Here is a 56,512-nt window from a genome sequence, read left to right as displayed (position 1 = left end):
ATTCATTGCAAACAGCTGCGTGTCAAAACCACCGGGATGCCCCGCCTCGGCAAGCAAGGCCTTGGCCTTGGCTACGTCATAGGGATAGCCCTTGAATTCTTTGTCGTAGCCAGGCATCGACGGCGGCAATGGCTGATTGGCCGGCACCGCACGGTTGTTGATCAGCTGGACGATGCGGTCCTTGTTGATCGCCATGTTGACCGCCTGCCGCACCTTCAGATTGTCGAACGGCGCCATGGTGGTATTCATGGTGATATAGCCGGTGTGCAACTGGCCGCCCTCGACGACACGGGCCTTCTGCTCGGGATCGGCCATCACCTCCTGGAATTTCGCTGGCGGAATGCCGTCGCCGGGAACGTCGATCTCGCCTTTCTGCAGCCGCAGCAGCGCCACTATCGGCTCCTGGCCGATCTCAAAGGTGATCTTGTCGAGATGCGGCAGGTCCTTGTGCCAGTAGTCCGGGTTGCGCTCGAAGACCACGCGCTGGCCGAGCGTCCATTCGGCGAGCTTGAAGGCGCCGGTTCCGACCGGGTGCTTGCCGAAGTCCGCGCCGTATTTTTCGACCTCTTCCTTCGGCACGACGTGCGAGAAGTTGATCGCCATGACATGCAGGAAGGTGGCGTCGGGCCGGGTCAGCTCGAACTTGATCGTGTAGGGATCGACGACGGTTATGCCGGCCAGGCTTTCCGCCTTGCCGGCAGCGACATCGTCATAGCCTTTGATCGACCCGAAGAAGCCGGCACCAGGGCTCTGTGTCTTTGGATTGGTGACCCGGTCGAGAGAATATTTCACGTCGTCGGCGGTCATCTCGCGGCCATTGTGGAACTTCACTCCTTGGCGCAGCTTGAAGGTGAAGGTCTTGCCGTCGGGCGCAATCTCGTAGCTCTCGGCAAGGTCGGGCCGCAGGTTGGTGGTGCCCGGCTCGTAGTCCATCAGCCCGTCGAACAGGCTCTTGATCATCGACCAGTTCTGCCAGTCATAGCCGATGGCCGGATCGAGCGTAGCGACGTCGTCCTTGTAGGTGATGGTGATCGCGCCGCCCTGCTTGGCATTCGGATCGACGGCGTCTTCGGCGCGTACGCTCGTCATGCCAAGCACCAGCGCAAGCGCCGATGCCGCCACGGTCGATATCAGATATTTTCTCATGTCATGTTCCCTTTCTCTGGTGTTCTTGGTTTTCATCTGAGCTTGATGCGTGGATCGATGAACGGTGCGACAGTGTCGGCCAGGAGATTGCCGAGCACGATGGCAAAGGCCGAAACCAGGGTGACCCCCATGATGATCGGAATGTCGATGCGCTGAATGGCCTGCCAGGCTAGCTGGCCGATGCCTGGCCAGCCGAACACGCTTTCGACAACCACGATGCCGCCCATGAAGATGCCGATGTCGATGCCGATCATGGCAATGACCGGCAGGATGGCGTTGGGCAGCGCGTGCCGGAAGATAATGGCGCTGCGTGCAAGACCCTTGGCACGCGCGGTACGCACGTAATCCTGGCGCAGCACGTCGATCATCGACGAGCGCATCATGCGGGCGTACCAGCCGGCGCCGAGAATTCCCATGGTCAGCGATGGCAGCACCAGATGGCGCCAGGTGCCGTAACCGCCGATCGGGAACCAGCCGAGCCGCACCGCGAATACATAAAGCAGCAGCAGGCCCACGACGAATTGCGGCGCCGAAACACCGACGAAGGAGGCGACCATCAGCGACTGGTCGGTGGCGGTGCCACGCTTGACGGCGGCGATGAGGCCCATCGTCAGCCCGATCACGACTTCGCAAGCAATGGCGCCGACCATCAGCAGCAGGCTTGCCGGCAGACGCGAGACGATAAGCTCCGTGACCTCCGAGCGCTGAATGTAGGAGCGCCCCAGATCGCCGCTGAGCAGGCTGATCAGATAGTGCCAATACTGGACGACAAAGGGCTGGTCGAGGCCGAGCTGCCGGCGGATGTTCTCGACCGTCTCGGGCGTGGCGCTGCGGCCGGCGATCTGGCGGACGGGATCGGCGGGCAGCAGATAGAGCAGCGCAAAGGTGATCAGAGAGACGCCGAGCAAGATGAGCACGGCCTGGACAACGCGGCGGCCGAGATAGGCGATCATGCCCGCCCCCTTTGCGTCGGATCGAGGATGTCGCGCAGCGCATCGCCGACCAGGTTAAAGGCCAACGCCAGCGCCAGGATCGCCGCACCCGGAAAGAAAACCAGCCAGGGCGCTGCCTGGAAATAGGTCTGGTTTTCGAAGATGATGTTGCCCCAGGAAGCAGTCGGCGGTTGCACGCCGATACCGAGATAGCTGAGCGTCGCTTCCAGAAGCACAGTGGTCGAGATGCCGAGCGTGCCCCAGACGATGATCGTCGGCAAAAGGTGCGGCAGGATATGACGGAACAGGATGCGTGGGGCGCTTGCGCCGATAGTGCGCTCGGCATCGATGAACTCGCGCTCGGCGAGCGAACTTGTCTCGGTGTAGATGACGCGGGCGGTCTGCACCCAGTTCACCAATGCGATCACCATGGCGACGATCCACAGGCTCGGCTGGAGTACCGCCGCCAGGCAGATGGCGAGCAGCAGCGCCGGGAAAGCCATCATCAAATCGGTGAAGCGCATAAGCGCGCTGCCGATCCAGCCGCGGAAATAGCCGGCCATGATGCCGACCAGCGTGCCGATCAGAAGCGCCACGCCGTTGGCGACTATGCCGATGATCAGCGACGTGCGCGCGCCGAAGAGGAGACGGGTCAGCAGGTCGCGGCCAAGCAGGTCGGTGCCTAGCCAGAATTGGACTCCAGGCGGCAGTGGCGCGCCTTCAAGCGTGAGCCCGTCAAACATCTGCTCGTTCGGATCGTAGCCTGTCAGCCACGGTGCAAGAATGGCGCCGGCCAAGACAAGGGCAACAATCCCGAGGCCGAACAAAGCGAGAGGCCGTTTTAGCAGACGTCGCCAGACGCCGGCGCGAGGCTTGGCTGGCATACGCCCGGCGGCTGAAAGTTCAGGCGCGATCGGATTGGTCATCGTCGCCTTCTTCTTGTGTCATCGCCACGATCCGGCGCGCGGCGTCCTCGACGCTGATTTGCCAGCTCATCGCCAGCGAGCGGAGCTGCGCATAGGCACGGCCGTCCTCGGCGCCCTTCGACAAGACCTCCACCGCGCGTACGATGGTCTGGCGCTCCGCGACCCGCTGACCAAGCGAGGCGATCTCGCTGGCCAGAAGCTTGCGCGCCTCGAAACTCTGCCTTGCGATCAAAAGCGCGCTATAGACGCCGGCGTTGCCGACCGGTTTCAGCAATTGGGCATCGGCCTTGTGCGACAGTGCCCATTCGACACGCCCCGGCGCCTCGGAGCCGATCAGCGCTATCAGCGGCATCGGTGCCTCGCCCGGCTTCCACGGAAATTGCTCGTCAAAGCCGAGGTCTACGTCGAAGAAAACGAAGTCCGCCGCCAAGGCTTCGGCCGGCAGTTCCGGCCAGAAGCCAATCGCCTCAAGGCCGATGGCCGACAATTGCCTTGTGATCGCCTGCACGGTCGGATGTGGACGATGCAGGACAAAAGCCCTGGCGCCTCCAAGGTTCGGGATACGCGCCATCTTGCTCACGACACCACCCGCAGGCGTGCCCGCCCGAACGTCTCCGTCCGGTCATAGCGGGAAAGGTAGGGATCGGGTGCCACGCCCTTCGTCAGCGTGACCGTTTTGAACGATGTCCCATCGATACGTCCGATCTGCACCGGCAAGGTAGCGTGCTGGGTTTGCGGATCGATGGCGATGTCGCCCAGCGGTGTTCGAAATGATGTTCCGGCAAAGACCTTGGGCAGGTCCGTCCATTGTGCACCGGGGTTGCGGGTGAGGATCTCGGCGAGCGTGCGCACCGAGGCATAAGCCGCCGCCTCGAAGGATGAGGCAGGCATGACGGAAGACACTGAAGCCGCTCCGCGATCCGCCCCCGAGGTGTCGTGAAAATAGGGCCCAACGGAAAGATGACCATCCCCTGCCCCGTTGAGCGCCGGCAATTCGCATTCCGTGAGATTGCAGGACAGGATCGGGCAACGCTCCGGCCTGAAATGCGGGTCGCGCCGGCCAAGCTCGGCATAGGCGGCGATAAACGCATAGGAAGAAGGGCCGATGAGATTGTTCAGAATGAAATCAGGTCTCGTCGCCTGTACCTCCGCGATCAGCCTCGCAACATCGACCTCGCCAAGCGGCAGATAGCGTTCGCCCAGCACCTTGCCGCCGGCGTCCGCAATCAGGTCGCGCGCCACACGGTTGGTCTCCCAACCCCAGATGTAGTTGGAACCGAGCAGGAAGCCGTCGGCGCCGAAACGAGGCACGGCATAGGCAAGTAGCGGTACCAGATGCTGATTGGGGCAGGCGTGGGTGTAGACGACATGCTCATTGGCTTCGAAGCCCTCGTACGGGCAGGCATACCACAGCGTGCCGCCTGCCCTTTCCAGGATTGGAATGACCTCCTTGCGGCTCCACGAGGTGACGCAGCCAATGATGTGACGCGCGCCGCTGTTGGCGAGAATGTCCGCGCAGCCGCTTGCATACCGATCGATGTTGCCCTGCGGGTCGCGCTCGACCGGGATGAATTCGAAGGGGACAACGGGATCGGCGTTGACGTCGGCGATGGCGTTCATCGCGCCCGCACGGCAGGATTCGGACACCAGCCGGTAGTTGCCGGACCGCGAATAGAGAATGCCGATCTCGATATGCCGTTTCAAGCAAAGCCTCAAAATGACAATGCCCCGCAGCCACCGCCGCAAGGCGAGGCATACGAGGCATTCTTGCCGCCCGGCGGCCAGAGCCGGTATTTGTCTCACCGTATTACGCCCGCGCCCCCAGTCAAGAGCCGCCACACGAAACTTTGGCCAGCCGAAACGGTTCGACGCGGAGCACGCAACTCATGCCGCTGGTCGTGTAGAGTCCGCCGGGAACCAAAATTACTGATGTCCAGGTATGAGGCCGGACAACCTGGTTCGCTACCATTCAAAGCAACGACTTTAATATCGGTTTACCTGAATCTGCTAGCAGCAATGACGCCGGTTTTCGTCGGTCAAGCAAAGGGTCCACCTTGCCGCAGCAATTCAGCACTCCGTTCAGTCACCGGGGCGACCGCAACTGGTCGAGGTTGCACGGCTTCATGGGCGTCGAGTTGGAACTCGCGTCCGATGTTCTCGTGCCTCGTGTCGCCTTGGCCCGGAAGCTCGGCGGACGGGACTTCGGTGCCGGGAGCCGGGCTTGAGCATCATTCGCGCCTTGCAAGGCGCCGACCTCCCGGCAGTCGCGGACATGTTTCAGCGCGTGCTGCTGAAGGAAGGGACGAAAGCGCCGGCCTCTCTCGTCGAATACATGAGACGGTTTTATCTGGATGCGCCCGGTTGCGGCGGCGACCTCCGGTCGCTTGTCCATGTCAACGACGCCGGTCGCGTCTCCGGATTTGTCGGTGTCCACGTGCTGCCGATGACGTTCAACGGCCGACAACTACGCGCCGCCATCTGTAGCTCGCTCATGGTCGAGGACCATGAGCACGATCCGCTGGCCGGCGCCCGCTTGCTGAAAGCATACCTTGATGGTCCGCAGGACATCTCCTTCAGCGAGACGGCCAACGATATCTCCGTGAAATTGTGGACCCGGCTGCGCGGCGCGGTCCTGCCGCAATACAGCCTTGACTGGGTCCGCGTGATGCGCCCCGCGGCCTTCATGCTCAGCCTTTCCGCCAATCGCCTGACGCTTGCCCGAATGCTCAATCCGTTGGCGCGTGCCGTCGACCGATTTTATTGCAGGAGGATGACGCCCAGCGAACGACGCTGGTCAGGTGTGGCGGTGGAAGGGGCAGGCCACGGAGCATTTCGGATATCCGAAATCGACAGCCACACATTTGCCAAGCTCATCGAGCCGTTTACCGCTCAATTCGCCCTGCGCCCGGATTGGACGGAAGGCCAACTCGACCACATCCTGACCGATGCGGCACAGAAGCCGGATTTAGGCGAGCTTGTCTTCGGTTGCGTGACATCGCCAGTCGGCAACAATGTCGGCGCTTTCGCCTATTACGCACGGAAGTATCAAATTGGTCGCGTGCTGCAGATCCTCGCCCTCCCCGGCCAGGCGGGCTCGGTGATAGACTGCCTTATCGATCATGCCGCCGCGCGCGGCGTCAGCGGCCTGCGCGGACGTGTTCAACCTGCACTTCTGGAGGCGATGCTTGGACGACGCATCGCTTTCCTGACCGTTGCCTCAACGGTGGTGCATTCACGTGATCCAGAGCTGTTGGACGCCATGAAGAACTCGCAAGTCTTCCTGAACGGTCTTGCGGGCGAGCAGTGGAGCCGGCTGATCGGGAGCCGTTTCAGCTAGAGTCGGGACACGTTCAAATCGAACCGTCCATCCGTGGCCCGGTTTCGAGGCGGTTCAGGTGCCGATTTCCTCGACTTCATCAACGAGTTGCGGACGCTGGTGCAGATAACGCGTCGCCTTGCGTTTGGCGATGATATCGGCCCAGACGCGTTCCACTTGTGAGGCGGCCAACCCCGCCGCCTGCCCCACCAGCTCAGCCGCCACGCCGTTGTTGAGGCCGTAAAGGCAAATATCCATACGGTCATAAGGAAGCGAGAAGTAGAACTCCTCCTGGGTCTGCGCCAGCGAGTAGGTATCGGTGGTCGGCGGCCGGTTCCGGATTTCCTCCGGAACACCGAGATGGGCCGCCAGCGCATAGACCTGCGTTTTATAGAGGTGCGCGATCGGCTTGACGTCCGCTGCGCCGTCACCGTTCTTCACGAAGAAACCCTGATCGTATTCCAGCCGGTTCGGCGTTCCAAGGACGGCGAAGTTCAAGCGGTCGGCGTGATAGTATTCGATCTGCTTGCGGGTGCGCTGTTTCATGTTGGTGGCGGCGACGATACCAAGATAGACAGGCAACGGCATTCTCAGTTTCGTCTGCTTGCCTTCCGGATCCTGCACCACCAGGGATGAGATATTGTAGCCCTTGCCCTCGAGGGCGTTCGCGATCACGATCTTCGAGGCCCAGCCTTCGGCGTATTCCGGGACCAATTCGCGGATAAAGGCGTCGCGACGCTGGTAGCAGCCCATCGCGCTCAGGGTCGGCCCGATATCCTCTACGATAGCCTCGACGCCAAAAGTTTCGGCGACGAGGCGGCCGAGCCGCAGACTTTCGGGATCGGAATCGCTTTCCGGCATGAACAGGCAAAGCACATTCCGCGGTCCGACGGCTCGCGCGGCCAACGCGACCGACACGCTCGAATCGATCCCGCCCGAAAGACCGAGCACAAGGCCCCGCTTGCGAAACCCGCGCAACTGCTGACGCAAAGCCGTTACGACACGGTCCGTTTCGGCGGCCAGGTCGATCGCCAGAGCCTGCGCCAGAAAGGTCCGCGCGTCCTTGGCGGGGCGAACATTCATTGAGCGGCCTCCATGGTTTCTGCCGCAAGCCGACGACTGACCTTGCCGGTATCGGTCTTCGGCAGTTCCCGGCGGAACTCGATGACCCTGGGGACCATAAAGTCCTCAAGGTGGCGTGCACAATGACGAATGATATCCTTTTCGCTAAGCGCCGGGTCGGACCGTACGATGAGTGCACCGATCGCATGCCCGAGCACGGGATCCGGCACACCGACAACCACTGCTTCCGCGATGCCCGGATGCGCGTGAAGCACGGCTTCCACTTCCTTGGGCGCGACTTTCTCCCCCCGCGACTTTATGATGTCGTCCTTGCGGCCGACGAAATAAAGAAAGCCTTCCTCGTCGGCCCGGAACAGATCGCCGGTGTAGAGAACCATCTCCCAAGGATTCGGACCTGGGCGAAGGGCTTGTGCCGTCGCAGCTTCGTTTCGCCAATAACCCTGCATGACGTGCGGCCCGCGAATGACCAACTCACCTGCTACGCCCGGCGGCACTCGTTGCCCGTAGTCGTCGACGACAAAGGCCTCGGTGTTCGGAATGGCTATCCCGACCGACCCCGGCCGGTGGTCGAGTTCCTCGGGTGGCAGATAGGTGCAGCGCTTGCATTCCGTCAGGCCATACATCGAATAGAGCCTGACATCGGGGAAAAGAAACCGCAGGCGTTCTATGTGAGCCGGCGGCAAGGCAGCCGCCGTGTTGGAAATATAGCGAAGGCTGGGCAGGAAGCCCGGCGCCAGGTCACGCATCTGCAGGATCATCGCTGCCATCGTGGGCACGAGCGGAAGACCGGTGACGCCTTCCTGGCGGATACGTTCAAAGACCGCCTGGGGAAAAGCGAAGGACTTCTCGAGCACGAGCGTGGCGCCGAGCCTGACAGCCATCAGCAACTGATAGAGCCCGTAGTCGAAAGCCAGGGGCAGAACATTCAAGATGATGTCGTCCGGCGAATTGCGCAGATAGGTGGTGATTGAGTCGGCCGCCGCGTCGCAATTGCGGTGCGTCATCATCACGCCCTTGGGCCGGCCGGTCGAGCCCGAGGTGTAGATCAACATCGCAAGATCGACGTCAATGCCGCGGTGGTCAATCTCCCTGGCTTGGAACGTCAAGCAATCCGCCAGGGATGTGGCGCCTGCCGGGCATTGGTTATCCGCACCAAGGGTGGAAGCCACGAAGATGCCGGTCTTGCCGGAGGATCCGGACGCCTCGGCGACCAAGGGCATCAGTTTTGCTTGCGTAAGGATCGCAGCTGCGTCGCAATCGGCGATGATGTAGGCAAGCTTTTCGGCCTTGGTAGATGCGTTGATCGGACTGAAAGTCGCGCCTGCCTTAAGAACTGCGAAAATCGAAACCGCAGCCTCCCAGCAATTGTCCATGAAGATCAGGACGCGGTCGTCGCGCCTGACGCCATTCGTGAAAAGGGCGGCGGCCAGGCGGCTTGAGAGATCGTCCAGCTCTTCGTAACACAGCCTTTTGTGCTCGGTGATCAATGCCGTTTTGGCTGGATGGGCAGCGGCCTTGGCAGCCAGAAAATGTTCGATCCGCACGGACGCTCCTCGCCAATTGCGCCTACGCTGCCAGCGCTTCTGCTTTCGCCTTGATGAAGGCGGAGATACGGTCAATCGAATCCAGATTGGCCGGTACGATGTCGGTATCGACCATCGCGATGCCGAAATCATCCTCAATGAAAGCTACGAGTTCCAGCACGGCCGTCGAGTCGATGATGTCGTTCTCGATCAGTGATGCCGTGTCTGCAAGCTCGTAGGACGAGTCGCCGAACAGGAAGTTGTCGACGATAAAGGTTTTGACCTTGTCCTTGATTGTTACCATGATGTTTTCTTCCCTCGATTTCTCAGGCCGCTCGTGCTGTACCGACCTTTTGGCCGGTGAAAATCTTCTGCCATAGTTGGGTCGACAAAATGCCGACGAAGGCAGCATTGTCGCGGAACCCGGACGCTGGCTGCAAGCGGCATTTCTCGTGCAGGTTCGCCACCGCCTTGGCGTTGAATAGTCCTCCGGCGGCGATGCTCGCCTCGCTGAGCGAGTCGCGCACGTAGTCCAGTTCTCCGGCTCCAACGAAGGAGCGGGCTTCCGGCGCCCGGTAAGGCTGTTTGGTGCGCTCCCCGATGGCCGTCGGGAGCAAGTGCTTGGCAACTTTGCGCAGTATGTGTTTTTCCACCAGTCCCTTCAGCTTCATTTCCGGCGGAAGTCTTGCTGCAAACTCCACCAAACGATGATCGAGGAAGGGGAAACGCCCTTCAATACCGTGCGCCATGGCCATCCGGTCGCCCTGGCTCGAGAGGATGTAGCCCGGCAGGAGAAAGCGGGTTTCGAGATATTGCCCCTGATGCAGCGGATGCCACCGGGAAAACGCCTCAGGCAACCGGCTGGCCAGTTCCTCGGCTGCGTCATAGCCCTTCAATGTCGCGCGCAGGTCACCGGAAAAGAACATCTTCGCCGCTGATGTGGTCTTGAAACGCGGCCGATGCGAGAACAGCGGATCGTCCAGGGCAGCGCTGCCGGTGCCGAAGAACGCAGCCAGGTACTCCACGGACTGCTGTTGCAGCCCCGGCAGATAGGGATAAAGCTTGCGGAACAGCTGTGGCCTGCTGCGCGATGCCGGCTGTCGTCCGCAGAAACGGCGAACCCGCGCTTCCTTGAAGACATCATAGCCGGCAAAGACCTCGTCGGCGCCTTCGCCTGTCAGCACCACTTTCAAACCGGCCTGGCGAACGAGGCCGGACAGTTGATAGAGGGGGGCGGGGGCGGTGCGGATGATCGGCCGTTCGGCAAAGCGGATGACTTCGGGAAACACACCGGCGATATCGCCGGCACGGCAGGCGATGGTTCGATGATAGGTGCCAAGCGCCAACGCCATTTCGGTCTGAAAGGCGCTTTCGTCATGCTCGGCGCTGTCGAACGTCACGGAAAATGTCTGCAGCTTAAGAGGAGTCATGCCGGCCGCGATTGCCGAAACGAGGGATGAATCGAGCCCGCCCGAAAGGTAAGAACCGACCGGAACGTCGGCGCGCATGCGAAGCTTCACCGCGTCGGTCAAAAGGGCCTGCAGTTCTTCGGCCGCATCGTCCTCATTGCTAATTTTTGATGGCGCGTCGAGATACGGGTAGTCTAGGTGCCAATATGGTTTGACCGTGACTTGCCCCAGTGTCGCGATCATCACGCTTCCCGGCTCCAGCTCGTGGATGTTGCGGAAAGCCGTGCGTGGAGCGATCGGCGCCCACAGCGTAAAGATCTGGTCGAGTGCGATCTGATCGATTTCGGCCGAGACGCCGGGCACCTTCAGCAGGGCTTTTATCTCCGACGCAAAGTAGAGCACCCCGTCCCTGCTGGTGTAGAACAGCGGCCGAACACCCATGCGGTCTCTTGCAAGCACCATCCGCCGACGCCGATTATCCCATATCGCGAAGGCGAAATCACCGTTCAGGAGCGACAGGCAGTCCTCGCCCATCTCGTCATACAGCTGCAGGAGAACTTCTGTGTCGCTCGACGTGCGGAAGCGTCGGCCCTTGGCCAGCAGTCCTTCGCGCAATTCCACGTAATTGAAAATCTCGCCGTTGAACGCAATCGTCAAATTGCCGGTCTCGTCGGACATCGGTTGCTGGCCATCACCAATCCCGATCACCGACAGCCGCGCATGCCCAAGTCCAGCTTCGGGCGCTACGAATTTCCCTTGTTCATCCGGCCCGCGATGGGCGATCGCAGACGTCATGCGCGCAAGCAAAGCTTCCGCATCCCGGACTGAACCGAAATAGCCCCCGAATCCGCACATCTACACAGCTCATACTGAACAGCAAGCCACAGAACATAGCGTTCATAAGCGCCTCAAAGGTTAATCAGATACTTTTCAGCGAGCATGTGGTTAACAGGATGTTAGGACAGTATGATGCTTTTTGCAGTCCGACTTGTACCCACTCCAGGTCACGCTTGATGGTGAGCTACTGTCGCACGAGCCCATGGGCCAGGTTCTTCAAAGCTTCGCGCCGGATCAGTTGCGGATTTGGGCCGAATGCCAGTGATATCGGTTCGCATCGAGATAGGAGATGTCACAGCGAGCGGTGCAAATTACTGCTTCGAGTACGGCCGGTACCAATCGACAAACTTCTTCAGCCCGTCCTCTATCGAAACGCTAGGCCTAAAGCCGAAATCCCGCTCCAGCGCGGTCATGTCAGCATAAGTCTTCTCGACGTCGCTCGCCTGCATCGGCTCGTTGTGGCGGATTGCCTTGACCCCGAGCAGCCTTTCCAGAATGTCGATGAAGTCGCCCAGCCGCACCGGCCGGTTGTTGCCGACATTGTAAAGCCTGTTCGGCGGAACGTCCGTGGGGGGCTTGTCGAGCACAGCGACAACCGCCTTCACAACATCGTCTATGTAGGTGAAATCGCGCCACATTTCGCCATTGTTGAAGACCCGGATCGGATTGCCCTCGAGCATCGCCTTGCTGAACATCCAATAGGCCATGTCGGGGCGGCCCCAGGGACCATAGACCGTGAAAAACCGCAGGCCGGTCTGCGGTATGCCGAACAGATGGGCGTAGGTGTGGCTCATCAGTTCATCGGTTTTCTTGGTGGCGGCGTAAAGCGAGACGGGCTTGTCGACCTGATCGGCCTCGCTGAACGGCACGCTGCGGTTGCCACCATAGACCGAGCTCGACGAGGCATAGACCAGATGCTCGAATGCCGGTTCGGCGCGACAGAATTCGAGCACTTCGAGGTGGCCCATGACATTGGAACGGATATAGAGCCGTGGATTGTCGAGTGAGTGACGCACGCCGGCCTGCGCTGCGAGATGCACGATCCTGACGATGCCTTTCCCGGCCAAAGCGGCCGCAAGCGCGCCCTGTTCGGCAATATCGATCTGGTGGAACGAAAAATCCTTACGGGGCAGAAGGCGGGCAAGCCGCCCCTTTTTGAGCGCCAGGTCGTAATAGTCGTTCATGTTGTCGACGCCGACGACCGCTTCTCCCCGGTTGAGCAGATGGTGGCAAACATGACTGCCAATGAACCCCGCGGCTCCGGTGACAAGTATAGGCAACAAGCTTCTCCACGCGCACAGCCGGGCGGGTATCTGGAGAGGCAGATCCAGCCCATTTCGTCGTGCTATAGTCGAAAGCCGAGGTGGAGACCACCACTAAGCTGATGCTTCAGCTTGCCTCGCGCATGGCTTCGGCAGCCTGCAGGTCGACCGACACCAGTTGGCTGACGCCTTGCTCGGCCATGGTTACCCCGAACAGCCGGTCCATGCGCGCCATGGTGATCGGGTTGTGTGTGATGATGACGAAGCGCGTTTCGGTGGTTGCGGCCATTTCGTCCATCAGATTGCAGAAGCGTTCGACATTGTGGTCGTCGAGCGGGGCGTCGACTTCGTCGAGCACGCAGATCGGCGCCGGGTTGGTCAGGAACACGGCGAAGATCAGCGACATCGCCGTCAATGCCTGCTCACCGCCGGACAGCAGCGTCATCGTCTGCGGTTTCTTGCCGGGCGGGCGCGCCAGGATCTCGAGCCCGGCTTCGAGCGGATCGTCGGACTCGATCAGTTGCAGCTCGGCGGTGCCGCCGCCGAACAAATGCGAAAACAGCCGCTGAAAATGGCCGTTGACCACCGCGAAGGCGGCGAGCAGCCGCTCGCGGCCTTCGCGGTTCAGGCTGTGGATCGCCTGCCGCAGCTTGCGGATCGCCTCGATGATGTCGTCGCGCTCGGAGACGATGGTCTCCAGCCGGTCCGATAGTTCCTTCTGCTCTTCCTCGGCGCGCAAATTGACGGCGCCCAACCGTTCGCGCTCAACCTTCAGCCGGTCGAGCTGACGCTCGATCTCGGCCATTTCGGGCATCGGGCTGTCGGGTTCGAGGCCAGTGTGGCGGATCACCAGATGCGGCGGCGTGTTCAGCGTTTCCTGGATGCGCGCCTCGACTTCCAGCCGACGCTCGTCGGCGGCGGTCAGCCGCTCTTCGGCGCGAACACGCGTTTCGCGCGCTTCGGCGAGCGACTGAATGGCAGCGGTCGCAGCCTTGTCCAGCTCGGACTGCCGGTTCTCCGCTTCCTGCAAGCGGTCACCTGCAGCTTTTCGCAGGCTTTCGGCCTCGGCGAGTTGCGACAGCAGGGCGCGCCGTTTGCCGTCGATCTCGTCGGGTGCGTCGGCCAGTTGCTCGCGCTCGGCCTCAGCCTCTGCCTTGCGTTCGCCGAGTGCCGCGATCTGCGTCGAGGCGTTTTCGGCGCGCTCCACCCAATTGCGCCGTTCCGCGCCGATCGCGTCGAGCCGGCGCGCACGTGCCTCGGCTTCTCGCCTCAGGCCCTCGTGAACGGCACGCGCATCGGCAAGGGCGGCGCGGTCGCGGGCGACGTTGGCCGCCGACTGCTCGAGCTGCAGTTGCAGATCGCCGAGATCGGGAGCGTCTTGCAGCAGCATTTCCGCCTCGACGAATGCCGCCGCCGTCTCCTCATGGCTGTCGACGATACGCGCGCGCGCCTCGTCAAGTGCTGCACGCCGGCTCGACAGTTCGCCGCCGGCTTTTTCGGCCTCAGCCAGCGTATTGCGGGCAGCATCCAGCCCATGCTGGGCGTCGCGCCCGGCCTGTCGGGCATTGCGTTCGGCCTCGCTCGCCTGGGCAAGCGCCTGTTCGGCCTGCGCAAGCGCCTGTTCGGCTTCGCGCAGGATGCGCGTGGCATGAACCGCTTCGGCATCGAGTTCGGCCAGCCGGTTTTTCTGCGCCAGCCGCTGCGCGGCGGCGGTCGGCGCATCGGCGCTGGCGGTGAAGCCATCCCAACGCCAGAGCGCGCCTTCGCGGCTGACCAATCGTTGACCGGGAGCAAGCAGCGTCTGCAACTTTCTTCCGTCGGCGGCATCGACAATGCCGATCTGGGCCAGCCGGCGGGCCAGTTGCGCCGGCGCGCGCACCACGCTAGCGAGGCTCTTTATGCGTTCCGGCAAAGCGACATCGCCGGGCTGGATTTCGCTCTGGCCCCAATGCACAGGCGCGCTACGATCAAGCGGCACGTCGAGATCTTCGCCAAGCGCGGCACCCAGCGCCGTCTCGTAGCCACGCTCGACGCTGATCTGCTCCAGCACCGAGGGAAACAAATCGCCGCTCGCGGCGTTCAGGATCTTGGCGAGCGTGCGGGCCTCGGTTTCGATCCGCGCCAGTTCGGCCTTTGCGTCCTGAACCGGTGGGCGGGCGGCACTTTCGCTTGCGCGTGCCTCGGCGACCGCCTGTTCCGTGGCAATCGCGGCTCGTTCGGCCCCTTCGAGCAGCGCCTGCGCCTGTTCGACCAGCAGCCGCTTCTCGGCGGGGTCGGGCAGGCCGGCGACCCTGGAGACGATCTCCGACAGTTCGCGGTCGACATCAGCAAGCTGGCGGGCAAAGCGGTCGCGGCGCTCAGCGGTATCGCGCAGCGTCCGTTCAATCTGGTTGCGCGAGGCGGCCGCCTCCGCCCGTTCGGCGGTCAGCGAGGCCAGCTTGGCCTCGCTCGAAGCAAGCGTCGATGCCGCCTGCTCGAAAGCCGCGCGGGTGCTGGCCTCGCGCTCGGCGGCGCCGGCGTTTTCGACATTGAGCGCGGCTTCTTCGGCGGCGAGGCGTTCGAGGATATCCGCATTGTCGCGGACCATGCGCTCCTCGCGGGCAAGGTCGCCATCGAGCTGTTGCAGTCGGCGGTCGAGCTCAGCCTGGCGGGCGCGGATGCGGCCTGCCTCTTCCTCGATCTGTGCCTTGGCGATCGACAGACGCTGGAAGGCGGCGGCGGCGGCGGCTTCCGCATCGCGCAGGTCCGGCAGCCGGTGGGCGTTGATACCTTGTTCCCTGGCGGCAGCCATCTGGGCGGCAGCACGGTCGCCGACCAGCGCGGTGGCAATCGCCAGCGCCGAACGCGCTTCGCCTTCCTGCGTCTTGGCCAGCGTCCAACGCAGATGCAGCAGCGTCGCTTCGGCCTTGCGGATGTCGGCCGACAGGTTCTTGAAGCGCGAGGCCTGGCGGGCCTGGCGTTTCAGGCTTTCGATCTGGCTTTCCAGCTCGCCGACGACGTCGTCCAGCCGTTCGAGGTTCTGTTCGGCCGCCTTCAGCCGCAGCTCGGCTTCGTGGCGCCGTGTGTGCAGGCCGGAAATGCCGGCCGCCTCTTCCAGCAGTGCGCGGCGCGCCTGCGGCTTTGCCTGGATCAGCTCGCCGATGCGGCCCTGGCCAACCATCGAGGGCGAGCGGGCGCCGGTCGACTGGTCGGCGAACAGCAGCTGGACATCCTTGGCGCGGGCTTCCTTGCCATTGATGCGGTAGAGCGAGCCGGCCTCGCGCTCGATGCGGCGCGAGACCTGCAACTCATCTGCGTCGTTGAAGGCAGACGGCGCAGTCCGGTCGCTATTGTCGAGGAACAGCGTGACTTCGGCGGTGTTGCGGGCCGGACGCGTTCCCGAGCCGGAAAAGATGACATCGTCCATGCCGGACGCACGCATGTTCTTGTAAGAGCTTTCGCCCATAACCCAGCGTAGCGCCTCGACCAGGTTCGACTTGCCGCAGCCGTTCGGCCCGACGATGCCGGTCAGGCCGCGTTCGATGACGAACTCGCCGGGTTCGACGAAGGATTTGAAGCCGAGGAGGCGAAGGCGCGAGAACTTCATTCGCGCCGACCCATAGCCAAGTTTCGCAAAACTGTTCCGCGGTTTTGCAAGGAGAACCAGCGGCAAGACAAAGAAGTGCGCACGCCGAAGCGCAGCCGCTTCGGCGCTGCCAAAACGTCAGAGCAGAGGGTCGATGATGGCCGACATTTCCGCAATCGACATCGCCCCTTTGTAGGTCTTTCCGTTGATGAAAAAGGTCGGTGTGGAATCGACCTTGAATTCGTCGGCGCCGCGCTTCTGGACGGATCTCACATCGTCCAGAAGTTTCTGGTCCGTCAAGCAGGCCTCGAAGGACTCCTGTGTAAAACCGGCAAGCTTGGCGATTTGCAGCAGTGCGTCCTTGGTATTGTTCACACCAACCCAGTTCGCCTGCTGCCTGAACAGCACGTCGACCATCGGGAAATAGTTGTCCTTGGAGCAGCGCGCCAGCATGAAACCGGCCTCGGCGCTGGGGTCGAACGGAAATTCGCGTAGGATGTAGCGGGCCTTGCCGGTGTCGATATATTTCGTCTTCAGCTCCGGGAATGTAGTTTCGGCGAAATGCGCGCAATGCGGGCAGGTCATCGATGCATATTCGACGATGGTGACCTTTGCGTCGTCCTTGCCAAGCTGCATGTCGGGCAGCGCGCCCGGCTTCAACACGGCCGTCATATCCACCGTGCCCTGAGCTTCAGGCGCTTTGGCAGCGGCTGGAGCGGCCGGCTTCGCAGGTTCCGCCGGTTTCGTCGGATCGGAGGGAGCCGCAGGCTTCACATCCTGCGCCTCGGCTTTCTCGCCGGAATCGCTGCAGGCGGCAAGCAGCGCCACCGCTGGTATGGCGGCGAGCGACGACAAGAGATTTCTGCGGGACAAGGAACGGATCATACGAATCACCTGGCAATAGTTGGATTTTGCAATGCAAAGGCTACAAAAAGCGAGAGTTGGCGCGAATTAAGGCATTGCCACCCCTATTCCAATCGGCAAATCCGGGCATGCCATCACGATAGCGCGAGATTACGGCTTCCTTTGGCCTAGAATGGTGGCGCCAAGCCGCTCCAGCGAGGCGCGCAGCCCGTCGTCCTCGATCAAACCGACAGTGCCCGACAGCTTCGCCTTCTCGGCCACGGTCAGCGGCCGCAAACTGGGTTTCGGCTTTTCCTTGCCCGCCATTACCGGTTTCTGCACGATCCTGATCCGGCCGATCGCATTGAAGCCGAGAAACGCATTGACCCGGTTGATGATCTCGCTGGTCTCGTGCTGCAGATGCAGTGCCGCCACACCCTCGCAGGCAATCACCAGCACCGCCGGCTCGAACGGATCGTCCTCGTGCATGCGGCGCGGCCACTGGATCTTTTCCGGGCGCGAGCGGCCGGCAAGCCGCGGCCCGGCAATCTCTTCCCACGACTGAACCAGCCCGATCGACATGCCGGCCCGCTTGCGCAGCACCGGGTCGAGGATCTCGGTTGCGAGATCGCTCACCGGAACGGGATTGCCGAAGGGCCTTTTCCCTGCCATGTGCGTTCTCCAGTCACCAGCTTCAGCACCAGTGGATTAGGGCCGACCCTCGATCAATGGCACTGCACGACCAGACCCGCAAGGCCGTATCCGGAGACAATGGCGAGATCGCGTTCCGGCTGCTTGGCTGGTACGACGCGCATCACCGCGACCTGCCCTGGCGTGTTCCGCCGCGCGCGCTGGCAAGCGGCGCGCAGCCCGATCCCTATCTGGTCTGGCTTTCCGAGGTGATGCTGCAGCAAACCACGGTCGAGGCGGTAAAATCCTATTTCCGGGCGTTCGTGCAGAAGTGGCCAACTGTCGAGGCACTGGCGGCGGCACCGATCGAAGACGTCATGAAGGCCTGGGCCGGGCTCGGCTATTATTCTCGCGCCCGCAACCTCAAGGCTTGCGCCGATCTCGTCGCGCGGCTAGGCGGCCGCTTTCCGGACAGTGAGACCGGCTTGAAGGAACTGCCCGGTATCGGCGCCTATACGGCAGCGGCGATCGCGGCGATCGCCTTCGACCGACCAGCCGCCGTCGTCGACGGCAATGTCGAACGGGTCGTCTCACGGCTGTTTTCGATCGCCACGCCGCTGGGCGAAGCCAAGGGCGAGATACGCAGCCATGTCGAGCACATGGTTCCCGGGACAAGGCCCGGCGACTTCGCGCAGGCGATGATGGACCTGGGCGCGACGATCTGCACGCCGCGCCGGCCCCGCTGCATGCTTTGCCCCGTCAGGCAGGATTGCAGCGCCACAATCTCGGGCGATCCCGAGCGCTTTCCGGTCCGCCTGCCCAAGACCGAGAAACCCTTGCGCCGCGGCGCCGCCTTCGTCGCCGTCAGGGGCGACGGCGCCATCCTTTTACGCAAGCGCGTGGATAAAGGCCTGCTCGGCGGCATGACTGAGGTGCCAACGACCGGCTGGACGGCGCGCATCGACGGCGCCACAACGGAAGCGGCAGCCCCGTTCCCCGGCGACTGGCGGCAGGCCGGACGCATCGGCCATGTCTTTACCCATTTTGCGCTCGAACTCGACGTGTTCAAGGCGGAGACCGACAGCGTCGCCCCGGCCGGGCATTTTTGGTCGCTGGCCCATGAAATTTCCGGGGAGGCGCTGCCGACCGTCATGAAAAAGGTAATCGAAGCGGCGATACCGGGCGCGACGAAGAAGCAGCGGCCGCATTGAAAGAGAGAAGAATGTCCGAAATCCGCCACATCGTTTTCGACATTGGCAAAGTGCTGATCCACTATGATCCGAACCTGCCCTTCAGCCGCTTGATCCCCGATCCTGACGAACGGAAATGGTTCTTCGACAATGTCTGCACGCATGATTGGAACATCGAGCAGGATCGCGGCCGGACCTGGGAAGAGGCAGAGACGCTCCTGATCGCCCAGTACCCGGATCACGAACAGAATATCCGCAATTTCCGCCGCCATTGGCACGAAATGGCACCGCATGCCTATAATGACAGCGTAGCCATCATGGAGCGCCTGATCGACACGGGCCATGACGTGACGCTGCTGACCAACTGGGCTGACGATACGTTCCGCGAAGCGCGCGACCGCTTTCCGTTCCTGGAGCGCCCGCGCGGCATCACCGTGTCAGCCGAGATCGGGCTAATCAAGCCGGATCGCGCCATCTATGATCACCACGTCGCCGCGTTCGGCCTCGAACCGTCAGCCACGCTATTCATCGACGACAGCCAGAAGAATGTCGACGGCGCCAAGGCGGCCGGCTGGCAGTCGGTGCTGTTCACCGATGCAAAGACGCTCAGGGCGGACCTTGAGCGTCTTGGGATTAAAGTGTGATTTGAATCGCTTCCAGGGACTGGCTGAGCCTTCGCATTAACTGATCTGTCGCAACTCAGAAACCGTCAGGCCCCTGCCCGTTCCATGCCTAGCCGCGCAATGCGGCGAAGCTCGTCGATCGGGGTCAGGCCTCCGCTGCGCTCATAATGCCAGAAGGTCCATCCGTTGCAGGCGTCCAGCCCCTGTACCTCGGCGCCGATCTTGTGGATCGACCCCGCACTGTCGCCGATCGCCAGCGTGCCGTCGGCACGCACCTTGGCCGCCCAGCGCTTCTTGGCGTCGTAGAGCGTGGCGCCGGGTGCCACCAGGCCATTATCGAGCAGGGTGACGAAGGCGACGCGCGGCTCGGCGCGCTTGCCGGTCAGCACTGTCAAATTGGCGCCGTCCAGCGGCCGGACCGCATCGATGCGTTCCATGGCGGCATCGATATAGGCTTGCTCACGCTCGATGCCGACGAAGTGGCGGCCAAGCCGTTTGGCCACCGCACCGGTGGTTCCTGAACCGAAGAAGGGATCGAGCACGATGTCGCCGGGCCGGGTCGATGCCGTCATGACGCGGGCAAGCAACGCTTCCGGCTTCTGCGTCGGATGCAATTTATCGCCATTGTCGTTTTTCAGGCGCTCGCCGCCAGTGCAGATCGGAAACAGCCAGTCGGAGCGCATCTGAATGTCGTCGTTCGACGCCTTCAGCGCCTCGTAGTTGAAGGTATAACCCTTGCCCTTCTGGTCGCGCGATGCCCAGATCATCGTCTCATGGGCATTCTGGAAACGGCGGCCACGGAAATTCGGCATTGGATTGGTCTTGCGCCAGACGACGTCGTTGAGGATCCAGAAGCCCAGGTCCTGCATCTTGGCGCCGACCCTGAAAATATTGTGGTAGGAGCCGATGACCCAGATCGTACCGTTGGGCTTCAACACGCGGCGCGCCGCCAGCAGCCAGGCGCGGGTGAAGGCGTCGTAGGCCTCAAAACTGTCGAACTGGTCCCAATGGTCGTCGACGGCATCGACCTTGGATTGGTCGGGCCGGTGCAGATCGCCATCGAGCTGCAGATTGTAAGGCGGATCGGCAAAGATCACGTCGATCGACTTTTCCGGCAGCCGTTCGAGCGCGGCGACGCAGTCGCCCTTCAGGATGGTATCCAGCCACTCGGATTGCTGGGGAGCATCGGAAAGCTCGTCGAGAAGACGCACGGCAGACATTATGACACCCAAGGCACGCGTTACTGTTTACTATCCGTTATGGTTACCGATCAGCGTAAATATTCAGTGAAGCATACTGCCGAATTTGCGAAGCCCGGCCTGTTGGTGTATGCCGCGCCGCCTGAGCCGTTTGGACCAAAGGCCTCTTGGCATTCCCTTCATCCCGCTTTCCGGATCACCATGCCCCAGCCAGACCTTGTCATCTTCGATTGCGACGGCGTGCTCGTCGATTCCGAAATCATCGCCGCACGCATCGATGCCGAGCTTTTGACCTCGGCCGGCTATGAGATATCGGCGGAGGAGATTTCCGAGGTCTATGCCGGGCTAACTTTCAAGGACATCATGATGCGGGTCGAGGAAAAGTCCCGGATCCCGTTCCAGGCCTCCCTGATCGACAAGGAGGAACAGCTGGTCGATCGCCGGCTGCGCAGCGACGTGCGTGCCATCGACGGGGCGCACGAGGCTGTCGCCGCGGTAACGGTGCCGCGCTGCGTCTGTTCGAATTCGCGTTCGGAGCGGATCGAATTCATGCTGGAGAAGGTGCAGCTTTTGCCGTTCTTTGCCGGCCGTATCTTTTCGTCGCTGGAAACGCCGACCGGGAAAACCAAGCCGGCGCCGGACGTGTTCCGGTTCGCCGCGGAAAAGCTCAAGGCCGATCCTGCGAACACCTTCGTCATCGAGGATTCCGTGCATGGCGTCACCGGCGCCAAGACGGCGGGAATGCGCGTCATCGGCTTCACCGGCGCGGCGCACAGCTATCCCGGCCACGCCGATGCGCTGACCGAAGCCGGTGCCGAAACGGTCATCCGCCGCTGGGCGGAACTGAAAAGCGTGATCGCCGCGCTGTCGGAATGGTCGGCGGACGCCTGAGAGGCCGCCTCCAACCGCCGTGGCGCGAATGCACCGGCTCAGTTGGTCGCGGCGGCTTTCTTCTTCTTCGGCTTGTCCGACGCCCCTTTCGGAGCGCCCTCGTCATACCCGGCAAATGCCTGGTAGTCCCGCGCCGTCGGCTCCGGAACGACGACGTTGGAATCGGTGAAGACGAACTGCGTGGCACTCGAGGGATCGGTAACCTGAACCTGATAGGAGTGAAGCTGCGAATAGAGAACTTCGGTGCCGTGCATCACCGCGATACGGATCGGCATGGTGATGGTACCGGGGGCGAACATCGGACCAGGCACGACCTTGCCGGCAACGGCTATCTTCATCGACAAGGAGCCGTTGGCGCGGCTGCAGTCGCGGGTCACATCGGTGATCGAAGCCTGATAGATGATCTTGGCGGAATCGTCCGGCTGATCGACGCCTGCCGCGTCCGCTGCCGGCTGGGCGGCTTGGGCATCCTCGGCGGCAACATCGGTTTTTTTCTTCGGCTTCGGACCGCTCTTGGCGTAGAGATTGAAGAAGGCGGTGCCGTCACGCAACGTCACTTTCGGGCAATAGGCCTGCAGCTGGCTGGAAAGCACCTTGGGGTCGGGTGGCGGTGGTGGCGTCGTATCCTTCTTGCCGAAGGCGAGAATGCCATTGTCGCTCGATTGGCAGCCTGCGGCAGCAAGCATAAAGCCGGTGAGCGCCAGACCCGCGACAAAACGACCGTTGAATGAATGAAACGCCATGAACTGCACTTCCCTCTCGCAAAGCCGGTGACGTATATCAACCGCGCGGCAAAAATGCGACTGAGCCAGCGCAGAAATCCACCACCTTACGGCGGGCGAAGATTCCCGCAGCAATGGAAACGTGACGATGCAATATGTGAGTACCCGCGGGGAAGCGCCCGCGCTTGGATTCTCCGACGCGGTGCTGGCCGGGCTGGCCCGCGACGGCGGGCTCTATCTGCCGAGCGCCTGGCCGCATTTTTCCGCAGCAGAGGTCCGCGCCATGCGCGGCCTTGCCTATCCCGATCTTGCAATCCGCGTGCTGTCGCCGTTCCTCGGTGGCGAGATCGCGGCGCCGGTGTTCGAACGGCTGGTGCGCGAAGCCTATGCGACCTTCCGCCATGAGGCCGTCTGCCCGCTGGTGCAGAGCGGGCCGAACAGCTTCGTGCTCGAGTTGTTCCACGGCCCGACGCTCGCGTTCAAGGACGTGGCGATGCAGCTTCTTGCGCGGCTGATGGACCATGTGCTGGCCGAGCGCGACCAGCGCGCCACCATTGTCGGCGCCACTTCCGGCGACACCGGAGGGGCCGCCATCGATGCCTTTGCCGGGCGCAACCGCACCGACATCTTCGTGCTTTTCCCGCACGGCCGCGTCTCGCCGGTGCAGCAGCGGCAGATGACGACCTCGACCGCCGCAAACGTCCACGCATTGGCGATCGAAGGCAATTTCGACGACTGCCAAGGCCTGGTGAAGGACATGTTCAACGACCACGGTTTTCGCGACCGGGTGTCGCTATCCGGCGTCAATTCGATCAATTGGGCCCGCATCATGGCCCAGATCGTCTATTATTTCTCCTCCGCGCTGTCGCTTGGCGCGCCCGACAGGCCGGTTTCCTTCACGGTGCCGACCGGCAATTTCGGCGACATTTTCGCCGGCTACGCCGCCAAGAAGATGGGATTGCCGATCGAGCGGCTGATCATAGCCACGAACGACAACGATATTCTGGCGCGCATGCTGGCGACCGGCGAATACCGCATGAAAGGGGTCTTTTCGACCACGTCGCCCTCGATGGACATCCAGGTGTCTTCGAACTTCGAACGCTTGCTGTTCGAGGCGTCCGGCCGCGATGCCTCGACCGTGCGGCGCTACATGGACGGGCTCAAGCAGTCCGGCGCCTTCACCATCGAGGCCGGCGAAATCGCCAAGATCCGCTCCGAATTCGACGCCGGCCGCGCCACCATGGGCGAGGTCGCCGCCACAATCCGCACCACACTTGCGGCGAGTGGCTACCTGCTCGACCCGCATACCGCCGCAGCCGTGCATGTGGCCACTGGCAAAGCCGCCGGTGAGGTGCCAATGGTGGTGCTGGGCACTGCGCACCCGGCAAAGTTTCCGGCGGCCGTCGAAGCCGCCAGCGGCGTGTCGCCTGCCCTCCCCGCATGGCTGGGCGGGTTGATGAGCGCCGAGGAAAAATACACGGTACTTCCATCCGACCTGAAAATGGTGGAAGATTATGTCGGCCGCCACACGCGGGCGGCGCGTTAGGGAGTAATTGCCATATGGGTGTTGAGGTAAGCCGTCTGTCGAACGGCCTGACAGTCGCCACCGAAACCCTTCCAAGCCTCGAATCTGTTGCCCTTGGTGCCTGGGTCAAGTCGGGCGCACGCAACGAGCGTGACGAAGAGCACGGAATGGCGCATTTGCTCGAGCACATGGCTTTCAAGGGCACCAGGCGGCGAAGCGCCTTCGAGATCGCCTCGGAGATCGAGGACGTCGGCGGCGAGATCAATGCCGCGACCAGCGTCGAGACGACCTCCTATTATGCAAGGGTTCTGAGCGACGATGTGCCGCTGGCGGTCGATATCCTTTCCGACATCCTGCAGGACTCCGAATTCGATCCGCAGGAGCTGGAGCGCGAACAGCATGTGATTCTGCAGGAGATCGGCGCCGCGCACGATACGCCCGACGATGTCGTTTTCGATCACTTTACCGAGACCGCCTTCCGCCACCAGACTATCGGCCGCTCGATTCTCGGCACGCCGGAAACCGTCAAATCCTTCACTTCGAAGCAACTGCACGACTTCATCGAACGGCAGTACGGCGCCGAGAACATGGTGATGGTGGCAGCCGGCGACATCAAGCACGACGATTTCGTGCGCGAGGTCGAAAAGCGTCTCGGCGGCTTCCGCGGCAAGGCCGACGGCACCATCCCGCAATATGCGCAATATGTCGGCGGCGATTTTCGCGAAGACCGCGACCTGATGGACGCCCAGATCGTGCTGGGTTTCGAGGGCCGTGCCTATCACGTCCGCGATTTCTATGCCTCTCAGGTCCTGTCGATGATCCTCGGCGGCGGCATGTCGTCGCGGCTTTTCCAGGAAGTCCGCGAAAAACGCGGCCTGTGCTATTCGGTCTATGCCTTCCATTGGGGTTTTTCCGACACCGGCGTCTTCGGGGTCCATGCGGCAACCGGACAAAGCGATATCGCCGAGCTGGTGCCTGTGATCATCGACGAGCTACAAAAGGCCGGCGAAAACATCCTGCAGGAGGAGCTCGACCGGGCGCGTGCCCAATACCGCGCCGGGCTGATCATGTCGGCCGAGAGCCCGGCCAGCCGCGCCTCGCAGATCGCCAGGCAGTTGCTTCTGTTCGGCAGGCCGATCGCCAAGGAAGAGCTGATGGAGCGGCTGTCGGCGCTGACGGTCAAGCGGCTGACGGATCTGTCGTCGCGGCTTTTTTCGACGAAGCCGACGCTTACAGCCGTCGGGCCGGTGGGTACGCTCGCGCCCTATGAAGCGATCCTCGATTCGCTTTCGGGCTCGCAGACCACTGCCCGTAAGCTTGCCGTCTAAGCTTATTCGAGCGTCGTGTTCGCGCTCCCTTTCTTTCGCCGCGACCTGCCGGCACTGAAGGGCGACCTTGTCACGCTGCGTGTGCCGCTGACCAACGACTATCGCGAGTGGTCGGTGCTGCGCGGCGAAAGCCGTGCCTTCCTTGAGCCGTGGGAGCCGCGATGGACCCCTGACGAGCTCGACCGCACCGCATGGCGGCATCGTATCGGCCGCTACCGCGAGGACTATGCGCAGGGGACGGCGATCGCCTTCTTCATCTTCGAGAAAAGCAGCGGCAAGCTTGCCGGCGGTATCACCCTCGGCAATATCCGCCACGGGGTCGCCCAAAGCGGCCATATCGGCTACTGGATCGGCGAGCGCTTCAGCGGACGCGGCCTGATGACCGATGCCGTCAAGGTGGTGACGCGTTTCGCCTTCGAAACGCTGCGGTTGCACCGGATCGAAGCTGCCTGTATCCCCGATAACGCCCGGTCGATCCGCGTGCTTGAAAAAGCCGGATTCCGGCGCGAAGGACTGCTACGATCCTATCTCAGGATCAACGGCATCTGGCAGGACCATTACCTATACGCCCGAATCGCGGACGATCCGCCGGGCGTTGGAACAAAGGGCTGATTTTGACGAATTTTCTGCGCAACGGGTCGCTGCTTGCCCTTATGCTGGCGGCAATCGTCACGCTCTGCGCGGCATCCTCGGCGTTTGCGGTCGAACCGATCAAGATTGCCCGCGACGACGTGGCGCTCGACCTTTCGGGTGCCGTTGAAATCTACCGCAACCAGGGCGAGAATTTCCAGGTCTCAACGGCACCCGGCCCGGACGGCATCGTGCGGCGAATCGAGGTCGAGGCCAATGACGCGCGCTCGACCGGCGACTGGGCGGTGTTCGCGCTCGCCAATACCACCGACCAGCAGCTCGACAGGCTGATTGTCGCACCGCATTTCCGGCTGGTGAATTCCGGCCTGTTCTGGCCGGATCTCGGCTCGACCCGTATCGCCGCGATCACGCCCAGCGAAGGCTTTGCGCTCGACCGCCAGACCAGCCCAGACGCCGACGTGTTCCGGGTGACGCTGAACCCCGGAACGGTGATTACCTTCATCGCCGAGCTCGCCTCGCCCAAGCTGCCGCAGGTCTATCTGTGGGACCCCGAATCCTACAAGGACTCCGTCAATTCCTACACGCTGTTTCGTGGCATCGTCATCGGCATCGCCGGCCTGCTGGCGCTGTTCCTGACCATTCTTTTCGTCGTCAAGGGGACCTCGATGTTCCCGGCGACGGCGGCCCTAGCCTGGGCGGTGCTTGCCTATATCTGCGTCGATTTCGGCTTTCTCAACAAGATCATAGAAATATCCCCGGGCAATGAGCAGATGTGGCGCGCCGGAACGGAGGTGGCGCTTGCGGCGACCTTCGTGGTGTTCCTGTTTGCCTATCTCAACCTCAACCGGTGGCACGGCCATTTCAGCTACGGCGCACTGGTCTGGATCCTCGGGCTGGTGCTGATCGCCGGCGTTGCCATCGTCGATCCGGCGGTTGCCGCCGGCATTGCCAGGCTGTCCTTCGCAGCCACCGCGCTGACCGGGCTCGGCCTGATCATCTTCCTCGGTATACGCGGTTACGACCGCGCCATCATGCTGGTGCCCAGTTGGGTGATGGTTCTGCTGTGGCTATGCGGATCGTGGATGGCAATCACCGGCATGCTGGACAACGATATCGCCCAGCCGGCGCTCGGCGGTGGGCTGATCCTCATCATCCTGCTGATCGGCTTCACCGTGATGCAGCACGCTTTTGCCGGCGGCGCCCTGCATCAGGGCCTGTTCTCCGACCTCGAGCGGCAGGCGTTGGCGGTTGCCGGATCGGGCGATACTGTGTGGGACTGGGACGTGCTGCGCGACCGCGTCGTCACTCGTCCCGACGTCAGCATTCAGCTCGGCCTTGCGCCGAACAGCCTCGGCGGCCCTGCCCGCAACTGGCTGCCGGTGCTGCATGCCGACGACCGCGACACGTTTCGCACGACGCTCGACGTGGTGCTCGAGCACCGGCGCGGCCGGGTGTCGCAAAACTTCCGCCTGCGCGGCGCCGACGGGCACTATCACTGGTTTTCGCTGCGTGCCCGGCCGGTGATCGGCTCGGACGGCGAGGTCATCCGCTGCGTCGGCACCATGGTCGACGTGACGGAGCAGAAGAAATCCGAGGAACGGCTGCTGCACGACGCCGTGCACGACAATCTGACCGGCTTGCCCAACCGCGAGCTGTTCATGAACCGGCTGGAGGCGATCATCTCGATCGCCCGTACCGAAGAGAAGGTGCGCCCGACCGTCTTCGTCATCGACATCGACCGCTTCAAGCAGGTCAATGACGGGCTCGGCATCTCGGCCGGCGATACCATCCTTTTGACCATCGCGCGGCGGCTGCACCGGCTGCTCAAGCCGAAGGATTCGCTGTCGCGATTTGCCGGCGACCAGTTCGCGCTGATGCTTTTGTCGGAGCAGGATCCGGCTCGCATCGCGGCCATTGCCGATGCCATCAAGCACGCCATCAACAACCCGATCACCTTCGCCAAGCGCGAGATCGTGCTGACCGCCTCGATCGGGCTGATCACCTGGACCTCCACGCAGACCTCGGCTGAGGACATGGTCAAGGACGCCGAGCTTGCCATGCATCAAGCCAAGCGCTTCGGCGGCGACAGGATCGAGCCGTTCCGGCCAGCCTTCCGCACCGTCGGCACCGACCGGCTGCAGTTCGAGTCCGATCTGCGCCGCGCTATCGAACGACGCGAATTCACGCTTGCCTACCAGCCAATCGTGCGGCTGGAGGACGGCAGCGTTGCCGGCTTCGAAGCGCTGCTGCGCTGGGACCATCCGCGTCGCGGCATGATCCCGCCGGCAGATTTCATCCCGGTCGCCGAAAACTGCGGCCTGATCGTGCAGCTTGGCCTGTTTGCCATGCAACAGGCTGCCGAAGACCTAGCAGGATGGCAAAAGCAGATCGGCGATGCGCCGCTCTCGGTCTCGGTCAATCTGTCCAGCCGTCAGCTCATCCGCCGCGACCTGGTCAGCGACGTCCGCTCGGTGATCGCGCGGGCCAATCTGAAACCGCGCTGCTTCCGGCTCGAACTCACCGAATCGCTGGTGATGGACAATCCCGAGCAGACCGCCCATGTGCTGACCAAGCTGAAGCAGCTTGGCATCGGCCTGTCGCTGGACGATTTCGGCACCGGCTATTCATCGCTGGCCTATCTGACGCGCTTTCCGTTCGACACCATCAAGATCGACAAGAGCTTCGTCGACGACGCGACGCCGAAACGCGCGGTGCTGCTCAAATCCATGGTCAACATGGCGCATGAACTCGGCCTGTCGGTTGTCGCCGAAGGCATTTCGGACGAGAGCGATGCGCTGGAGTTGCGGCAGATGGGCTGCGAATACGTGCAGAGTTTCATGTTCGGAGCGCCGATGCCGGGCGACCAGGTGCTGAAGACGCTGAAGGAACAGTATCCGCTCACTCAGGCGTGACAAATTTCGGGACGTAATGAGGTTCAGGCGTGACCGGCAGCCAGGCTGAGATGCGCGAGATCGATGCCGATCGAGGCAAGGATCCGGTCGTATTTGCGGTCGATGTCGGCGTCGAACAGAAGCTCGGCACTAGCCGGGCAAGTCAGCCAGCCATTCTCGACGATCTCGTTTTCAAGCTGACCCGCACCCCAGCCGGCATAGCCGAGCGCCATCAGAGCCCGCCGGGGTCCGCGGCCGGAGGAGATGGCGCGCAATATGTCGACGGTCGCAGTCAGGCAGACGTCGTCGGACACGGCGAGCGAGGATTCCACCCGGTAGTCGCCCGAATGCAGGACGAAGCCGCGGCTGCGATCCACCGGTCCGCCATTGCGCACGACGAAGTCGCGCGCCGGCGGCGGCAGGCGAATTGCCTCCAGTTCGTTCATGATCCCGAGTTGCACGAGCAGGTCCGGAAACAGCATCTGCTGCGTCTGGTTGATGATCAACCCCATCGCGCCTTCGTCGCTGTGCGCGCAAATGTAGATGACGGAGCGCGTGAAGCGGTCGTCCTTCATGCCGGGCATGGCAATCAGGAACTGGTCGTCGAGAAAGCCGGGTCCTGCGGCCGTCTTTTTATGACGCAACAAATCCATGACCACAGCGTAACGCGTTTCCAGGGCGCCGAAAAGATGGGCGGCGCCCGATTTGATCAGGCTCATAAGTCAAAGGTCACGCAAATATGATGCCGGCGGCGTCATGAAATCATTGTGCGGCCATCAACAGACGATCAAATAATTGCCATGCAAAGCTTGAAAATCCTGCTGCTTGGCGTGGCCATTGGGTCGGCGACCTGCCTCCCCGCCTCAGCCTCCTCGTCGGCCTGGTACAATAGCGAAGGCGGCCGGGTGCGGCTGGTGACGAGCGGCAAAGCCGACGAGGCCGGGCGTCTCCAAGGTGTCCTCGACATTGCGCTGAAGCCAGGCTGGAAGACCTATTGGCGCGATCCGGGCGATGCGGGCGTGCCGCCACAGATCGACATCTCGGCCAGCACCAACATTGCCGACGCGACGCTTTCGTTTCCGCCGCCGCAGCGCCACGATGACGGCTATGGCAAATGGGCCGGCTACGACCACCCGGTTTCATTGCCGGTGACGTTCACGCTTGCTGCACCCGGCCAGCCGGCCGTCATCGATGCGGACATCTTCCTCGGCATTTGCGAAACCATCTGCATCCCGGTGCAGACAAGGCTGACCATCGATCCCGGCGCCGATCCCGACAACGCCGAGGATGCGGCACTGGTCAAGGCAGGCCTTGCAACTCTGCCCGCCACGGCAACGCCCGATTTCGGAATAAACGTACTGCCGGGCGATCACGAAACCCTGATTGTCGAAGCGAGCTTTCCGGGCACTCCCGAGGCCGCCGACTTCTTCGTTGCCGGCGAACGCGACTACATGTTCGGTGCCCCGACCCGCAGCGAAAAGGATGGCAAGCTGATCTTTACGGTGCCGATCCTCGACAGGCCGTCGACAACGCCAACCGATGGCGGCCTTCACTACACACTGACAAGTGCCGCTGGCGCGGTCGAAGGCCTGCTGCCTTTTCCGTGATGCCAACGTCTGGACGGTTGCCGGGCGCGCCTTAGTTCGCTATCGCAAGGACACTCCCTTTCCATTCTCAAGCGAGGACCATCATGACGATCTCCGTTGGCGACAAACTGCCGGATGCGACCTTCAAAACAATGACCGCCGACGGTGCAAAGCCGATCACGACGGGCGAGATATTCTCAGGAAAGACGGTCGTGCTGTTTGGCGTTCCAGGCGCTTTCACGCCGACCTGCAGCAATAATCACCTGCCGGGCTACCTGGATAATTACGACGCCATCCTGGCGCGCGGCGTCGACACTATCGCCGTCGTCTCGGTCAACGATGTTCACGTCATGGGAGCCTGGGCTCGCTTCAGCGGCGGTGAAGGCAAAATACTTTATCTTGCCGATGGCAATGGCGATTTCGCCAAATCGGTCGGCCTCGACGCCGACCTCTCCAGCGGCGGCATGGGGCTGCGCTCGAGGCGTTTTTCGATGATCGTCGATGACGGCAAGGTCACCGCACTCAATGTCGAGACAAAGCCCGGCGTCGACGAGTCCGGTGCGGCTCACATTCTCGGACAGCTTTCCGTCTTGGCGACAGCCTAGGCCAGGGATGACAAAGGGCGCCTTCGAGCGCTACGCGTTCAAAGGATGCCGCCTTTTCATCGGCGCATGATCCTTCCGAAAGCCGACCCGGTTTTCAGGGCCATGCGTCGGCGCTTCGGGACTGCTTGCTTTTTGGGACCTCGGTTATGTCTGACATCTTTTGGCGCGCTGTCGCGATCGGTATCGGCGCAACCGCGCTTATGGATATCTGGGCGATTTTCCTGAACAAGGCGTTTGCTCAGCCGCGGCCGAACTGGGGGCTGGTCGGCCGCTGGGTCTGGCATCTCAGGGAAGGCAAGGTCTTCCATGACGACATTGGCGAGGCCTCGCCCTATGCGCATGAATCTGCACTTGGCTGGGCCTTTCATTATGCTGTCGGCATCGTCTACGGCATCATACTGGTCGTGCTGGCCGGAACGGGCTGGCTCACCGCGCCGACCTTCCTGCCGGCCTTTATCCTCGGCATCGTCACCGTCGGCGCCGGTTGGTTTCTGCTGGCGCCCGGCATGGGTGCCGGCTGGGCCGCTTCGAAGCGCCCCAATCCAATGCAGGTCCGCGCCCTCAATCTGGTGTCGCACACGGTGTTCGCGCTCGGACTGTTCGGCACCGCCCTGCTCATCCGATAGCCAAGTCAGCCGTCGCGGCGCTGCGCCGGCCTGTCGATCGGCTGCCATCCATGGATAACGCGACGCGCACCGGTATCGTATGCGAAGTAGTTCCCGCCGCCCGCTGGCTGATCCGCCTCGCGGCTGATTTCCCGACCGCTCAAAGAGAGCAGCAGGAGCGTTCCGACACCTCCGTGACCTATGAATGCGACGTCGACAGCGGCGTCGGTGCCTAGCACAGTGTCTACCTCGCTTAGAATACGACGCTGGGCATCGATAGCTCGCTCCCATCCACGAATGCTGCTGTTTGGATTGGCGAAGAATTGGTCGGCGACCGCTTCGAACTCGGAAGGCGGCAGGAAACCGGTTGCCGATCGGTCATTCTCATGCATCCCTTCCCTCACCTCGATCGCAAGGCGGAGATGCCTTCCGAGTATCTCGGCGGTTTCTATCGCCTTGCGTTCACCCGATGACACGATCCGCCGAATCGACCCAACCCACGGCTGATCGAGCATTGCCGATGTTCTCGCTCGCCCGAGGTCGGATAGTCCCCATTCCGCCACTGGAACGTTGGCATCGACCTGAACCTGGGGATGCGTGATGTAGTATGCGATCGGCATGATAGAGCTCTTCCTGCCAGAGAGCGGACCCGCAGCCGGAATTCAATAGCTTTGGGTCGAGCGCCGCGCCTTTGTGGTCGTCGGCTGCTTTGACTGCGAACCTGGTACTGGTGCCACAGTCTTGACGAGCCCTTTCTTGAATGGCGCCATGCCGAGCCGCGCCAATTCGTCGGCGCGCTCGTTCTCGGGATGGCCGGCATGGCCCTTGACCCAATGCCAGGTGACCTGATGGCGGTTACGCGCTGCATCGAGCTGCTGCCACAGCTCGGCATTCTTCACCGGCTGCCTGGCGGCCGTCTTCCAGCCGTTGCGCTTCCATCCGTCGATCCAGCTGAAAATACCGTCCTTGACATAGTTGCTGTCGGTATAAAGATCGACGGCGCAGGGCTCCTTGAGCGCATTAAGCGCCGAGATGGCCGCCAACAGTTCCATACGGTTGTTGGTGGTGGCAGCCTCGCCGCCCGACAGTTCTTTCGTCACACCGTTGAAGCGCAAGATCGCGCCCCAGCCGCCAGGCCCGGGATTGCCCGAACAGGCACCATCGGTGAAGATTTCAACGCGCTTGGTCATGTTAGTCCATATTCGGAAGGAGAGTTGATCGCCCGATGGAAGCGCATCCGGCGGATATATTCGGTCGGGTCGCGTTTCATCACAAGCCCGCCGTCCGGGACCGTCAGCCAGTCGTAGAGCCGGGTCAGCATGAAGCGCAGCGCCGAACCGCGCGCCAGCATCGGCAGCGCCGCTTTCTCGTCGCTGCTCAGCGGCCGCACGCTTTGGTAGCCGGCAAGCAACGCCGTGCCCTTGGTCAGATTGAAGGAAAAATCCTTCTCGAAGCACCAGGCGTTGAGGCACGTGGCAACATCATAAGCGTAGAGGTCGTTGCAGGCGAAATAGAAGTCGATCAGCCCGGACAGTTTCTCGCCGAGGAAGAATACATTGTCCGGGAAAAGATCGGCATGGATGATGCCCTGCGGCAGACCGTTCGGCCAGTTCCGCTCGAAATCGGCGAAATCGGCATCGACCTCGGCCGCCAATCCCGGCTCGACCTCATCGGCGCGGGCGTGGGCGGCGTTCCACAGCTTGCGCCAGCCATCGATGGCAAGGGCGTTGGGGCGGGTCATCGGGAAATCCGCGCCGGCGAGATGCAGTGCCGCCAGAGCCTTGCCGACCTCGCCGCAATGCCCAGCTGTCGGCCGCCGCAGCGATAGACCCTCAAGGAAGGTGATGATGACCGCCGGCCGGCCGGCAAGCGTTCCGATCACACCGCCATCCTGCGCGGTGACCGGGAGCGGGCACGAAATGCCCTTTCTGGCGAGGTGGGCCATGAGGCCCAGAAAGAACGGCAGGTCAGCCTTGTCGACGCGCTTCTCGTAAAGCGTCAGTATGTAGGAGCCGCTGCTGGTGTGCAGCAGAAAATTCGAATTTTCGGTGCCTTCGGCGATGCCCTTGTAGGACAAGAGATCGCCGACCGGATAGTTCCTGAGGAACGCGCCGAGCTCGCCCTCATTGACGTCGGTGTAGACCGCCATCGTTGCTACGCAGCCCCGTTGACGAAGGCCATGTCGGCTGCCGTCAGTTCGACATCGCGCAACACCCGCATCACCGGAAAATCCTCCGTCTCCGTCGCCGTCACGGCCAACTCGATGGTTACGTCGAAGCGCTGCCGGAAGGCATCGACAATCTCGTCGACGATGATCTCCGGCGCCGAGGCGCCCGCCGACAGGCCGAGTGTCGAGATGCCGGCAATGTCATTCCACGGAATTTCGGAGGCGCGCTGCACGAGAAGCGACATCGAGGCGCCGGCGCGTTCGGCCACTTCGACAAGCCGCCGTGAGTTGGAGGAGTTAGGCGCACCGACGACCAGGAAGAGATCGGCGCCGGCCGCTGTTTCCTTGACCGCCTCCTGGCGATTGGTGGTGGCATAGCAGATCGATTCCGCCGCCGGCGCGTGCAACTCGGGAAAACGTTGCTGCAGGGCGCGGATGATGCCGGCGGTGTCCTCGACCGACAGCGTCGTCTGGGTGACGAAACCGAGCGCTCGCGGGTCTGCGGGCACGAAGCTTGCGGCGTCGGCTTCGGTCTCGATCAGAGTGACCGCGCCATCCGGCAACTGGCCCATTGTGCCGATCACCTCAGGATGCCCGGCATGGCCGATCAAAAGCACGTGGCGGCCAAGCCGCTGATGGCGCATTGCCTGCTTGTGGACTTTCGAGACCAGCGGGCACGTCGCGTCGAGATAGAACAGGTTGCGGGACCGGGCGTCGGCCGGCACCGATTTCGGCACGCCATGCGCCGAAAAGACGACCGGGCTCTGGCGATGCTCGGGCGGGATCTCGGAGAGCTCCTCGATGAACACCGCGCCGAGGCTTTGCAGCCCTTCGACGACGTAGCGGTTGTGCACGATCTCGTGGCGGACATAAACCGGCGCGCCATATTTCTTGAGCGCCAGCACGACGATCTGGATGGCACGGTCAACGCCCGCACAGAAACCGCGCGGCTGGCAGAGCCGGATGGTCAGCGGTGGCTTTGTCTGAAGCATGATTGCATCTTACGCTGATTGTAGGCCGGTTGATCGGACTATGACTTCTGAGCTCAAGGCGCGAAATGAGGTGTGCGGCCCTGCCCTGTCAAGGGTAGTGGCGGCGATCATTGGTCTTTCGCCGGGCGGCGGAGCCAGGAGATCAGGACACCGGCAAGGGCGACGGCAAGGCCGTACCAGGTTATCGCATATTGCAGATGGCTGTTCGGCAGGTCGATGACGGTGACGCCGCCGACGGGCAGCCCGCCGGGGTTGGCGGCGGCGTTCGCATCGATGAAGATCGGCACCAGCGCCGCACCTGCCGGCAGGCCGGCGCTCGAGGCCATCGCGTCACGATCTTTCCAGTAGAAGATGTTCTTCTGCGGATCATTGTCGGGAAGCATCATCGAGGGCTTGGCCGGCAGCGGGTTGCGGGCGAGCCCCGTCACCGTCACTTTGCCCGTCACCTGCCCCTGCGGCCGCTTGGCGGGGTCCTTGAAATCGTAGGGCACGAAGCCGCGGTTGATCAGCACGAAACGGCCATCCTCGAGTTGCAGCGGCGTGAAGACATCGAAGCCGGACTGGCCTTCCCAGGTGGCGAGGAAATGCCGTTCGCCTTGATGCAGGAAAGTGCCGGTCACTATCACCGGCGTGTAGTCCACGTCGCCGGTGGCAGCAAACCGCTTTTCGACCTCGGCCAATGGCACAGGCGCCGAATGCGTGCGCTGGTCGATCGTCTGGAGAAGGCCCTCTTTCCAGTGCAGGCGCTGAACCTGCCAGGTGCCGAGCGCCAGCAGGATCAAAGACACGACGATACCCAGGCCGAGCGCCAATGCGCGTTTCGGCCGCGACCGGCCGGCCACCAAACCTGATGCCTCGCTCATTCGCCGCGGTCCAGCCGGCCCTCGGCCGCCTTGTTGCGGTATTGCAGCGTCAGCAGCACGCCCTTGATCAGCCTGAGCGCCGCCAGGCACAGCACCAGCGTCAGCGGAATCCACAGCAACAGATGCAGCCAGAGCGGCGGATTGAGCGTCACCTCCATCCACAGCGCCAGGCCGACGACGATGAAGCCGATGATCAGAATAACGAACACCGCCGGCCCGTCGCCGGCATCGGCGAAGGAATAATCGAGGCCGCAATTGGTACAGCGATCGCCGACTGTGAGGAACCCGAAGAACAGCTTGCCCTCGCCACAGCGGGGGCAGCGGCCATGCAGGCCGGCCGAGATCGGATCGATTGGTGGCCAGATCGCCTTGTCGTCGCTCATGGGGTCATCCTAGGAGCATTTGCCGCAAAAGATAAGGCGGCCACGTCGCCGCAGCCGCCTTGTCTATTTCCTCGGCCCCATTTTCCTCGGGCCCATTTCCTCGGGCCAATGTCAGTGCGGTTCGATCATTGCGCCGTTCGATGCCCAGACATAGATCGAGGCAAACAGGAATAGCCACACCACGTCGACGAAATGCCAGTACCAGGCGGCGGCCTCGAAGCCGAAATGCTGCTTGGGCGTGAAGTCGCCCTTCATGGCGCGGATCAGGCAGACCAGCAGGAAGATAGTGCCGATGATGACGTGGAAACCATGGAAGCCGGTCGCCATGAAGAAGGTGGCGCCGTAGATCGAATCCCTGAAGCCGAACGGCGCATGCATGTACTCGTAGGCCTGCACCATGGTGAACAGCATGCCGAGGCCGACGGTCAGCACCAAGCCATTGATCAGCCCTTTGCGGTCGCCGTGGATGAGCGAGTGGTGCGCCCAGGTCACCGTGGTGCCCGACAGGAGCAAGATGACGGTGTTGTAAAGCGGCAGATGGAAAGGGTCGAGAACTTCGAGGCCCTTGGGCGGCCAGACGCCGCCGGTGAAGGCGGTACGGGCATACTGATGGACCTCGCCGGGGAACAGGCTGGCGTCGAAGAAGGCCCAGAACCAGGCGACGAAGAACATCACCTCGGAGGCGATGAACATGATCATGCCGTAGCGCAGATGCAGCGACACGACACGAGTGTGGTGCCCCTCATGCGCTTCCTTGATCGTATCCGACCACCAGGCGAACATCGTGTAGATGACGATCAGCAGGCCGATGAAGAACAACCATGGATTGGCGATGTTGAAACCGAAGATGGGGAAATCGCCGCCCTTGAGATATTGCATGTAACAGACGCCGCCGATCGCGGTCACCAGCGCCCCGACGGAGCCCAGGAAAGGCCATGGGCTCGGGTCGACGAGGTGGTAGTCATGTTGCGGTTTTGCGTGTGCGTCTGCCATATCAACCCCCGAGGCTTGCTTCGGTATCTGAACTCTTGTTGCGGCGGCCGTCGGCCGGCACCGATGATGCGACCGGCTTGGTCTTGTCGACCGGGAACATCGTGTAGGACAGGGTAATCGTCTTCAAATCCTTCAATTCCGGCGCGTTGACGATGTCGGGATCGACATAGAACACGACCGGCATGTCCAACGTCTCGCCCGGCTTCAGCGTCGTGTCGGTGAAGCAGAAACACTCGACCTTGTTGAAGTAAGGTCCGGCCAGTTCAGGCTGTACATTGAAGGTGGCGCGTCCGGTGATGGGCCGGCTGAATTTGTTGGTCGCGCTGAAATGCGCCTCGGCTGTTTCGCCGATCTTGATGGTGATCGAGCGGGCGACCGGCTGGAATTGCCAGGGAATGCCGACAGTGTTGGCATCGAAGCGGATGGTGATGTCACGGTCGAGCACCCGATCGGCATATTGCTGGGTCGCCCGTTTAACGGTGCCGCCGTAGCCTGTCGCCTGGCAGAACATCGCGTAGAGCGGCACTGCGGCATAGGCCATGCCGATCATGCCGCCGAAGAACGCGATGCAGACGCCGGCGACGACGCGGTTCGTATTCTTCTTCGTAGGATCGGTGACTGTTTGCCTGGTCATGTTCAGCTCACATCGAACCGGTGACGCTGTGACCAAATTTCACGATGGTCGCGACGTAGAATATGACGACCAGCGCCGCCAGCGCGAAGCCGATTGCGGCCGAGCGATTGCGGCGGGCCTTCTGCTGACGGTCGGTCAGCGTGACCAGTTCAAGCTTCTTTTCGGCCATGCTCATGCTCCACCGATGGTCAGCGCGCGCGCGACGACGCAATCGCCAAGGTAGGCGGCGAAGATGGCGAAGAGATAGAGCAGCGAATAGCCGAACAGGGCCTTGGCCGGCTTCATCGCCCGGTCGTCATCGGCCATTTGCAGCACCTTCCACGCATACCAGACGAAGCCGGCGCCGAGCAGCAATGCAACGACGCCATAGGCTGGCGTGGTGAAGCCGAGAACCCATGGCAGCACGCCAACCGGTGCGAGGACCAGCGCATAGGCAAAGATCTGGCGTCTGGTCGAAGCCTGGCCGGCGACATTCGGCATCATCGGAATGCCTGCCTTGGCATAGTCCTCCGACTTGAAGAGCGCGAGCGCCCAGAAATGCGGCGGCGTCCACAGGAAGATGATCAGGAACAGCACCAAGCTTTCGAGGCTGACCGATCCGGTTACCGCCGCCCAGCCGATGACCGGCGGAATGGCACCGGCAGCACCGCCGATGACAATGTTCTGTGGCGTCCAGCGCTTCAGCCACATCGTGTAGATGACGGCATAGAAAAAGATGGTGAAGGCCAGAAGCGATGCGGCCAACCAGTTGACCAGCACGCCGAGCGTCATCACCGACAGAACCGACAGCACCAGCCCGAAGCTCAATGCCTCGCCAGGCCGTATGCGGCCGGCCGGCACGGGACGGCCGGCGGTGCGCGTCATCACCGCATCGATGTCTGCGTCATACCACATGTTGAGCGCACCGGACGCGCCGGCACCAATGGCAATAGCCAGGATCGCGATCACCGCCAGCAGCGGATTGATGGTCACCGGGGCGGCGACCATGCCGACAAACGCTGTGAACACCACCAGCGACATGACGCGCGGCTTCAGCAGGGCGAAGAAATCGCCCGCCGTCGCTTCCGACATGCGGAAGCCCGGCTCGTCAATCAGTCTGTCTTCGGCAAGGGCCATGCGTACTTAGAGTCCATCATTCCGTTGGCCAAAACCGCCGGACGGCCGGCGGTTCCGTATTAAAGGAGGCAACCGCCTACTTGATCTTCGGCAGCTGTTCCCATTGGTGGAACGGCGGCGGCGAAGGCAGCTGCCATTCCAGCGTGGTCGCACCCTCACCCCAAGGATTGGCGCCGGCGACCCGCTTCTTCTGGAACGCCTCGAAGACGCCGAACAGGAAGATGACGACGCCGACAGCCGAGATGTACGAGCCGTAGGACGACACCATATTCCAGCCGGCGAAGGCATCGGGATAGTCGATATAGCGACGCGGCATTCCGGAGAGACCGAGGAAATGCTGCGGGAAAAAGACCAGGTTGACGCCGACGAAAGTGACCCAGAAGTGGGTGTTGGCGATCACCGGCGAATACATGTAGCCGGTCATCTTCGGGAACCAGTAGTACCAGCCGGCGAAGATGGCGAAGACCGCGCCCAGTGACAGCACGTAGTGGAAGTGCGCAACCACGAAATAGGTGTCGTGCAGCGGGCGGTCGAGGCCGGCATTGGCCAATTGCACGCCGGTGACGCCACCAACTGTGAACAGGAAGATGAAGCCGATCGCCCACAGCATCGGGGTCTTAAGCGAAATCGACCCGCCCCACATAGTGGCGATCCACGAGAAGATCTTCACGCCCGTCGGCACCGCGATGACCATGGTGGCGAAGACGAAATAGCGCTGGGTGTCGAGCGACAGGCCCGTCGTGTACATGTGGTGGGCCCAGACGATGAAGCCCACCGCGCCGATGGCAACCATCGCATAGGCCATGCCGAGATAGCCGAACACCGGCTTCCTTGAAAAGGTCGAGATGATATGGCTGATGATGCCGAAGCCCGGCAGGATCAGGATATAGACTTCTGGATGGCCGAAGAACCAGAACAGGTGCTGGAACAGGATCGGGTCGCCGCCGCCGTCCGGGGCGAAGAAGGTGGTGCCGAAATTGCGGTCGGTCAAAAGCATGGTGATGCCGCCGGCCAGCACCGGCAACGACAGCAGCAGCAGGAAGGCGGTGATCAACACCGACCACGCGAACAGCGGCATCTTGTGCATGGTCATGCCGGGCGCGCGCATGTTGAAGATGGTGGTGATGAAGTTGATGGCGCCAAGAATCGAGGAGGCGCCGGCGATGTGGATTGAAAGGATCGCCAGGTCCATGGCCGGTCCAGGCTGGCCCGATGTCGAGAGCGGCGGATAAAGCGTCCAGCCGCCACCGACGCCATAGGCGCCCGGCGCACTCGGGACGAAGGCCGAGATAATCAGCAGGATGAAAGCCGGCGGCAGCAGCCAGAACGAGACGTTGTTCATGCGCGGGAACGCCATGTCCGGCGCGCCGATCATGATCGGCACCATCCAGTTGGCAAAGCCGCCGATCAGCGCCGGCATCACCATGAAGAAGATCATGATCAGCGCATGCGCGGTGGTGAAGGCATTGTACATGCTCTTGCCGCCGTCGATGGCGGCGTCACCGTTCATGCCGTAGACCATCTGTGCCAGGCCAGTGAATATCTGGATGCCCGGCTCCTGCAATTCCATGCGCATGACGACCGATAAGGCGCCACCGATGCAGCCCGCCATGATCGCGAAGATCAGATAAAGCGTACCGATGTCCTTGTGGTTGGTCGAATACACCCACCGGACCCAGCCATGATACGGCTTGTGGTCGTGGTCGTCGTGAGCTGCAGCGTCTGCCATGGTCGGCTCCGTTCCCTGAATCTTTTCTGGTCGCGGCATCAGTTGCCGGCGGCCGCTACCTTGTTCGTGCCATCGACCTCGGCCATCAGCGCCTTGTTGGCGCCGGGAAGATCGGTCTTGGCTGCCGCCAGCCAGGTCTTGTATTGCGCATCGGAGACGACGCGAATGGCGATCGGCATGAAGGCGTGGTCCTTGCCGCAGAGTTCCGAGCACTGGCCGTAATAGAGGCCTTCCTTGTCGGCCTTGAACCACACCTCGTTGATGCGGCCCGGCACCGCGTCGGTCTTGATGCCGAAGGACGGCATGGCAAAGGCGTGAATCACGTCGGTCGCCGTCACCAGCACGCGGGTCATGGTGTTGACAGGCACCACCATCTCATTGTCGACGGCGAGCAGGCGCGGATAGGCGGCGCGATCTTCCTTGCCGGCAGCAGCCCTGTCGGCATCCTGAAGGATCGCGGAATTGAAGGAAAGCGTGTTGTCGACCTGGTATTCGTAATCCCAGTTCCACTGATTGCCCGTCGCCTTGACGGTCAGCTTGGCTTCTTCCGGCGGCGTGTATTGCGCGGTCAGCAGCTGGAACGAAGGAATGGCGAGACAGAGCAGGATGACGACGGGACCGACAGTCCAGATGACCTCGATCAGCGTGTTGTGGCTGGTGCGCGACGGGGTCGGGTTGACGCTCGCCCGGAATTTCAAAATGCAGTAGGCGATCAGAAAAAGCACCAAGGCGGTGATCACAATGATGAACGCGAACGAATAGTTTCCGAACCACTCGATCTGCCTCATAATATCGGTCGCCGGAGGCTGAAAACTGGTTTCCCAGGGTTGAGGCTGGGCTGCATGAGCGGATGCAGCGGCAAACAACGTGGCGGCGGCACTAGCTACGATTTTGGCGGTTGCCAGGAATTTTCTCATCGCCCTCGTCATCTCCCAGTTCCTCGCGATCGGACCGCAAGAATGCCGAATAATGCCGGGACGGGAATCCCGGACAATTCAAGGCTGGTTCAAACCATACTCTATTTGCCTCCGCAAGAAAGGAGCGGCGGAACCCGTGCGGCATTTTTGCGCGCAAGCGCGGCTGTAGCTTCGTGCGGTGACCGCTCGTCGCGAATCACCGGAGCGGCATCCCGGCAGAATGAGCCGCGCGGCGCGCGAAACCGTCGCAATTAGGGCGAAATTGGCACGGAAAAGCGCATTGTCGCCTATGTCGGGGCAGACCGCGGGGGTCTCGTCCTTTACTTGGGTTTAGTGCGGCTTAAAGTGCCGTGATTCGCAATGGAGCCGTCATGAACGCGTGGCTTTCGAGAACCTTGGCGGAGGTCATCCTTGTTGCCGCCGCAATAGCCTTGTCAGGCGGCGGCCTGGCCAATGCCGCGCAGCCAAGCGGCACGGTGAAGTCGACGCATGGGGCGTGGTCGATCATCTGCGATACGCCGGCCGGTGCTACGTCCGAACAATGCGTGATGATGCAGAACGTCGTCGCCGAGGACCGCCCGGAAATGGGTCTTTCCGTTGTCGTGCTGCGTACAGCCGACAACAAGGCCGAAATCCTTCGTGTGCTGGCGCCGCTCGGCGTGCTGTTGCCCAACGGCCTCGGCCTCAATGTCGACGGCAAGGATATCGGCCGCGCCTATTTCGTGCGCTGTTTCCAGGACGGCTGCTATGCCGAGGTCATCCTGGAAAAGCCGCTGCTCGACACGCTGAAGACCGGTACGTCGGCGACCTTTATCGTCTTCCAGACGCCCGAAGAAGGCATCGGCATTCCCGTCGACCTCAAGGGTTTTGCCGACGGCTTCGCCGCCCTGCCTTGAACGCGGTCTTGTAGCACGATCCAGTGATTGTTGACCGGCCGCGGTCACGGCAAATCTCATTTCAGATTGTCTGTGCAGGCCTTCGCGCCTACATCGTGGGAAACAATCCTCCTGCGAATGGACCTGCCATGAACAGCCTGATCGGCCAATTCGACATTTCCGACGATCGCATCAAGCAGATCGTCGCCGAGACCATCAACGGCGCCGACGACGGCGAACTGTTTCTCGAATACAGCGAAAGCGAAGCGCTGATGTTCGACAATGGCAAGCTGAAGACCGCGAATTTCAACACCGACCAGGGTTTCGGCCTGCGCGCCGTCGCTGGCGAGGCCAGCGGCTACGCCCATTCCAGTGATCTCTCCGAAGCCTCGCTGCGGCGCGCCGCCGATGCCGTTTCGACGGTGAAGAGCGGCTATTCCGGCACGCTTGCCGCAGCGCCCGTCCGCACCAACCGCCATCTCTACGGCGACGGAAACCCGATCCCCTCGCCTTCCTTCGAGACCAAGGCCAAGTTGCTTCAGGAAATCGATGCATGGCTGCGGGCCGAAGATCCGCGCGTCAGGCAGGTGACGGCGTCGCTCGCCGCCTCCTGGCAGCATGTCGAGATCGTGCGCGCCGATGGCCAGATGGTCCGCGACATCCGCCCGCTGGTCAGGATCAACGTATCGGTGGTGGTCGGCGACGGCGACCGCCAGGAGAGCGGCTCCTACGGCATGGGAGGCCGCAAGGATTTTGGCGAATTCCTGGTCGAGGACAGCTGGCGGCACGCGGCCAAGGAGGCACTGCGGCAGGCGCTCGTCAATCTCGAAGCGGTTCCAGCACCTGCCGGCACTTTCGACATCGTGCTGTCGAGCGGCTGGCCCGGCGTCATGTTGCACGAGGCCGTCGGCCACGGGCTGGAAGGCGATTTCAACCGCAAAAAGACGTCGGCCTTTGCCGGCCTGCTTGGCCAGCAGGTGGCGGCGAAAGGCGTCACCGTCGTTGACGACGGCACCATGCCCGAGCGGCGAGGTTCGCTGACCGTCGACGACGAAGGCACGCCTTCGGCCCATAACGTGCTGATCGATGATGGCAAGCTGGTCGGCTACATGCAGGACCGCCAGAATGCACGGCTGATGGGCATGAAGGCCACCGGCAACGGGCGGCGCCAAGGTTACGCGCATGAGCCGATGCCGCGCATGACCAACACCTACATGACGGCAGGCGACATGGAGCCGGAGGAAATCATAGCCTCGGTCAAGAACGGCATCTATGCCGTGTCGTTCGGTGGCGGCCAGGTCGACATCACTTCGGGCAAGTTCGTGTTCGGCTGCACCGAGGCCTACATGATCGAGAACGGCAAGGTGACGCAACCGATCAAGGGCGCCATGCTGATCGGCAATGGGCCGGATGCCATGCATCGGGTTTCGATGGTCGGCAACGACATGAAGCTCGACACCGGCATCGGCATGTGCGGCAAGGCCGGACAGGGCGTGCCGGTCGGCGTCGGCCAGCCGCATCTCAGGATGAACCAGATGACGGTCGGCGGCACCAGGGTTTGATGCGGCTGCCGCCTTCCGGTAACATCGCCTTCCAAATGATGTTTCCGGATGCCGGTGTCTTCGACCATGTCCAAAGCCAAAATCGTCATCCTGACAGGCGCCGGCATTTCGGCGGAATCGGGCGTCGCCACGTTCCGGGATCCCGACGGGGTCTGGGCGAAATACGACCTGCAGGACGTGGCCACGCCGCAAGGTTTTGCGCGCGACCCCGTAAAGGTGCAGGATTTCTACAATATGCGCCGGCGGCAGATGGGCAGCGTCGAGCCGAATGCGGCGCACGCCGCGCTGGCCAAGCTCGAGCAGAAATTCCCAGGCGACGTCCTCGTCGTCACGCAGAATATCGACGACCTGCATGAGCGCGCCGGTTCGCGCAAACTGATCCATATGCATGGAGAACTGGGCCATGCCCTTTGCCTGAGCTGCGGGCAAAGCAGCACCTGGGCCGACGACATCGCTGCCCATTCGGCCTGTCCAGCGTGTGGCGCAAAAGGTCAATTGAGGCCTGACGTGGTCTGGTTCGGCGAAATGCCTTACCGCATGGAGGAGGTCGGCGAGGCGCTGACGCGCTGCGACCTATTCGTGGCCATCGGCACCAGCGGGAGTGTCTACCCGGCAGCAGGTTTCGTGGAGGAGGCACGCGCGGCCGGAGCCGTAACAGCCGAACTCAATCTGAAATGCGCCGGCTGGGCCTCCCGTTTCGACGAGCAGATGGAAGGGCCGGCGACACAAGTGGTGCCCGCCTTCGTCGAGCGCGTCCTTTCAGGCGCAGGCTAGCACCGTCTGGCTATGCAGCCTTGAATTCAGCGCGCGATCAGCATCTTTGTTATGTCGGGAGAGGAAACTGTGATCGCTGCCGGAGAAAAGCTAGAAGTCACCAGTTCGACCGACGATCAAGTCGCACTGCCTGTTCCAGTCTTGCCTTTAACACGGCCATAGGACGTATTTGGATCCCTGCCCCACATAGGCAAGCCGAAGACGTTGGAAGAGATGGAGGCGGGTGTGCCCGCCGCAGCTCGAACTGCCCTAAAGCCATGATGCCGCTGTTTTCGGCAGGCGATGGTCGGGATCGATGATTTCAAGATCCGGAGCATCGTTTTCGTTCCAGCGCCACAGCGCGACGCATGTGCCGCCAGGCGACATGAAGGACGGGTAGATCACGCCGTGCAGCCCGTCGCCAAGCAAGCGGTCTCTCAGTTGGTGCGTCTCGGGCACAAAGCCTCCATCCACGATGTCACGCCATTCGCACCGGTGAATGTCGGCCGTTACACCGAGCTTCGACAGCGTATCAGCCTCTGTCAGGTCGGCCAGCCGGGCGCCTGACAGTTTCAATTGTGCAATCAGCGCCGGGTGCTGGACAAAACCCTGATTGTACTCGGCCCAAGCCGTGGACAGTTCCCGGGCGGCGTAGATCGCCGGCGTGCCAATCGGATTCCAGCGGCCGCCGAAGCGGGCCGCGCCCTCACCGGAAAGCGGCAGATGGGCCCAGCGCGGCACAAAAGCGCGCCATAGAGTCAGCCTGGGTTCAGGCATAGATGCCGGAGCGGACTGCCTCCAGATAGGCAAGCACCTTGTCAGTCTTGCCTTCGCGAACGAGATCGTAGGCGGTCTTTCCCGCCCAGCCGGGGATCGGCTGATGTTTGAACCAGATCGCGGCACGCTGTTCATCACCGGCCATCTCGCCGGCCATCGCCAGGATGCGGACGATGGGACTCAATGCGGCGTCGACCTTGCGCGCACCGGACTTGGCGGCAAGCGTGTTGCGCGCGAGACCGGTCAGGCCGGCCAGTTCAGTCATATTGACCCCTAGCAGTGCGGCTACCCGCCTCGGCGAGAGAAACGGCGCCCGCTCCTCGCCGAAGCGCGATGCCGAATTTTCAAAGGCTGCGGTGCTCATGGCAATTTCCTAGCCCAGTTTGAACGACGTACACTCAAAATGTGCTTTTTTGGTGCGCATTTCAAGCCCTAGCTGCTAGCGCCTTCGTCTCGGCTTCTCCAACAGCGCGACGGCCTCGACATGCGGCGACCACAGGAACTGGTCGATCGGGATTACGCTCTTCAAGGCGTAACCGCCATCGAGGAGGATGCGAAGATCCCGCGCCAGCGTCACCGGATTGCAGGACACCGCGGCGACGAGCGGCACGTCGGAGCGCGCGATCTGCTTCGACTGGTCCTCGGCGCCGGCGCGGGGCGGGTCGAAGACTACGCCGTCAAAGGCATTCAACTCCTTGAATGTGAGCGGCCGCCGGAACAGGTCGCGACGTTCGCCGGTCACCCGCTTCAGGCCGCTGGCGAAACGGAAGGCCCGGTCAAGCGCCGAGAGTGCTGCCGCATCGCCTTCCACCGCATGAACCTCCGATCTTGAGGCCAGACGCAGTGCGAAGCTTCCGCAGCCGGCGAAGAGATCGGCGACCTTTTTGGCGCGCGCGAGATGCTGGCCGACAATGTCGGCCATCGCTTCTTCGGCGGCCTCGGTCGCCTGCAGGAAAGCGCCCGGCGGCACTGCGACAGCGACGCCACCAAACAGGACGACCGGTTTCTTTGGTTCGATAATGATCTCGCCGTCGACCGACAGCCTGGCTAGCCTCTCGGCAATGACAAAGTTCGAGGCGACGCGGCGCTGGTTCTCGCCGAGCTTACCGGAATCGTGAACCGCGACATCGAGGCCGGAACCGGTCACCGTCACCGCCATGTGGAACGATTTGGTCGTGGTGCAGATCAGTCCGGCAAGCATCCTCAAACGGTCGAGCGCAGCGACGATCTGCGGCAGCGAGATCGGGCATTCCTCGATGGAGATGATTTCGGACGACAGCGCGCGAACGAAGCCGAACTGCATTCCCGCCTCGCTCCGCCGGGCAGTGAAGACGACGCGGCGGCGCGTGTGCGGCGCGCACGGCACCAGCGGGCCGACATCGCAGGCGATGCCCTTGCTCTTCAGCGCATGCACGACCCTTTCGCGCTTCCATTGGTGATAGGCTTCAGTCTCGAGATGCTGGACGGCGCAGCCGCCGCATTCGCCGAAATGGCGGCACGGCGGATCGACTCGCAGCGGCGAGGCCTCAAGCACCGACATCAAGGTAGCGCGATCTTTCTCCCGCCCGGCGGTGACGACCTCTCCCGGCAGCGTAAACGGAATGAAAACCTCGCCGGTCTCGGTCTCGGCGATGCCGTCGCCCTGCGAGCCCAATTTTGCGATTGTGAAACGCGCGGTCATCGCTTCTCAATCCCGGCCCGCCCGATCTTGGCAGGCTTGGTCGCGACGGCCTTGATGCCGCCGAGCAGGAACTCGCGGTTGCCGTCGCCGCCCTCTATCGGCGACAGATGAAGTCCCAACGAGCGCCAGCCGGGAATGGCATCGAGCCAGTCCTGCATCAGGCCGGCAATGCGCGCCGCATCATAGGGGTCCTTCAGCAGGCCGCCCTTGCCGATCGCCTCGCGGCCGGCCTCGAATTGCGGCTTGACCAGAAACACGGCTTTTGCGCCGTTCCTGGCCAAGGCAAGCGCCGGCGGCAGCGCCAGTTTCAGCGATATGAAGCTGACATCCGAGACGATGAAATCCGGCACACGGCCGCCGAGATCGGCGGCCGACAGTTCGCGCGCATTCAGGCCTTCAATCACCGTCACGCGCGGATCGCCGGCAATGTCGGAGTGGATCTGGCCGTGCCCGACATCGATCGCCGTGACATGCGCCGCGCCGCGTTCGAGAAGTATTTGCGTGAAGCCGCCGGTCGAGGCGCCGACATCGAGCGCTTCGCTACCGGTGGGGTTGAGGCCGAAATGGTCGAGACCAGCCTTCAGCTTCAGTGCGGCGCGCGAGACGTAACCTTGCGCCGGATCGTCAACGACGATGTTGCACTCAGGCAGAACGGCCTGGCCCGGCTTGTGGGCGACGATGCCGTCGACCGTCACGGTGCCGCGCGCCACCGCATCGCGAGCACGCGAGCGGCTGGCAAACAGGCCGCGCTGGACGAGTAATTCGTCGAGCCGCTGGCGAATGCTGGCTGGCGGAAGGGAAGTCATCGGCCTTCATGGCGAATGCCAACGATGATGGCAAGGATATTGGCGATGAGACAAGGCATAGTTGGAAAAGCGGGTGAACTCATCAGCCGCTCCGCTGTTTGTCGAACCTCGCACGACACCCGACGCAATGCTAAGAAGAGATGCCGTTTAGCCGTCGAAACGTGGAGGAGGAACATGCTGACGGGAACCTGCCACTGCGGCGCAGCCCACTGGACCCTGGAGGGCGATCCCGGTTCGATCACTGCCTGCAACTGTACGCTTTGCCGTCGCTACGGCACGCTCTGGGCGTATGACTATGTCGACGAACGCATCCGCCTTGCGGGGCCCGTGAGTGCCTATACGCGCGTTGGAAGGGCTCACCCTTCGCTTGAGATTCTCTTCTGTCCAACGTGCGCTTGCGTCCTGGCCTGGCGCGGATTGCGTGCCGATACCGCCGGTCGCCACCGCATCGCCGTCAATATGAGGCTTGCGCCGCCGGAGGCTGTCGCCGACCTCCCGATCGATCATTTCGACGGTCTCGACACATTCGAGGATTTGCCGAGGGATGGTCGCTGTGTGCGGGATATGTGGTTCTAGTTTCTAGAATATGGTCCGCGAAACCCGCCGTTCAACGGCCGGCGTCAGACCGTCGCTGCTGTCGCCGGACACCTGCGGGCGCGGCCGGTCAACGGAAATGGACGCCTTCGGCAAGGTATCTGGCACGACGACGAATTGCGGCGCCTCCTTGTAGGAGAAGCCGCCACGGATTTGGCCGATCTTGCCGGCGACGATGCCCATCACCGCCTCTTCGAGTTTGCGGTCGTAGCGCGTTTCGGCCACGGCCGACGCGGCGAAGATGGCCGTTAGCGCGATGCCGCCCAAAAGCGATCTCATTGGTCTTCTTTCCCCTGCCGGTCGCTTTCTAGCAGGGCGGCGTTGAAAAACGGCCAAAGGACACGGTAAGCAAATCGCCAAATGGCAGCGTAAACAGTATCTTACGACTGTTCGCCGGTAATTTGATTCAAGCAGTTGAGATTTTGATTCAGACTGGCATTTGCAGCCAAGCAGAATCTTTTGGCGTTGCAGAAACGCGGAAACAACTAGGCGCGCTGGGCCTGCGCGGTATGCCCCAACGCCACGAACACTGTGCGCACGATGCCGGCGCTGTCCAGCCCGGCATCGGCATACATCTTTTCCGGCTTGGCATGGTCGACGAAAGTGTCGGGCAGCACCAGCGGGCGCACCTTCAGGCCGCTCTCCAGCAGCCCTTCGTGGGCCAGGAACTGCAGCACATGGCTGGCGAAGCCGCCGACCGCGCCCTCTTCCACCGTCACCAGTATCTCGTGCGAACGGGCCAGCCGCCGGATCAGATCCTCGTCGAGCGGCTTGGCAAAACGGGCATCGGCGACCGTGGTCGAAAGCCCCGCCGCGCCAAGCTCCTCGGCCGCGGCCAGGCAATCCTGCAGCCTGGTGCCGAAGGAAAGCAGCGCAACCTTGGTGCCTTCCCTGACGATCCGGCCCTTGCCGATCTCCAATACCGAGCCGCGCTGCGGCATCTCGACGCCAACGCCGTTGCCGCGCGGATAGCGGAAGGCGATCGGGCCGTCATCGTAGCTTGCAGCGGTGCGTACCATGTGGCGCAGCTCGGCCTCATCGGCCGCCGCCATGACGACGAAACCGGGCAGCGTCGCCAGGAAGGTGGTGTCGAAAGCGCCGCAATGGGTGGCACCATCGGCGCCGACGAAGCCGGCGCGGTCGATCGGAAAGCGCACCGGCAATTTCTGGATCGCCACGTCGTGGACGACCTGGTCGTAGGCGCGCTGCAGGAAGGTCGAGTAGATCGCCGCAAAAGGCTTGAAGCCTTCCGTGGCAAGGCCGGCGGCGAAGGTCACCGCATGCTGCTCGGCAATGCCGACGTCGAAGGTCCTCGCCGGAAACGCTTCGCCGAAGAGGTCAAGCCCGGTGCCGTTCGGCATGGCGGCGGTGATGGCGACGATGCGGTCGTCCTCTCGGGCCTCCTGGATCAGACTGTCGGCAAACACCTTGGTGTAGCTCGGCGCGTTGGCGGGCGCCTTGGCCTGGGCGCCGGTAATGACGTCGAATTTGTTGACGCCGTGATATTTGTCGGCGGCCGCCTCGGCCGGGGCGTAGCCCTTGCCCTTCTGGGTCACGACGTGGATCAGCACCGGGCCGTCGGCATTGTCGCGGACGTTCTTCAGCACCGGGATCAGGTGCTCGAGGTTGTGGCCGTCGATTGGGCCGATGTGGTAGAAACCCATTTCCTCGAACAGCGTGCCGCCGGTGACGTAGCCGCGCGCGTGCTCGACCGCCCGCTTGATGGCGCGATCGGCGCGCTCGCCGAGATAGGACGTCAGCTTCTTGCCGAAATCGCGCAACCCCAGATAGGTCTTGCCAGACGCCAGACGGGCCAGATAGGCGCTCATTGCGCCGGTCGGTGGAGCGATCGACATATCGTTGTCGTTCAAGATGACGATTAGCCGGGCATCGAGTGCGCCGGCATTGTTCATCGCCTCATAAGCCATGCCGGCCGACATGGCGCCGTCGCCGATGACGGCAATGACATTGTTGCGGCCATCGGACAGATCGCGCGCCATCGCCATGCCGAGGCCGGCTGAAATCGAGGTCGAGGAGTGGGCTGCGCCGAACGGATCGTATTCGCTCTCGACGCGACGGGTGAAACCGGACAGCCCCCCCTCCTGCCGCAGCGTGCGGATGCGGTCGCGGCGGCCGGTCAGGATCTTGTGCGGATAGGCCTGGTGGCCGACGTCCCAGATCAGCCGATCGTCCGGCGTGTTGAAGACGTAGTGCAGCGCGACGGTCAACTCGACCACGCCAAGGCCGGCGCCGAGATGCCCGCCGGTGTGGGAGACGACGTCGATCAGTTCGGCGCGAAGCTCGGAAGCCAGCTGCGGCAGGTCGCCTTCGGCAAGCGTGCGCAAATCGGCTGGGACGCGGACCTTGTCGAGAAGCGGCGTATCGGGCTTTGCGTTCACTGTTTGCGAGCCTGGTCAGATTTTCTGTTCATCGTGAAATATGCCGCTGGCCGGCGAATGTAAATGTGGCGGTAACGCGCATCAGCTTTCGGGCAGCGGGATGAACTCTTGCTCGTCTCCGGGAATGATATCGAAGCGGCCCGTCTTCCATTCTTCTTTCGCCTGTTCGATGCGTTCCTTTGAGGACGATACGAAATTCCACCAGATATAACGTTTCGAACCGAGCGAAGCGCCGCCAAACAGCATGAAATGGGCGCCGCTCTCCGATAAAACAACGATCTCATCGCCGGGCCGGAAAACCAGCAGCCGCTCGGCCGGGAAGCGGTCACCGGATATCGAAACCTCGCCTTCCAGCGTATAGATGGCGCGCTCCTCGGCATCGGCCGGGATCTTCACGCTGGCACCCGGCGCCAGCCTGAGATCGGCGTACAGTGTGTCCGAAGCGGTCGCGACCGGGGAGCGCATTCCGGAAAACGCACCGATGACGATATGGCCGCTGACCCCCTCGGCATCGATTTCGGGCAGGCGCAGCGCCGCGGTGTTTTCGAAGATCGGCGCGACCTCCTCCTTGCCGTCCGGCAGCGCCAACCATGTCTGCAGGCCGGAAACCGACATCGGCGCGCCGCGCAGTTCTTCTGGCGTGCGCTCCGAATGGACGATGCCGCGGCCGGCGGTCATCAGATTCACGTCGCCGGGCTGGATCACCATCTCGGTGCCGAGCGAATCACGGTGCCTGATCTTGCCGTCGAACAGGTAAGTCACCGTCGACAGTCCGATATGCGGATGCGGACGGACGTCGAGCGCCTGGCCGGCCCGAAGAACTGCCGGACCCATACGATCGAAGAAGATGAAAGGTCCGACCAGCCGGCGCCTGGCCGTCGGCAAGGCGCGGCGAACCTGAAATCCGCCAATATCCTTGGCGTTCGGAATGACCATCAGCTCGATCTGATCGCTGGCGAAGGCATCGCCCATCTGCGGATCGTTTCCGGGAAAGAAGCTCACGCGGTCCCCTCAGGCGAAGCGAAGTGCAGATTTGGCCTTCGCCTTGGCCGCCACCTCTTCGCGATTGCGCGGATGCTGCGTCGTCTCGAGGCTGTCGAGCAATTCGCGCGCCGAGGCGGCAATGGCCTCGACGGCATGGTCGAACGCATGCTGGTTCTGTTTTGACGGTCGCGTCGTTCCGCTCAGCTTGCGGACAAACTGAAGTGCGGCATCGCGGACCTCGTCATTGGTTGCCGGCGGATCGAAATTGAACAGGGTTTTGATGTTTCTGCACATCGTTCGCAATCTCCTCTCGTCCTGGAGCCGTTTCAAACGGGATGAGTTTTATCCTCAATCATGGTGATGTCCAAAGCCGGCAAGCACAATCGTCGTTCGAGGCCGCCTCAATCCGCGTCCAACGGCTCTGTCCCCACCGGCTTGCCGTCACGCGACAGCCTGATTTTCTCGACCTTGTCCTCGGCCGCCTTCAACAGCCGGTCGCAATGGGCCTTCAGCGCCTCGCCGCGCTCGTAGATGCGGATCGACTGGTCGAGCGGCACGTCGCCGCGCTCCAGATCGTCGACGATCCTCTCTAGCGCGTCGAGCGCCTGCTCGAAGCTCATCGCCTTGACGTCCTCGTTGATCTCACCAGCCATCGTCTATCCCTTCATCAGCCGCCCGACATGGGCGGCGACTGAAAATGCCAATCCCTGCAGATCGTAGCCGCCCTCGAGCAGGCTGACGACCCGATTGCCGCTAAGGCGCCCGGCGCGTTCGAGCAACTGACCGGTCGCCCAGTCGAAATCATCCTCGGTCAGGTTGATCTCGGCCAGCGGATCGCGGTGGTGGGCGTCGAAACCGGCGGAGATGATGATAAGATCGGGCACAAAATTGTCGAGCGCCGGCAGGATGCGCGACAGAAAGGCGTCGCGGAAAACATCGCTGCCGCTCTGCGGCGCCAGCGGCGCGTTGACGATGTTGCCGGCGCCGGTTTCGCTCACGGCCCCGGTGCCGGGGTAAAGCGGCATCTGGTGCGTCGAGCAATAGAGCACGGACGGATCGTCCCAGAAGATGTCCTGCGTGCCGTTGCCATGATGCACATCCCAGTCGACGACGGCAACGCGGTCGGCGCCATGGTTCTTCTGCGCGTAGCGTGCCGCGATCGCCGCGGTGTTGAACAGGCAAAAACCCATGGAGGTGGTCTTTTCGGCATGATGGCCAGGCGGCCGTGCGGCGACGAAGACATTGTCGGCACGGCCGGTGAAGACGTCGTCAACAGCAGCGTTGGCAGCCCCGATCGCAGTCACGGCCGCCTGCCAGCTCTTTGGGCTGGCGGTGGTATCGGCGTCGATACGGGCGATGCCGGTGTCCGGTATCGCTGTGCGGACACGTTCGACGAATTCGGGCGGATGCGCGTAAAGGATGGTTGCCTCGTCGCCTTCCGGCGCCTGGACGCGATCGAGCGCCGCGAAGGCCTCGTCGTCAAGCACACGCTCTATGGCGCGCAAACGGTCTGGCCGCTCCGGGTGACCGGGCGGGGTTATGTGCTCGAGGAAAATCGGATGGGTGTAAAGTCTCGTGACCATGCCCCGATATAGGCGCGCCTCGACGCTTTGGCCATGTTTTAGCGTCTCGCTGGTGTGATGTTCAACAGGGTTTAAGCGGGCGGGGCCGGCTGGTTCCAGCGCGAGCCGCCAGATTGCTGGAAAGAACAACCTCAGGCCGGTGACTGGTCAATCTCGGGGTGCATCGACGATAGTCGATCAGGCTGGTGCAGCCTGCCGGTGAGATTGAGCAGCCCTTCCAGAAGAACCTTGAACGCCTTCACTGCCTTCTTCGACGTCGCTTCGGGATCGTTCGAATTTGCGATCCACTGCGCCGCATGCAACGAGGCGCCGCTGACCAGCCTTGCCGCGGCTTCGGGATCGATGGCAAGAATGGTCCCCTCGTCGCTCAGTCTTTGCAGGCTCTCCGTCATCGAGCGGATGCATGTGCTCTGGCTTGGCCATTGCGATGGATCGCCGAGCACCGCCGGGCCGTCGCGAAGCACAATACGCTGGATCTCCGGCTCCAGCGCCATCTCAATATAGGCGGTGCATTCGTCGACAAAGCCCTGCCAGAGATTGTCCGGCTTGGCCGAAACGACCTTCAGCCGGGCCGACATTTCGGCGTCGATCTCGGCGATGACCGCCTGGAGAAGGCCCTTCTTGTCGCCGAAGTGATGATAGAGCGCACCGCGCGTCAGCCCGGCCGATGCCGTGAAATCATCCATCGAGGCTTCGGCATAGCCGAGCGTCCCGAAGGCCTGGCGTGCCGCGGCAATCAGCTTGGCGCGGGTCTCGGCAATCATCTCCTTGCGTGGTCTGTGCATGCTGTGGCCCTATTAACATACGCTTCGTATGCCAATTGACATACGCGGCGTATGATCTATTTAAACTCATACGTTACGTATGTAATCGTCGAACCGTCCGTTGTCGAGGAGCCAGACCATGCAAAATCCCTATACCCAGATCTTTCGCGCGCCTGGCGCCATAGGCTTCGCCGCAGCCGGGTTCGTTGCCCGGCTGCCGATGGCCATGGCTCCGATCGGGATCGTTGCGATGCTGTCACAGACTGATGGCGAATACTGGCTGGCCGGCGCTGTCTCCGCGACATATGCGCTTGCCAACGCTTTCGTCGCGCCACAGGTATCGCGACTGGTGGATCGCCTCGGCCAGACGCGGATTGTGGTGCCGACCACCGTGATTTCCACGCTCGCTTTCGCGATCCTGATTGCGGCGGCCAATCAGCATTGGCCGATATGGACGCTGTTCGTGTCATCGCTGCTGGCTGCTGTCATGCCCAGCATCCCGGCAATGGTGCGCGCGCGCTGGACTGAGATCTTCCGCAACCGTCCCGAGCTGAACACCGCGTTCGCCTTTGAATCGGCGGCGGACGAACTGGTCTACATCGCCGGGGCATCGCTGTCGGTGGGGCTGAGCGTCGCGCTTTTCCCGGAAGCGGGAGTGCTCGCGAGCACATTGTTCCTCGCCCTCGGTTCGACGGCTTTCATCCTGCAGCGTTCGACCGAACCGCGAGCCAGACCGGTGGAACATGGTTCGGGCGGTTCGGCAATCCGCCTGCGGCCTGTCCAGATCCTCACCTTGGCGCTGATCTTCATTGGCGCGACCTTTGCAACCACGGAGGTGAGCACAGTGGCGATCACCAAGGAGCTTGGCCAGCCGGGCGCCGCCAGCTTCGTTATCGGCGTCTACGCGCTCGGATCGTTCGTCGTCGGCATCATTATCGGCGCCCTGAACCTGAAAGTGCCGCTGCAAATTCAACTTGCCATCGCAATCGCCATCATTGCGCTTACCACGCTGCCGCTGCTCGTCGCCGACACCGTGCCGCTGCTGGCACTGGCCGTCTTCGTCAGCGGCGTGGCGATCTCGCCGACCTTCATCACGGCATTCGGTCTGATCGAGCGGCGCGTGCCCGAGGCGGTGCTGACCGAAGGCGTGACCTGGGTGATGACCGGCATTGGCATCGGCATGGCGCTCGGCTCATTCGCCGCCGGCTGGGTGGTGGACGCTTTCGGCGCGCAGAACGGGTTCTGGGTATCGGTGGCGTCGGGCACAATCGCATTGGTCATCGTGCTTGCCGGCCAGCGCAGCCTTGCCGCGCCGGATTGCGACATTGCAGCCTGCGACGCTGCTGCGGTCGCTGCGGAATAGCTTCCGGTGCGTCCGGCCCGAGGCGGGGGCCGGACGCATACCAGCATCGTGAGAACGGTCAAAGAATCTCGGTCTTGGCGATGTGGATGCCAAAACCTTCGAGGCCGACATAATGGCGCTCGCGCGAGGCGATCAGATTGATCGAGGAAATGCCGAGATCCTTGAGGATTTGCGCGCCGAGGCCGATCTCGCGCCATTCGTTCTCGCGCCGGCGCGCCTCTTCATGGTCCTCGCGGTCGCCGGCAGCCGGCCGCTTGCGCTCCTGATGGGCGACGCCGACCGACCCTTCGCGCAGATAGACGATGACGCCGCGCTTGCGCTCACCCATCGCCTTCATGATGGCGTCCAGCCTGTGGCTGGTGCCGAAGACGTCACTCACCACGTCCTCGGAATGAAGGCGCACCGGCACCTCGACGCCGTCGCGGATATCGCCGAAGACGACCGCCACGTGATGCATGGAATCCCAGGGCAGCGTATAGGTAAAGACCTGCGCCTTGCCGCCGGGCGTCTCGATGTCGGAACAGGCGACGCGTTCGACCAGCGTTTCCTTGCGTTGCCGGTAGGCGATGAGGTCGGCAACCGAGATCTGCTTCAACCCGTGCTTTTCGGCGAAGGCCTGCACCTGCGGGCCGCGCATCACGGTGCCGTCATCGTTGACCAGCTCGGAAATGACGCCGACCGGCGGCAGGCCGGCGAGCTTGCAAAGGTCGACAGCGGCTTCGGTATGGCCCGAACGCATCAGTACGCCGCCCTCGCGCGCGATCAGCGGAAAGATGTGGCCGGGGCGCACGAAATCGGACGCGCCGACATTGCCATTGGCGAGATTGCGCACCGTCAGCGTGCGGTCGTCCGCCGAAATGCCAGTCGTGGTGCCGTGCTTGAAGTCGACGCTGACGGTAAAGGCAGTGGTGTGGGCAGAATCATTGTCGGCCACCATCGGCGACAGGTTGAGCCGCTTGGCTTCCTCGCGCGGCATCGGCGTGCAGACGATGCCTGACGTGTTGCGGACGATGAACGCCATCTTTTCCGGCGTGCAATGGACGGCGGCGACGATCAGGTCGCCCTCGTTCTCGCGCCCGTCATCGTCCATGACGACGACGATCTCGCCGCGCTCGAAGGCGCGCAGGGCTTCAACGATCTTCTTCTGGTCGTAAGGCATGGACGCTCGTTTCACTCGCAGGGAATAGGGGAGTAAGGGAGTAGGGCAGTACGGGAGTAGGGAAAAGGAAAAAATTGCTGTCGCGGGAGCTGCATAACCTACTCCCCTACTCCCCTACTCCCCTACTCCCCTACTCCCCTACTCCCCTACTCCCCTACTCCCCTACTCCCCTACTCCCCTACTCCCCTAC

General features: G+C 62.5%; 56 protein-coding genes (1 of these 56 cut by a window edge). 16 read left to right on the top strand and 40 right to left on the bottom strand.

Annotation, left to right across the window (positions count from 1 at the left end):
* The 5 genes in view from NKI01_RS17095 to NKI01_RS17075 are tightly spaced (at most 32 nt apart) and all read right to left on the bottom strand, a layout consistent with a single transcriptional unit that may run on beyond the window.
* A protein-coding gene (locus NKI01_RS17095; RefSeq protein ID WP_352483692.1) for an ABC transporter substrate-binding protein crosses the window boundary here: on the bottom strand, positions 1-1,146 show its 5' portion. It extends 498 nt beyond the left edge of the window; only the first 1,146 of its 1,644 coding nucleotides appear in the window; its start codon is at positions 1,144-1,146; its stop codon lies off the left edge, out of view.
* A 32-nt stretch (positions 1,147-1,178) separates the two neighbouring features.
* A complete protein-coding gene (locus tag NKI01_RS17090) occupies positions 1,179-2,099 on the bottom strand; it encodes an ABC transporter permease (RefSeq protein ID WP_352483693.1) in 921 nt (306 codons plus the stop codon).
* Positions 2,096-2,962, bottom strand: coding sequence for an ABC transporter permease (locus tag NKI01_RS17085; RefSeq protein WP_352895095.1), 867 nt, complete (start codon positions 2,960-2,962; stop codon positions 2,096-2,098). The genes NKI01_RS17090 and NKI01_RS17085 overlap by 4 nt, the downstream gene beginning before the upstream one ends.
* Positions 2,963-2,981: 19 nt before the next feature.
* Positions 2,982-3,584 carry an ANTAR domain-containing response regulator gene (locus NKI01_RS17080; protein WP_352963977.1) on the bottom strand — a complete coding sequence of 201 codons (603 nt, stop codon included), beginning with the start codon at positions 3,582-3,584 and terminating at the stop codon, positions 2,982-2,984.
* Entirely contained in the window at positions 3,581-4,708 is a 1,128-nt protein-coding gene (locus NKI01_RS17075; protein WP_352963975.1) for a transporter substrate-binding protein, read from the bottom strand. The genes NKI01_RS17080 and NKI01_RS17075 overlap by 4 nt, the downstream gene beginning before the upstream one ends.
* Positions 4,709-5,225: 517 nt before the next feature.
* Here NKI01_RS17075 and NKI01_RS17070 point away from each other — a divergent pair.
* Positions 5,226-6,341, top strand: coding sequence for a hypothetical protein (locus NKI01_RS17070; protein WP_352483695.1), 1,116 nt, complete (start codon positions 5,226-5,228; stop codon positions 6,339-6,341).
* 54 nt (positions 6,342-6,395) lie between these two features.
* On the opposite strand, the gene nadE is transcribed toward NKI01_RS17070, so the two are convergent.
* The 8 genes from nadE to NKI01_RS17030 all read right to left on the bottom strand — a co-directional run bounded on the left by nadE (position 6,396) and on the right by NKI01_RS17030 (position 17,514).
* A complete protein-coding gene (nadE, locus tag NKI01_RS17065) occupies positions 6,396-7,403 on the bottom strand; it encodes an NAD(+) synthase (protein ID WP_352483696.1) in 1,008 nt (335 codons plus the stop codon).
* On the bottom strand, positions 7,400-8,947 hold the full coding sequence (locus tag NKI01_RS17060) for a class I adenylate-forming enzyme family protein (RefSeq protein WP_352483697.1): 1,548 nt from the start codon (positions 8,945-8,947) through the stop codon (positions 7,400-7,402). The genes nadE and NKI01_RS17060 overlap by 4 nt, the downstream gene beginning before the upstream one ends.
* A 22-nt stretch (positions 8,948-8,969) precedes the next feature.
* Entirely contained in the window at positions 8,970-9,233 is a 264-nt protein-coding gene (locus NKI01_RS17055; protein WP_156948004.1) for an acyl carrier protein, read from the bottom strand.
* A gap of 19 nt (positions 9,234-9,252) precedes the next feature.
* Positions 9,253-11,190 (bottom strand): asparagine synthase (glutamine-hydrolyzing), encoded by a 1,938-nt coding sequence (gene asnB / locus NKI01_RS17050; protein WP_352846088.1) that lies wholly within the window; start codon positions 11,188-11,190, stop codon positions 9,253-9,255.
* A 293-nt stretch (positions 11,191-11,483) separates the two neighbouring features.
* The gene (locus NKI01_RS17045) at positions 11,484-12,452 is read right to left on the bottom strand and encodes an NAD-dependent epimerase/dehydratase family protein (protein WP_352483699.1); all 969 of its coding nucleotides are present in this window, start codon (positions 12,450-12,452) and stop codon (positions 11,484-11,486) included.
* Between the two features lie 109 nt (positions 12,453-12,561).
* Positions 12,562-16,020 carry a chromosome segregation protein SMC gene (gene smc, locus NKI01_RS17040; RefSeq protein WP_352547572.1) on the bottom strand — a complete coding sequence of 1,153 codons (3,459 nt, stop codon included), beginning with the start codon at positions 16,018-16,020 and terminating at the stop codon, positions 12,562-12,564.
* A 117-nt stretch (positions 16,021-16,137) separates the two neighbouring features.
* On the bottom strand, positions 16,138-16,884 hold the full coding sequence (locus tag NKI01_RS17035) for a DsbA family protein (protein WP_352963973.1): 747 nt from the start codon (positions 16,882-16,884) through the stop codon (positions 16,138-16,140).
* Between the two features lie 129 nt (positions 16,885-17,013).
* Positions 17,014-17,514, bottom strand: a complete 501-nt coding sequence (locus NKI01_RS17030; RefSeq protein WP_352716265.1) for a DUF721 domain-containing protein — start codon at positions 17,512-17,514, stop codon at positions 17,014-17,016.
* Positions 17,515-17,570: 56 nt separating this feature from the next.
* Here NKI01_RS17030 and mutY point away from each other — a divergent pair, with 56 nt between their 5' ends.
* Both mutY and NKI01_RS17020 read left to right on the top strand, forming a co-directional pair.
* Positions 17,571-18,683 carry an A/G-specific adenine glycosylase gene (gene mutY / locus NKI01_RS17025; protein WP_352963971.1) on the top strand — a complete coding sequence of 371 codons (1,113 nt, stop codon included), beginning with the start codon at positions 17,571-17,573 and terminating at the stop codon, positions 18,681-18,683.
* Positions 18,684-18,694: 11 nt separating this feature from the next.
* Positions 18,695-19,306 (top strand): HAD family hydrolase, encoded by a 612-nt coding sequence (locus NKI01_RS17020; protein ID WP_352639127.1) that lies wholly within the window; start codon positions 18,695-18,697, stop codon positions 19,304-19,306.
* A gap of 65 nt (positions 19,307-19,371) precedes the next feature.
* Here NKI01_RS17020 and NKI01_RS17015 read toward each other — a convergent pair whose 3' ends face one another.
* Positions 19,372-20,505: a site-specific DNA-methyltransferase gene (locus NKI01_RS17015; RefSeq protein ID WP_023716941.1), complete on the bottom strand. Its 1,134-nt coding sequence runs from the start codon at positions 20,503-20,505 to the stop codon at positions 19,372-19,374.
* A 180-nt stretch (positions 20,506-20,685) separates the two neighbouring features.
* Here NKI01_RS17015 and NKI01_RS17010 point away from each other — a divergent pair, with 180 nt between their 5' ends.
* Entirely contained in the window at positions 20,686-21,375 is a 690-nt protein-coding gene (locus NKI01_RS17010) for an HAD family hydrolase (protein ID WP_352639125.1), read from the top strand.
* Between the two features lie 38 nt (positions 21,376-21,413).
* Here NKI01_RS17010 and NKI01_RS17005 read toward each other — a convergent pair whose 3' ends face one another.
* On the bottom strand, positions 21,414-22,118 hold the full coding sequence (locus tag NKI01_RS17005) for a hypothetical protein (protein ID WP_352963969.1): 705 nt from the start codon (positions 22,116-22,118) through the stop codon (positions 21,414-21,416).
* Positions 22,119-22,245: 127 nt separating this feature from the next.
* Between NKI01_RS17005 and thrC the strand changes: the two genes are divergently transcribed.
* Genes thrC through NKI01_RS16985 form a run of 4 tightly spaced genes read left to right on the top strand, consistent with a single transcriptional unit; the run spans position 22,246 to position 28,453 of the window.
* Positions 22,246-23,643, top strand: coding sequence for a threonine synthase (gene thrC / locus NKI01_RS17000; RefSeq protein WP_352846083.1), 1,398 nt, complete (start codon positions 22,246-22,248; stop codon positions 23,641-23,643).
* A 14-nt stretch (positions 23,644-23,657) separates the two neighbouring features.
* Positions 23,658-24,950 carry a M16 family metallopeptidase gene (locus NKI01_RS16995; protein WP_023716937.1) on the top strand — a complete coding sequence of 431 codons (1,293 nt, stop codon included), beginning with the start codon at positions 23,658-23,660 and terminating at the stop codon, positions 24,948-24,950.
* Positions 24,951-24,965: 15 nt separating this feature from the next.
* Complete coding sequence (locus tag NKI01_RS16990; RefSeq protein ID WP_023716936.1) at positions 24,966-25,562, top strand: GNAT family N-acetyltransferase; 597 nt, start codon at positions 24,966-24,968, stop codon at positions 25,560-25,562.
* Positions 25,563-25,564: 2 nt separating this feature from the next.
* Complete coding sequence (locus NKI01_RS16985) at positions 25,565-28,453, top strand: EAL domain-containing protein (RefSeq protein ID WP_023716935.1); 2,889 nt, start codon at positions 25,565-25,567, stop codon at positions 28,451-28,453.
* Between the two features lie 23 nt (positions 28,454-28,476).
* Here NKI01_RS16985 and NKI01_RS16980 read toward each other — a convergent pair whose 3' ends face one another.
* Positions 28,477-29,085, bottom strand: coding sequence for a YqgE/AlgH family protein (locus NKI01_RS16980; protein ID WP_023716934.1), 609 nt, complete (start codon positions 29,083-29,085; stop codon positions 28,477-28,479).
* Positions 29,086-29,232: 147 nt separating this feature from the next.
* Between NKI01_RS16980 and NKI01_RS16975 the strand changes: the two genes are divergently transcribed.
* From NKI01_RS16975 to NKI01_RS16965, 3 genes are all read left to right on the top strand, one after another.
* Positions 29,233-30,039, top strand: a complete 807-nt coding sequence (locus NKI01_RS16975; protein ID WP_023716933.1) for a protein-disulfide reductase DsbD domain-containing protein — start codon at positions 29,233-29,235, stop codon at positions 30,037-30,039.
* A gap of 83 nt (positions 30,040-30,122) precedes the next feature.
* On the top strand, positions 30,123-30,623 hold the full coding sequence (locus NKI01_RS16970) for a peroxiredoxin (RefSeq protein WP_352589027.1): 501 nt from the start codon (positions 30,123-30,125) through the stop codon (positions 30,621-30,623).
* A gap of 146 nt (positions 30,624-30,769) precedes the next feature.
* Complete coding sequence (locus NKI01_RS16965) at positions 30,770-31,249, top strand: DUF2938 domain-containing protein (RefSeq protein ID WP_023716931.1); 480 nt, start codon at positions 30,770-30,772, stop codon at positions 31,247-31,249.
* 5 nt (positions 31,250-31,254) lie between these two features.
* Here the strand turns inward: NKI01_RS16965 and NKI01_RS16960 are convergent, their stop codons facing one another.
* From NKI01_RS16960 to coxB, 12 genes are all read right to left on the bottom strand, one after another.
* Positions 31,255-31,848, bottom strand: coding sequence for a histidine phosphatase family protein (locus tag NKI01_RS16960; RefSeq protein WP_023716930.1), 594 nt, complete (start codon positions 31,846-31,848; stop codon positions 31,255-31,257).
* Between the two features lie 42 nt (positions 31,849-31,890).
* The gene (gene rnhA / locus NKI01_RS16955; protein ID WP_023716929.1) at positions 31,891-32,418 is read right to left on the bottom strand and encodes a ribonuclease HI; all 528 of its coding nucleotides are present in this window, start codon (positions 32,416-32,418) and stop codon (positions 31,891-31,893) included.
* The gene (locus NKI01_RS16950) at positions 32,415-33,377 is read right to left on the bottom strand and encodes a homoserine kinase (RefSeq protein WP_023716928.1); all 963 of its coding nucleotides are present in this window, start codon (positions 33,375-33,377) and stop codon (positions 32,415-32,417) included. The genes rnhA and NKI01_RS16950 overlap by 4 nt, the downstream gene beginning before the upstream one ends.
* A 5-nt stretch (positions 33,378-33,382) precedes the next feature.
* Complete coding sequence (gene ispH / locus NKI01_RS16945) at positions 33,383-34,387, bottom strand: 4-hydroxy-3-methylbut-2-enyl diphosphate reductase (protein WP_023716927.1); 1,005 nt, start codon at positions 34,385-34,387, stop codon at positions 33,383-33,385.
* Between the two features lie 107 nt (positions 34,388-34,494).
* Positions 34,495-35,250 (bottom strand): SURF1 family protein, encoded by a 756-nt coding sequence (locus NKI01_RS16940; protein WP_352483708.1) that lies wholly within the window; start codon positions 35,248-35,250, stop codon positions 34,495-34,497.
* Positions 35,247-35,633, bottom strand: coding sequence for a DUF983 domain-containing protein (locus NKI01_RS16935; protein ID WP_352859180.1), 387 nt, complete (start codon positions 35,631-35,633; stop codon positions 35,247-35,249). The genes NKI01_RS16940 and NKI01_RS16935 overlap by 4 nt, the downstream gene beginning before the upstream one ends.
* A 111-nt stretch (positions 35,634-35,744) precedes the next feature.
* Positions 35,745-36,626 (bottom strand): cytochrome c oxidase subunit 3, encoded by an 882-nt coding sequence (locus NKI01_RS16930; protein ID WP_023716924.1) that lies wholly within the window; start codon positions 36,624-36,626, stop codon positions 35,745-35,747.
* A gap of 1 nt (position 36,627) precedes the next feature.
* Positions 36,628-37,260, bottom strand: coding sequence for a cytochrome c oxidase assembly protein (locus NKI01_RS16925; protein ID WP_352547562.1), 633 nt, complete (start codon positions 37,258-37,260; stop codon positions 36,628-36,630).
* A 7-nt stretch (positions 37,261-37,267) separates the two neighbouring features.
* Positions 37,268-37,435 carry a cytochrome c oxidase system small membrane protein gene (locus NKI01_RS16920; protein ID WP_023716922.1) on the bottom strand — a complete coding sequence of 56 codons (168 nt, stop codon included), beginning with the start codon at positions 37,433-37,435 and terminating at the stop codon, positions 37,268-37,270.
* A complete protein-coding gene (locus tag NKI01_RS16915) occupies positions 37,432-38,376 on the bottom strand; it encodes a heme o synthase (RefSeq protein ID WP_352483710.1) in 945 nt (314 codons plus the stop codon). The genes NKI01_RS16920 and NKI01_RS16915 overlap by 4 nt, the downstream gene beginning before the upstream one ends.
* A 76-nt stretch (positions 38,377-38,452) precedes the next feature.
* Positions 38,453-40,105, bottom strand: coding sequence for a cytochrome c oxidase subunit I (gene ctaD, locus NKI01_RS16910; RefSeq protein WP_023716920.1), 1,653 nt, complete (start codon positions 40,103-40,105; stop codon positions 38,453-38,455).
* Between the two features lie 38 nt (positions 40,106-40,143).
* Positions 40,144-41,022 (bottom strand): cytochrome c oxidase subunit II, encoded by an 879-nt coding sequence (gene coxB / locus NKI01_RS16905; protein ID WP_023716919.1) that lies wholly within the window; start codon positions 41,020-41,022, stop codon positions 40,144-40,146.
* A gap of 371 nt (positions 41,023-41,393) precedes the next feature.
* Between coxB and NKI01_RS16900 the strand changes: the two genes are divergently transcribed.
* The 3 genes from NKI01_RS16900 (at position 41,394) to NKI01_RS16890 (ending at position 44,233) form a co-directional block, all read left to right on the top strand.
* Positions 41,394-41,918 carry an invasion associated locus B family protein gene (locus tag NKI01_RS16900; RefSeq protein WP_023716918.1) on the top strand — a complete coding sequence of 175 codons (525 nt, stop codon included), beginning with the start codon at positions 41,394-41,396 and terminating at the stop codon, positions 41,916-41,918.
* A gap of 128 nt (positions 41,919-42,046) precedes the next feature.
* Positions 42,047-43,459, top strand: a complete 1,413-nt coding sequence (gene tldD / locus NKI01_RS16895) for a metalloprotease TldD (RefSeq protein ID WP_023716917.1) — start codon at positions 42,047-42,049, stop codon at positions 43,457-43,459.
* Between the two features lie 66 nt (positions 43,460-43,525).
* Entirely contained in the window at positions 43,526-44,233 is a 708-nt protein-coding gene (locus NKI01_RS16890; RefSeq protein WP_023716916.1) for an NAD-dependent deacylase, read from the top strand.
* Positions 44,234-44,482: 249 nt separating this feature from the next.
* Here the strand turns inward: NKI01_RS16890 and NKI01_RS16885 are convergent, their stop codons facing one another.
* From NKI01_RS16885 to NKI01_RS16870, 4 genes are all read right to left on the bottom strand, one after another.
* Positions 44,483-45,016 carry an RES family NAD+ phosphorylase gene (locus tag NKI01_RS16885; protein ID WP_502895932.1) on the bottom strand — a complete coding sequence of 178 codons (534 nt, stop codon included), beginning with the start codon at positions 45,014-45,016 and terminating at the stop codon, positions 44,483-44,485.
* Positions 44,982-45,353, bottom strand: a complete 372-nt coding sequence (locus tag NKI01_RS16880) for an antitoxin Xre/MbcA/ParS toxin-binding domain-containing protein (protein WP_023716914.1) — start codon at positions 45,351-45,353, stop codon at positions 44,982-44,984. The genes NKI01_RS16885 and NKI01_RS16880 overlap by 35 nt, the downstream gene beginning before the upstream one ends.
* A gap of 75 nt (positions 45,354-45,428) precedes the next feature.
* Entirely contained in the window at positions 45,429-46,670 is a 1,242-nt protein-coding gene (locus tag NKI01_RS16875) for a class I SAM-dependent RNA methyltransferase (RefSeq protein WP_352963967.1), read from the bottom strand.
* Positions 46,667-47,476 carry a TlyA family RNA methyltransferase gene (locus NKI01_RS16870; RefSeq protein ID WP_352963965.1) on the bottom strand — a complete coding sequence of 270 codons (810 nt, stop codon included), beginning with the start codon at positions 47,474-47,476 and terminating at the stop codon, positions 46,667-46,669. Before NKI01_RS16870 ends, NKI01_RS16875 begins: the two co-directional genes overlap by 4 nt.
* Positions 47,477-47,650: 174 nt before the next feature.
* Here NKI01_RS16870 and NKI01_RS16865 point away from each other — a divergent pair, with 174 nt between their 5' ends.
* Positions 47,651-48,052, top strand: a complete 402-nt coding sequence (locus NKI01_RS16865) for a GFA family protein (protein WP_352494381.1) — start codon at positions 47,651-47,653, stop codon at positions 48,050-48,052.
* 3 nt (positions 48,053-48,055) lie between these two features.
* Here the strand turns inward: NKI01_RS16865 and NKI01_RS16860 are convergent, their stop codons facing one another.
* From NKI01_RS16860 to NKI01_RS16830, 7 genes are all read right to left on the bottom strand, one after another.
* Positions 48,056-48,349, bottom strand: coding sequence for a hypothetical protein (locus tag NKI01_RS16860; protein ID WP_023716911.1), 294 nt, complete (start codon positions 48,347-48,349; stop codon positions 48,056-48,058).
* A 206-nt stretch (positions 48,350-48,555) separates the two neighbouring features.
* Complete coding sequence (gene dxs / locus NKI01_RS16855; RefSeq protein ID WP_023716910.1) at positions 48,556-50,469, bottom strand: 1-deoxy-D-xylulose-5-phosphate synthase; 1,914 nt, start codon at positions 50,467-50,469, stop codon at positions 48,556-48,558.
* Between the two features lie 81 nt (positions 50,470-50,550).
* A complete protein-coding gene (locus NKI01_RS16850; protein ID WP_023716909.1) occupies positions 50,551-51,471 on the bottom strand; it encodes a pirin family protein in 921 nt (306 codons plus the stop codon).
* 9 nt (positions 51,472-51,480) lie between these two features.
* A complete protein-coding gene (locus tag NKI01_RS16845; protein ID WP_023716908.1) occupies positions 51,481-51,747 on the bottom strand; it encodes a DUF2277 domain-containing protein in 267 nt (88 codons plus the stop codon).
* Between the two features lie 107 nt (positions 51,748-51,854).
* Entirely contained in the window at positions 51,855-52,106 is a 252-nt protein-coding gene (locus NKI01_RS16840; protein ID WP_023716907.1) for an exodeoxyribonuclease VII small subunit, read from the bottom strand.
* A gap of 3 nt (positions 52,107-52,109) precedes the next feature.
* Positions 52,110-53,036 (bottom strand): histone deacetylase family protein, encoded by a 927-nt coding sequence (locus NKI01_RS16835; RefSeq protein ID WP_352483717.1) that lies wholly within the window; start codon positions 53,034-53,036, stop codon positions 52,110-52,112.
* Positions 53,037-53,167: 131 nt separating this feature from the next.
* Positions 53,168-53,821 carry a TetR/AcrR family transcriptional regulator gene (locus NKI01_RS16830; protein WP_352483718.1) on the bottom strand — a complete coding sequence of 218 codons (654 nt, stop codon included), beginning with the start codon at positions 53,819-53,821 and terminating at the stop codon, positions 53,168-53,170.
* A gap of 118 nt (positions 53,822-53,939) precedes the next feature.
* Between NKI01_RS16830 and NKI01_RS16825 the strand changes: the two genes are divergently transcribed.
* Positions 53,940-55,163 (top strand): MFS transporter, encoded by a 1,224-nt coding sequence (locus tag NKI01_RS16825; protein WP_352483719.1) that lies wholly within the window; start codon positions 53,940-53,942, stop codon positions 55,161-55,163.
* 58 nt (positions 55,164-55,221) lie between these two features.
* Here NKI01_RS16825 and ribB read toward each other — a convergent pair whose 3' ends face one another.
* Positions 55,222-56,322: a 3,4-dihydroxy-2-butanone-4-phosphate synthase gene (gene ribB / locus NKI01_RS16820; RefSeq protein ID WP_023716904.1), complete on the bottom strand. Its 1,101-nt coding sequence runs from the start codon at positions 56,320-56,322 to the stop codon at positions 55,222-55,224.
* Between the last annotated feature and the right edge of the window lie 190 nt (positions 56,323-56,512).

The sequence above is a fragment of the Mesorhizobium sp. M0815 genome (assembly GCF_040319995.1).
Taxonomy (GTDB): Bacteria; Pseudomonadota; Alphaproteobacteria; order Rhizobiales; family Rhizobiaceae; genus Mesorhizobium.
Note: the sequence above shows the minus strand (reverse complement) of the source record. Positions and strands in the feature narration are given on the sequence as shown.

Excerpts from the sequence above, each read along its gene's own strand:
- NKI01_RS17090 (WP_352483693.1), bottom strand. The coding sequence starts at position 2,099 with ATGATCGCCTATCTCGGCCGCCGCGTTGTCCAGGCCGTGCTCATCTTG.
- NKI01_RS17085 (WP_352895095.1), bottom strand. The coding sequence starts at position 2,962 with ATGCCAGCCAAGCCTCGCGCCGGCGTCTGGCGACGTCTGCTAAAACGG.
- nadE (WP_352483696.1), bottom strand. The coding sequence starts at position 7,403 with ATGAATGTTCGCCCCGCCAAGGACGCGCGGACCTTTCTGGCGCAGGCT.
- asnB (WP_352846088.1), bottom strand. The coding sequence starts at position 11,190 with ATGTGCGGATTCGGGGGCTATTTCGGTTCAGTCCGGGATGCGGAAGCT.
- smc (WP_352547572.1), bottom strand. The coding sequence starts at position 16,020 with ATGAAGTTCTCGCGCCTTCGCCTCCTCGGCTTCAAATCCTTCGTCGAA.
- NKI01_RS17035 (WP_352963973.1), bottom strand. The coding sequence starts at position 16,884 with ATGATCCGTTCCTTGTCCCGCAGAAATCTCTTGTCGTCGCTCGCCGCC.
- NKI01_RS17030 (WP_352716265.1), bottom strand. The coding sequence starts at position 17,514 with ATGGCAGGGAAAAGGCCCTTCGGCAATCCCGTTCCGGTGAGCGATCTC.
- mutY (WP_352963971.1), top strand. The coding sequence starts at position 17,571 with ATGGCACTGCACGACCAGACCCGCAAGGCCGTATCCGGAGACAATGGC.
- NKI01_RS17020 (WP_352639127.1), top strand. The coding sequence starts at position 18,695 with ATGTCCGAAATCCGCCACATCGTTTTCGACATTGGCAAAGTGCTGATC.
- NKI01_RS17015 (WP_023716941.1), bottom strand. The coding sequence starts at position 20,505 with ATGTCTGCCGTGCGTCTTCTCGACGAGCTTTCCGATGCTCCCCAGCAA.
- NKI01_RS17010 (WP_352639125.1), top strand. The coding sequence starts at position 20,686 with ATGCCCCAGCCAGACCTTGTCATCTTCGATTGCGACGGCGTGCTCGTC.
- NKI01_RS17005 (WP_352963969.1), bottom strand. The coding sequence starts at position 22,118 with ATGGCGTTTCATTCATTCAACGGTCGTTTTGTCGCGGGTCTGGCGCTC.
- thrC (WP_352846083.1), top strand. The coding sequence starts at position 22,246 with ATGCAATATGTGAGTACCCGCGGGGAAGCGCCCGCGCTTGGATTCTCC.
- NKI01_RS16995 (WP_023716937.1), top strand. The coding sequence starts at position 23,658 with ATGGGTGTTGAGGTAAGCCGTCTGTCGAACGGCCTGACAGTCGCCACC.
- NKI01_RS16980 (WP_023716934.1), bottom strand. The coding sequence starts at position 29,085 with ATGGATTTGTTGCGTCATAAAAAGACGGCCGCAGGACCCGGCTTTCTC.
- NKI01_RS16975 (WP_023716933.1), top strand. The coding sequence starts at position 29,233 with ATGCAAAGCTTGAAAATCCTGCTGCTTGGCGTGGCCATTGGGTCGGCG.
- NKI01_RS16970 (WP_352589027.1), top strand. The coding sequence starts at position 30,123 with ATGACGATCTCCGTTGGCGACAAACTGCCGGATGCGACCTTCAAAACA.
- NKI01_RS16965 (WP_023716931.1), top strand. The coding sequence starts at position 30,770 with ATGTCTGACATCTTTTGGCGCGCTGTCGCGATCGGTATCGGCGCAACC.
- NKI01_RS16960 (WP_023716930.1), bottom strand. The coding sequence starts at position 31,848 with ATGCCGATCGCATACTACATCACGCATCCCCAGGTTCAGGTCGATGCC.
- rnhA (WP_023716929.1), bottom strand. The coding sequence starts at position 32,418 with ATGACCAAGCGCGTTGAAATCTTCACCGATGGTGCCTGTTCGGGCAAT.
- NKI01_RS16950 (WP_023716928.1), bottom strand. The coding sequence starts at position 33,377 with ATGGCGGTCTACACCGACGTCAATGAGGGCGAGCTCGGCGCGTTCCTC.
- ispH (WP_023716927.1), bottom strand. The coding sequence starts at position 34,387 with ATGCTTCAGACAAAGCCACCGCTGACCATCCGGCTCTGCCAGCCGCGC.
- NKI01_RS16940 (WP_352483708.1), bottom strand. The coding sequence starts at position 35,250 with ATGAGCGAGGCATCAGGTTTGGTGGCCGGCCGGTCGCGGCCGAAACGC.
- NKI01_RS16935 (WP_352859180.1), bottom strand. The coding sequence starts at position 35,633 with ATGAGCGACGACAAGGCGATCTGGCCACCAATCGATCCGATCTCGGCC.
- NKI01_RS16930 (WP_023716924.1), bottom strand. The coding sequence starts at position 36,626 with ATGGCAGACGCACACGCAAAACCGCAACATGACTACCACCTCGTCGAC.
- NKI01_RS16925 (WP_352547562.1), bottom strand. The coding sequence starts at position 37,260 with ATGACCAGGCAAACAGTCACCGATCCTACGAAGAAGAATACGAACCGC.
- NKI01_RS16920 (WP_023716922.1), bottom strand. The coding sequence starts at position 37,435 with ATGAGCATGGCCGAAAAGAAGCTTGAACTGGTCACGCTGACCGACCGT.
- NKI01_RS16915 (WP_352483710.1), bottom strand. The coding sequence starts at position 38,376 with ATGGCCCTTGCCGAAGACAGACTGATTGACGAGCCGGGCTTCCGCATG.
- ctaD (WP_023716920.1), bottom strand. The coding sequence starts at position 40,105 with ATGGCAGACGCTGCAGCTCACGACGACCACGACCACAAGCCGTATCAT.
- coxB (WP_023716919.1), bottom strand. The coding sequence starts at position 41,022 with ATGAGAAAATTCCTGGCAACCGCCAAAATCGTAGCTAGTGCCGCCGCC.
- NKI01_RS16900 (WP_023716918.1), top strand. The coding sequence starts at position 41,394 with ATGAACGCGTGGCTTTCGAGAACCTTGGCGGAGGTCATCCTTGTTGCC.
- tldD (WP_023716917.1), top strand. The coding sequence starts at position 42,047 with ATGAACAGCCTGATCGGCCAATTCGACATTTCCGACGATCGCATCAAG.
- NKI01_RS16890 (WP_023716916.1), top strand. The coding sequence starts at position 43,526 with ATGTCCAAAGCCAAAATCGTCATCCTGACAGGCGCCGGCATTTCGGCG.
- NKI01_RS16880 (WP_023716914.1), bottom strand. The coding sequence starts at position 45,353 with ATGAGCACCGCAGCCTTTGAAAATTCGGCATCGCGCTTCGGCGAGGAG.
- NKI01_RS16875 (WP_352963967.1), bottom strand. The coding sequence starts at position 46,670 with ATGACCGCGCGTTTCACAATCGCAAAATTGGGCTCGCAGGGCGACGGC.
- NKI01_RS16870 (WP_352963965.1), bottom strand. The coding sequence starts at position 47,476 with ATGACTTCCCTTCCGCCAGCCAGCATTCGCCAGCGGCTCGACGAATTA.
- NKI01_RS16865 (WP_352494381.1), top strand. The coding sequence starts at position 47,651 with ATGCTGACGGGAACCTGCCACTGCGGCGCAGCCCACTGGACCCTGGAG.
- NKI01_RS16860 (WP_023716911.1), bottom strand. The coding sequence starts at position 48,349 with ATGAGATCGCTTTTGGGCGGCATCGCGCTAACGGCCATCTTCGCCGCG.
- NKI01_RS16845 (WP_023716908.1), bottom strand. The coding sequence starts at position 51,747 with ATGTGCAGAAACATCAAAACCCTGTTCAATTTCGATCCGCCGGCAACC.
- NKI01_RS16840 (WP_023716907.1), bottom strand. The coding sequence starts at position 52,106 with ATGGCTGGTGAGATCAACGAGGACGTCAAGGCGATGAGCTTCGAGCAG.
- NKI01_RS16835 (WP_352483717.1), bottom strand. The coding sequence starts at position 53,036 with ATGGTCACGAGACTTTACACCCATCCGATTTTCCTCGAGCACATAACC.
- NKI01_RS16830 (WP_352483718.1), bottom strand. The coding sequence starts at position 53,821 with ATGCACAGACCACGCAAGGAGATGATTGCCGAGACCCGCGCCAAGCTG.
- NKI01_RS16825 (WP_352483719.1), top strand. The coding sequence starts at position 53,940 with ATGCAAAATCCCTATACCCAGATCTTTCGCGCGCCTGGCGCCATAGGC.
- ribB (WP_023716904.1), bottom strand. The coding sequence starts at position 56,322 with ATGCCTTACGACCAGAAGAAGATCGTTGAAGCCCTGCGCGCCTTCGAG.